We start from the raw sequence: 52,217 nt of genomic DNA, 5'->3' as shown, positions 1-52,217 counted from the left end.
GGGACTCGAACCCCTGTTACCGCCGTGAAAGGGCGGTGTCCTAGGCCACTAGACGAAGGGGACCAGGTAGAATCCCTCGGGACTCTGGCCTACCACTCGGCTGACGCTTGCCGCCGTTGGGAGTGCGCGCATTCTAGGGAGCCTTACCCTAGGCGTCAATAGCTGATTAAATACTTTTCAAATCAACGACTTCGCTCGTACGACAAACGGCGGGCCAGTACCACGGAGAAGGTCATGTCCTCAACGATGATTGCAGCGGTGGTGGGACTCGGGATCCTTCTCATCATCATGATCGCGTTCGTCAACCAGAAGCTCGAAGCGGGACGCCTGGAGAAGCAGCGACTGGTCGCCGACCTCACCGACCGCATCAAGAGATGCGCGCAGCTGGCGGGCAGCCTGCCGGGTCAACTGATGACACCGGCGCTGAAGCAGCTGTTCAATCGCATCGAGCTGGGGCTGATCGCCCGGCTCGCCGCCCTGCAGCCCTCCTCCGCTACCCTGACGACGCGCAAGACCGAGCTGGAAGAGGGCCTGGCCAAGGGCGACGACATCGAAGTCACCAACGTCGCCCGCCCGGTGCACACCGAGGCACGGGTGAAGGAAGTGCGTGGCTATCTGGAGATGCTGCATTCGCTGGTGGCCCATGCCAACCAGGTCGGCATCCTCGATGGTCAGGAGGCGCAGCGCTGGGTCGCCGAGATGCGCTACCTGCTCACCCTGAGCTATGTGGAATTCTTCCGCTACCAGGCTGAACAGCAGATCAAGAGCGAGCACTTCATCCAGGCCCGCCAGGCCTACGAGCGGGCCATCATGCAGATCCGCAAGCAGCAGCAACCCGAGCGCTACACCGAATTGCTGACCTACCTCGAGGAGCAGATGACCCAGGTGAAGCGCCAGCAGAGCGAATTGGCCGAGCAGGCCAGCGGCAGCGCCAACGAGCTATCGGATAGCGTGGATACGCTCAAGGACGATAGCTGGCGCAAGAAGAACGACTACGAGTGAGGGCGTCCCTGCCCTTCTCTTGCGCTCAGCAGTCGGTCGCCGCCAGGAAGGCGGCCACCAGGGCTTCGATACCCGCCTGATCCGCCGCACTGAAGCGCGCCGGATGCGGGCTGTCGAGATCCAGCACGCCAAGCAGGCGACCGTCCTTGACCAGGGGCACCACCAGTTCACTGCGCGAGGCGGCATCGCAGGCGATGTGTCCGGGGAAGGCGTGGACATCCTCGACGCGCTGCGTCAGGCGCTGGCTGGCGGCCGCCCCGCACACCCCCTTGCTGAAGGGAATGCGCATGCAGGCGACCTTGCCCTGGAAGGGCCCCAGCAGCAGCTGGTCCTGGCCGTCGACGAAATAGAAGCCCGCCCAGTTCAGGTCGGGGACTTCCTGGAAGATGAAGGCGGACAGCTGGGCGGCATTGGCGACCAGGTTGCGCTCCCCAGCCAGCAGGGCTTCGACCTGCGCGGCCAGCATCGCATAGCCTTCCAGTCCCGCCCCTACGCCCGTCAGTTCTACGGTCATGCTTTCTCCAAGAGTTTGAGCCCGACCCACTGCCGGGCGAATTGATAGGCACAGCGGCCGTTGCGGTTACCCCGCCCGGACGCCCAGCGGATCGCCTCGCGATCGGCCTCCTCGGACCATTCCAGGCTCGTCCCGGCCTTGTCCGCCAGGGTCGCGCACCAGTGGCGAACGACAGCCAGGTAATGGTCCTGGGTGAAGGGATAGAAGGACAGCCAGAGGCCGAAACGATCCGACAGGGCGATCTTGTCCTCGGCCGCCTCGCTCGGATGCAGCTCGCCGTCGACATGTTCCCAGTTGGCGTTGTCGCTCTGCCGCTCGGCCACCAGGTGGCGGCGATTGGACGTGGCGTAGAGCACGACGTTGTCCGGTGCCTGCTCCAGCGAGCCATCGAGCACGCTCTTGAGCACGCGATAGTCGTCGCTTCCGGCATCGAAGGACAGGTCGTCACAGAACACCACGAAGCGTTGCGTCTGGCCGGCGATCTGTTCCACCACGCGCGGCAGATCGGCGAGATCGTCACGCTCGATCTCGATCAGGCGCAGGCCCTGCTCGGCATATTCCGCCAGCAGGGCGCGAATCAGGGAGGATTTGCCGGTGCCACGCGCACCCCACAGCAGGGCGTGGTTCGCCGGCAACCCGGTGACGAATTGCCGGGTATTGCGGCCCAGCTGCTCACGCTGCCGATCGATACCCAGCAGGTCGGACAGCCGCAGCTCCAGATTGACCTCCAGGGGCTGCAGGTAGCCGCCATGCCCCTCGCGGCGCCAGCGCGCGGCATAGCACCCTTGCCAGTCGAGGGGCTCACGACGATGGGGCAACAGGGGTTCGAGGCGCTCCAGCACCTGCCGCGCGTGGAGCAGAAAGTCTTCCAGGTTGGTACTCACAGAGGATGGTCCTTGACGACAGAAAAGAGCAGCCGGGCAAGCTGCCCGAACCGACCGATGCATTATCGTATGACTTTTGAAATCAGTACAAAGCCTAGCCCTGTCAATCCGCTAAGACGCGAGGGCGAGGCGAACGTGCTTCTCCAGTTGCGCCGGCTTGGTGATGGGCGCGAAGCGCTGGACCCGCTCCCGCTCCGGGCTGATGAGGAACTTGGTGAAGTTCCAGCGGATGGCCGTCCCCAACAACCCGGGTGCCGCGCGCTTCAGGGCCGTGAACAGCGGATGCGCCGCGTCGCCGTTGACTTCGATCTTGGCCATCACTGGAAAGCTGACGCCGAAACGCGTGACGCAGAAGGCCTGGATCTCGGCATTGCCCTCCGGCTCCTGCCCCCCGAACTGGTTGCAGGGAAAGACGATCACCCGGAGCCCCTCGGCCAGGTAGCGCTGCTGCAACCGCTCGAGGCCGTCGTACTGGCGGGTGAAGCCGCAGCGACTGGCGGTGTTGACCACCAGGTAAGCCCGCGCCGGCCAGTCGGCCAGGCAAGCCGTCTGGCCGTCGGCGGTCTGGAACGGCAGGTTCAGGAGCGCGGACGTCACGCCGATGCCCTGGGCTCGAGGTGAAGGGCTACCGAATTGATGCAGTAGCGCAGCCCGGTCGGCGGCGGACCATCGGGGAAAACGTGGCCCAGGTGCGCATCGCAGCGGGCGCAGAGCACCTCGACCCGGTGCATGCCATGGCTGAAGTCTTCCTTTTCCCGCACTGCTGCGGAATCGATGGGCGCGTAGTAGCTGGGCCAGCCGCAGCCGGAATCGAACTTGGTGCTGGAGTCGAACAGCGCCAGCTCGCAGCAGGCGCAGTGATAGACGCCGGGCGTCTTGGTGTTGCAGTAGGCACCGGTATAGGGTCTTTCGGTGGCGGCCAGACGACAGACGCGGAATTGGTCGTCGGTCAGGCGCTCGCGCCAGTCTTCCGGGCTACGCTGTACTTTTTCCATGGTGACCTCGCTGGATGCCGGCGCATCTTTTGTAACAGGCGATGCGGCCGTATGATTCCCGCTCAGTCTGGCATCCACCCCCGGATGCTGCCAAGCGCCGGTCGGCGTCCGCCTTTGCCGAGTCTTTCTCGCCCTTTTCCAGGATCCTTTCCACCATGCAGGTCTCCAAGTCGAACAAGCTCGCCAATGTCTGCTACGACATTCGTGGCCCGGTCCTCAAGCATGCCAAGCGGCTCGAAGAGGAAGGCCACCGCATCCTGAAGCTCAACATCGGCAATCCGGCGCCCTTCGGCTTCGAGGCACCCGAGGAGATCCTGCAGGACGTCATCCGCAACCTGCCGACCGCCCAGGGCTACAGCGACTCCAAGGGCCTGTTCAGTGCGCGCAAGGCAGTCATGCAGTACTGCCAGCAGAAGCGCATCGAGGGGGTCGGCATCGAGGACATCTACCTGGGCAACGGCGTCTCCGAGCTGATCGTGATGGCGATGCAGGCGCTGCTCAACAACAACGACGAGGTGCTGATCCCGGCGCCGGACTACCCGCTGTGGACCGCCGCGGTCAGCCTGGCCGGCGGCAAGCCGGTGCACTACCTGTGCGACGAGCAGGCCGGCTGGTTCCCCGACCTGGCCGACATGGAGGCCAAGATCACCAGCAACACCAAGGCGCTGGTGCTGATCAATCCGAACAACCCCACCGGTGCGGTCTATTCGAAGGAGGTACTGGAAGGCATAGTCGAACTGGCGCGGCGGCATAACCTGGTGCTGTTCTCCGACGAGATCTACGACAAGATCCTCTACGACGAGGCCCTGCACATTTCCACCGCCTCGCTGGCGCCGGACGTGCTCTGCCTGACCTTCAACGGCCTGTCCAAGTCCTACCGCGTCGCCGGCTTCCGTTCGGGCTGGCTGATCGTCTCGGGTCCCAAGCACCGTGCCCAGAGCTACATCGAAGGGCTCGACATCCTCGCCAACATGCGACTGTGCGCCAACGTACCGGCGCAGCACGCGATCCAGACGGCGCTGGGCGGCTACCAGAGCATCAACGACCTGGTGCTGCCGCCGGGGCGACTGCTGGAACAGCGCAACCGCGCCTGGGAACTGCTCAACGACATCCCGGGCGTGAGCTGCGTGAAGCCGATGGGTGCGCTCTATGCCTTCCCGCGGATCGACCCCAAGGTCTGCCCCATCCACAACGACGAGAAATTCGTCCTCGACCTGCTGCTCTCGGAAAAGCTGCTGGTGGTCCAGGGCACGGCCTTCAACTGGCCCTGGCCGGATCACTTCCGGGTGGTCACCCTGCCCCGCGTCGACGACCTGGAACAGGCCATCGGCCGCATCGGCAACTTCCTGGGCGGCTACGCCCAGTAGCGGGCAAAGCATTTCCGCGTCTTTCACCGGTTGGCGCCCCTGGCGGCGGCAACCGGCACAGGCGCTCGCCCTTCGGTCACCAGGCCAACGCAAGACACAGTTTGCAATAGTGGAAACGTTGAATGGATCGGGGCCGAACCTTATATAGCCGGCAGATAAACCTGTGAGGAGCTGTACCCCACCATGATGCGCATTCTGTTATTTCTGGCTACCAACCTGGCGGTGCTGATCGTTGCCAGCATCACCTTGAAGGTGCTCGGCGTGGATCGCTACACCGGTCAGAACTATGGCAGTCTGCTGGTGTTCTGTGCCGTGTTCGGTTTCGCCGGCTCGCTGGTCTCGCTGTTCATCTCCAAGTGGATGGCGAAGATGAGCACCCGCACCGAGGTCATCAGCCAGCCGCGTACCCGCCACGAGCAGTGGCTGCTGCAGACGGTCGAGGAACTCGCCCGCGAAGCCGGCATCAAGACGCCCGAGGTGGGCATCTTCCCGGCCTACGAGGCCAACGCCTTCGCCACCGGCTGGAATCGCAACGACGCCCTCGTGGCGGTCAGCCAGGGCCTGCTGGAGCGCTTCTCGCCCGACGAGGTCCGCGCGGTGCTGGCCCACGAGATCGGTCACGTCGCCAATGGCGACATGGTGACCCTGGCGCTGATCCAGGGCGTGGTGAACACCTTCGTGATGTTCTTCGCGCGGATCTTCGGCAACTTCGTCGACAAGGCCATCTTCAAGAACGAGGAAGGCCATGGCATCGCCTACTTCGTGACCACCATCGTCGCCGAACTGGTGCTGGGTATCCTGGCGAGCATCATCGTCATGTGGTTCTCGCGCAAACGCGAATTCCGCGCCGACGAAGCCGGTGCCCGCCTCGCCGGTCCCAACGCCATGATCGGCGCCCTGCAGCGCCTGCGCGCCGAGCAAGGCATCCCGGTGCAGATGCCCGACACCCTGAACGCCTTCGGCATCAATGGCTCGCTGAAGAACGGCCTGGCCGGCCTGCTGATGAGCCACCCGCCGCTGGAAGACCGCATCGAGGCGCTGCGTCGCTACGGCCAGCGCTAAGCGCCAGAGGCAAACGAAAACCCCGGCTCCGGCCGGGGTTTTTCATGGGCGCGTCAAAGCCCGGATGGCATCGCCCAACCCCTCGCCGGTCAAGGGGAACATGCGCTGAGCCATGAGCTCGCGCAGCAGCTGGATCGAGGTGCTGCTGGCCCAGCCTTCCTGGGGATAGGGGTTGAGCCAGGCCGCCCGGGGAAAGTGCTGGCACAGCCGCTGGATCCAGAGGGCGCCCGGCTCTTCGTTCCAGTGTTCGACGCTGCCTCCGGCCTGGGTGATCTCATAGGGCCCCATGCTGGCATCGCCCACGATCACCAGGCGGTAATCCGCGCCGTAGCGCCGTAGCAGTTCGTCCGTCGCCAGGCCCTCGTCATGACGCCGGGCATTGTCCCGCCAGACGCGTTCATAGACGCAGTTGTGGAAGTAGTAGTACTCCAGGTGGCGGAATTCGAGGCGGCAGGCGCTGAACAGCTCGGTGCACAGCCGGACGTGCAGATCCATGGAGCCGCCGACGTCGAGCAGGAGCAGCACCTTGGTCGCATTGCGCCGTTCCGGGCGATAGCGCACGTCCAGCAGCCCACCGTCGCGCGCCGTGGCGGCGACGGTGCCGTCGAGGTCGAACTCGGCCGCCGCACCCTGGCGGGCGAAGCGCCGCAACCGGCGCAGGGCCAGCTGCAGATTGCGTCGATCCAGGGGTGCGCGGTCGTCCAGGTTGCGGTAGTCGCGCTGCTCCCAGACCTTGGCGGCGCGCCCCTGGCGGGTACCGGCCTCGCCGATGCGTACGCCGAAGGGATTGTAGCCGCCACTGCCGAAGGGACTGGTACCGCCGGTGCCGACCCACTTGTTGCCACCGGCGTGACGCTCCCGCTGTTCGGCCAGGCGCTGCTGCAGCGTCGCGAGCAGCTCGTCCAGCCCGCCCAGGGCCTGGAGCCGCTGGCGGTCCTCCGCGGAGAGCAGCCGCTGCAGTTCCAGGCGCAACCAGTCGGCGGGAAGGGTACTGGCCTCGGCGGGACGCTCCCCGCGCGCCAGCTCACCGGCGTAGACCTGATCGAAACGGTCGAAGAAGCGCTCGTCCTTGACCAGCAGGGTACGGGCCAGCAGGTAGAACGCCTCGGGATCGGCGACCACCAGACCGGCATCCAGGGCCGCGTGCAGATCCAGCAATTCGCCCAGGGATACCGGGATGCCAGCCGCCCTCAGGCGGGTGAAGAAGTCGAGGAACATGCCCGTCCTCAGCTCCGGCGACGGCGCATGAAGGACTGGCGCTCGAGCAACTGCAGGTCCTGCTCGTTCTTCAACAGGGCACCGGCCAGCGGCGGCAGCCCGCCCTCCCCCTGCAGCCCCTGCTGCGCCGCTTGGTCGCCGAGCAACAGCGCCAGCCAGTCCACCAGCTCCGAGGTGGAGGGCTTCTTCTTGAGCCCCGGCACGCTACGCAGGTCGTAAAAGAGATCGAGCGCCTCCTTGACCAGGCGCCCCTGAAGTTCGGGGTAATGCACCTGCACGATACGCTCCAGCGTCTCCCGCTCGGGGAAGCGAATGAAATGGAAGAAGCAGCGACGCAAGAAGGCGTCCGGCAGCTCCTTTTCATTGTTGGAGGTGATGATGATCAACGGCCGCCGCTGGGCACGGATGGTTTCGCCGGTCTCGTAGACGTGGAATTCCATCCGGTCGAGTTCCAGCAGCAGGTCGTTGGGAAACTCGATATCGGCCTTGTCGATCTCGTCGATCAGCAGTACCACCGGGTCCTCGGCGGTGAAGGCATCCCACAGCTTGCCCGGCTTGATGTAGTTCGCCACCTCCTGCACGCGAGGATCGCCCAGCTGGGAATCGCGCAGGCGACTCACGGCATCGTACTCATAGAGCCCCTGCTGCGCCTTGGTGGTGGACTTGACGTGCCAGGTAATGAGCCGCGCCCCCTGGCTCTGGGCGACCTGTTCGGCCAGCAGGGTCTTGCCGGTGCCCGGCTCGCCCTTCACCAGCAGCGGACGCCCTAGCTGGATGGCGGCATTGACCGCCAGACTGAGTTCGGCCGTGGCCACATAACGCTCGGTACCCTGAAAGGCCATCACTGATCCTCGGCAGCTGTTTCGCCAGACGATAGCACGCCGCGCCCGGGCTGGACGCCACTGGACGCAAGGCCTAGGCTGCGAGTTTTCCGCGCCGTACAGGGAATCCCATGAGCCGCATCTTCGCTGACAATGCCCAGTCCATCGGCAACACCCCGCTGGTCTACATCAACCGCCTCGGTCCCAAGGGCGTTACCCTGCTCGCCAAGATCGAGGGGCGTAACCCGGGTTATTCGGTCAAGTGTCGCATCGGCGCCAACCTGATCTGGGACGCCGAAGCCAAGGGACTGCTCAAGCCCGGCATGAGCCTGGTCGAACCCACCTCGGGCAATACCGGCATCGGCCTCGCCTATGTCGCCGCCGCCCGTGGCTATCGCCTGGTGCTGACCATGCCCGCCTCCATGAGCCTGGAACGCCGCAAGGTGCTCAAGGCGCTGGGTGCGGAACTGGTGCTCACCGAGCCGGCCAAGGGCATGAAGGGCGCCATCGAGAAGGCCCGGGAAATCGCCGAGAGCGAGCCGGGGCGCTACTTCATGCCGCAGCAGTTCGACAACCCCGCCAACCCGGCCATCCATGAAAAGACCACCGGGCCCGAGATCTGGAACGATACCGACGGCGCCATCGACGTCCTGGTAGCGGGTGTCGGCACCGGGGGCACCCTCACCGGCATCTCGCGCTTCATCAAGAACACCAAGGGCAAGCCGATCCTGTCGGTGGCGGTGGAACCGGAGACCTCGCCGGTGATCAGCCAGACCCTCGCCGGCGAAGAGGTGAAGCCCAGCCCGCACAAGATCCAGGGCATAGGCGCGGGTTTCGTCCCGCGCAACCTGGACCTGGCCATGGTTGACCGCGTCGAGCAGGTCAGCGATGACCAGGCCAGGCTGATGGCCCAGCGGCTGATGCGCGAAGAAGGCATCCTCTGCGGCATTTCCTGCGGGGCCGCCATGGCGGCGGCGGTCCGGCTGGCAGAGACACCGGAAATGCAGGGCAAGACCATCGTGGTCATCCTGCCGGATTCCGGCGAACGCTATCTCTCGACCATGCTGTTCGATGGGCTGTTCGACGAACAGGAGCTGGTTCAGTAGAACGTCGCTAGCGCCGCTCACGAGCCATGAAGGCAACGCCAGCGCCCAAGAAAAAGCCCGGTGTCCCGGGCTTTTTTCGTATCAGAGATGCTTGATCTCGGCCTTGGCATCCAGGGCACGACGATAGGCCGCGAAGTCCACCTGTCCCGCCCGCGACGCCAGGTAGCGGCGATACAGGGCCTTGTCCTCGGCGCTCAGGGCTTCCTTGGGCACCGCTACGCCTTGCAGGCGCAGTAGGACGAAGTCACCGTTCTGCAGGCTGATCCCCGCATAGGATGGCTTGTCACCTTCCGGCTTGGCCATGCGGAATACCGCCTGCAGTACCTGGGGATCGACGCCCTCCTGGTTGCGGGTGGCGGCCTCGACGGTGCGCCAGTCGCCTGCCGCGGCCTTGCCGCCGTCGCGCAGGGTCTTGAGCTGCTGTTCACCGGCCTGCTTGGCCACGGCTGCGGCCTTTTCCTGGGTCAGCCGGGTGACGATCTCGTTCTTGACCTGCTCCAGCGGTTGCAGCTGGGGCGTGCGGTGCTCCTTGTCACGGAGCACCACCAGGGTTTCCGGATCCAGTTGCAGCGCAGCGCTGTTGGCGCCATTGCGCAGCACGTCATCGCTGAAGGCCGCCTCTATCACCTGGCGATTGGCGGTGAGGCCCTCGCCTCCTTCACGACCGAAGGGCGCGCTGGTCTTGACCTGCAGGCCCTGCTCCTGGGCCGGCTGGCTCAGGTCGGAGGCTTCATAGGCGGAGCTTTCCAGCTTGCGACCCGCTTCCACGAACAGGCGATCGGCCTCTTCCGCCTTGAGCTGCTGCTCCAGGCGCGGACGCACGCTGGCCAGGGTAGGCACTTCCGGTGCCTGGACGCCTTGCAGCTTGATCAGGTGCCAGCCGAAGCTGGTGCGCACCGGCGCGGACACCTGCTGCGGGGCCAGGGCATACAGCGCTTCTTCGAACGCCGGGTCATAGACACCCCGGCCGGCGAAGCCGAGGTCACCGCCATTGGCCGCCGAACCCGGATCCTGGGAGAACTCCTTGGCGAGCTTGGCGAAGTCTTCACCCTTGCTCAGGCGCTCCTGGATTTGCTGGATCTTGGCCTTGGCCTGGTCGTCGTTCTGCTTGTCGTTGACCTCGATGAGGATATGCGCCGCGTCACGCTGCTCCGACAGGTTGGCGATCTCGGACTTGTAGGCGGCCTGCAGGCGGCTTTCGTCGACCTTGGCCTTGGCCAGGAAGGCATCCTTCTTCAGCTCGACGTAATCGATGACCACCTGCTCGGGGGTCATGAAGGCGTTCTTGTGGCCGTCGTAGTAGGCCTGGATCTCATCCTGGGTCGGCGTGATGCCGGCCGGCGACGCCTTGACGGTACGGATGGCGAAGTCCCGGGTCTGCCGCTCGAGCGCAGCGAAGGCCTCGATGTCGGCATCGGTGACGAAGTTGCTGCCGACCATACCGGCACGCAGTTGGCCAATCAGCATCTCGTCCCGCAGCAGATCGCGGAACTGCAGGCGGTTGTAGTTCATCTGGCGAACGGCCTGATCGAAGCGCTGGGGATCGAAACGCCCTTCGGTCTGGAATTCGGGGGTATTGAGGATCAGCTGGTCGAGCGCCTGCTCGGAAAAGGCGAAGCGATCCGCCTTGGCGCTCTGCAGCACGAGCTGCTTGTCGATCAGCGCCTTGAGCGCCGACTCGCGCAGCAGGCGGTCATCCAGCGTGGCAGGATCGAAGCCTTGCCCCAGTTGCTGCTGCAGCTGCCGGCGCTGCATTTCCACCGCCTGGGCCAGCTCCGTCTGCTTGATCTCCTCTCCGTTGACCAGCGCCACCGCGCCCTGGTGACCCGTCGCGCGGATGATCGCTTCGAAGCCGGTCAACGCCATCAGCAGGATGATGAATCCGATGATGACTTTGGCAATCCATCCCTGCGAACGGTCCCTGATGTTTTGTAGCATGTTCCCCCCACGAGCTGTGGCCGGACCGGCCATGGCGAATTCGTCGAATAGCAAATAGCGAAAAGGCGCATCTCGAGATGCGCCTTTTCGTCGATCAAGGACCTTGCATCCAGCAGGATGGCGGGCACCAGCAACCTAGCCTGGCGATCCGCCCATCAAGCCCAGGGGCGCCGTCAGTGGGTACTGACGCGCTCCTTGCCCTCCTGATCCCGCTTCTCGTCCTTGCTGACGAGCTCCGGACCATCGTCCGGAAGCGGCTCCGGCGTGTATTGCAGCGCAACCTCCAAGACCTCGTCAATCCATTTGACTGGCTTGATCTGCAAGTCGGCCTTGATGTTGTCCGGAATATCCCGCAGGTCCCGGACGTTTTCTTCCGGAATGATCACGGTGCGGATGCCGCCCCGATGGGCCGCCAGCAGCTTTTCCTTGAGGCCACCGATGGCCAGAACCTGGCCACGCAGGGTGATCTCGCCGGTCATGGCCACGTCGGCGCGGACCGGGATGCGGGTCGCGGCCGAGACCAGCGCGGTGCACATGCCGATGCCGGCACTCGGACCGTCCTTGGGCGTGGCGCCTTCCGGAACGTGGATGTGGATGTCGTGCTTCTCGTGGAAGTCCTTGGGGATACCCAGGCTGCGACCACGGCTGCGGACCACCGTCAGCGCCGCGGTGATGGACTCGGCCATGACGTCGCCCAGGGAGCCGGTCTTGATCATCTGGCCCTTGCCGGGCACCACGACGGACTCGATGGTCAGCAATTCGCCACCCACTTGGGTCCAGGCCAGCCCGGTCACCTGACCGACCTGGTCCTGCTGCTCGGCCAGGCCGTAGCGGAACTTGCGCACGCCCAGCCAGTGCTCGAGGGTGTCCACCGTGACGCTGGCGGTCCGCTCCTTGCTCAGGGCGTGCTCCTTGACCACCTTGCGGCAAACCTTGGCCACCTGGCGCTCCAGGCTCCGCACGCCCGCTTCGCGGGTGTAGTAGCGGATGATGTCGCACAGCGCCGCTTCGTCGAATTCCACCTCGCCCTTCTTCAGGCCGTTGGCCTTCACCTGCTTGGGAATCAGGTAGCGGGTGGCGATGTTGACCTTCTCGGCCTCGGTGTAGCCGGGCAGCCGAATGACTTCCATGCGATCCAGCAGCGGCGCCGGGATGTTCATGGAGTTGGCGGTGCAGACGAACATCACGTCGGAGAGGTCGTAGTCCACCTCGAGGTAATGGTCGTTGAAGGTGTGGTTCTGCTCCGGGTCGAGCACCTCGAGCAGCGCGGACGCGGGGTCGCCACGCATGTCGTTGCCCATCTTGTCGATTTCATCGAGCAGGAACAGTGGATTGCGCACCCCGACCTTGGTCATCTTCTGGATCAGCCGGCCCGGCATCGAGCCGATGTAGGTGCGGCGGTGACCACGGATCTCGGCTTCGTCACGCACGCCACCCAGGGCCATGCGCACGAACTTGCGCCCGGTGGAACGGGCGATGGACTCGGCCAGGGAGGTCTTGCCCACCCCGGGCGGACCGACCAGGCACAGTACCGGACCGCGGACCTTCTTCACCCGCTTCTGCACGGCGAGGTATTCCAGGATGCGTTCTTTCACCTCTTCGAGACCGTAGTGGTCCTTGTCCAGGACTTCCTCGGCGCGGCCCAGGTCCAGGCGAACCTTGCTCTCCGCCTGCCACGGTACGTTGACCAGCCAGTCGATGTAGGAGCGCACCACCGTGGCCTCGGCCGACATCGGCGACATCTGCTTGAGCTTGTTCAGCTCGGCGTTGGCCTTGGTCAGGGCATCCTTTGGCAGACCGGCGGCCTCGATGCGGCGCTTGAGGTCATCGACCTCGTTGTGGCCTTCGTCGATGTCACCCAGTTCCTTCTGGATGGCCTTCATCTGTTCGTTGAGGTAGTACTCGCGCTGGCTGCGTTCCATCTGCTTCTTGACGCGACCGCGGATGCGCTTTTCCACCTGCAGCAGGTCGATTTCCGCATCCAGCAGCGCCAGCACGTGCTCGACGCGGGCGCCGAGTTCGGTGATCTCGAGGATTTCCTGCTTCTGTTCGATCTTGAGCGCCATGTGGGCGGCCATGGTGTCGACCAGGCGGCTGGGATCCTCGATGCTATTCAGCGAGGACAGCACCTCGGCCGGCACCTTCTTGCCCAGCTGCACGTACTGCTCGAACTGGCTCATCAGGCTGCGCGAGAAGACCTCGGCTTCACGATCCGGGGCTTCGCTGTCGTCGATCAGGGTCACCAGGGCACGCGCATAGGCCTGATTCTCGACGAAGGACTCGATACGGCCCCGCTGCTCGCCTTCGACCAGCACCTTGACGGTGCCATCGGGGAGCTTGAGCAGTTGCAGAACGGTGGCGACCGTACCCATGTGATACATGTCGTCCGCGGCGGGATCGTCATCACCGGGATTCTTCTGCGCGACCAGCAGGATCTGCTTGTCGCCAGCCATGGCGGCCTCGAGGGCCTCGACGGACTTTTCCCTTCCGACGAACAATGGGATGACCATGTGGGGATAGACCACTACGTCACGTAGGGGCAGCAGGGGAAGTTCTATCGTCGTAGTCATGGTGTACAGGTCTCGGCAAATAATCGGCCGCAGATGCGGTTCAGGCCTCGGTTTTCTCTAACATGAGGTTGGCCGCCGCAAAATACAACCGTCGCTGAAATGAAAAAGGGGCCGAAGCCCCTTTTGTCACGCGTCCGGCGCCGCCTTGGCGGGCTCGCTGTTCTCGTAGATGAGCAGCGGCTGGGAACTGCCATCGATGACACTCTCGTCGATGACCACCTTGCTCACATCCTTCTGCGACGGGATCTCGTACATCGTCTCCAGCAGGATGCCTTCGAGGATGGATCTCAGGCCGCGGGCCCCGGTCTTGCGCTCCAGCGCCTTGCGGGCGACCGCCTTGAGCGCGTCGGGACGGAATTCCAGATCCACGTCTTCCATCTCGAACAGCTTGGCATACTGCTTGGTCAGGGCGTTCTTCGGCTCGGTGAGGATCTGCATCAGCGCCGGCTCGTCCAGTTCGTCCAGGGTCGCGATGACCGGCAGACGACCGACGAACTCGGGGATCAGACCGAACTTCACCAGATCCTCGGGCTCGGCATCGCGCAGCGATTCGCCGATCTTCTTGCCCAGTTCCTGACTGCGTACCTCGGCGTTGAAACCGATGCCGCCGCCCTTGGTGGAACGGTTCTGGATGACCTTCTCCAGGCCAGCGAAGGCGCCGCCGCAGATGAACAGGATGTTGCGGGTATCCACCTGCAGGAATTCCTGCTGGGGATGCTTGCGACCACCCTGGGGCGGTACCGACGCCACGGTGCCTTCGATCAGCTTCAACAGCGCCTGTTGCACGCCCTCGCCCGAGACGTCCCGGGTGATGGAGGGGTTGTCGGACTTGCGCGAGATCTTGTCGATCTCGTCGATGTAGACGATGCCCATCTGGGCCTTTTCCACATCGTAGTCGCACTTCTGCAACAGCTTCTGAATAATGTTTTCGACGTCTTCACCCACGTAACCGGCTTCGGTCAGGGTGGTGGCATCCGCGATGGTGAAGGGTACGTTGAGCAGGCGCGCCAGGGTTTCCGCGAGCAGCGTCTTACCGGAGCCTGTCGGACCGATCAGCAGGATGTTGCTCTTGCCCAGCTCGACGTCGTCTTTCTTCTCGCGCTGGTTAAGACGCTTGTAGTGGTTGTAGACGGCAACGGCGAGGACCCGCTTGGCACGCTGCTGACCAATGACGTACTGGTCGAGGATGGCGCTGATTTCCTTCGGCGCGGGCAGCTTGTGCGCATTGCTTTCGGCCTGGGCTTCCTGGACTTCCTCGCGGATGATGTCATTGCACAGGTCGACGCATTCGTCGCAGATGAAGACGGAGGGTCCAGCGATCAATTTACGTACTTCGTGCTGACTCTTGCCGCAGAAGGAGCAGTAAAGCAGCTTGCCGTTATCGTCGCTATTGCGCGTATCTGTCATTCGATCGATCCAATGGAATGTGCTTACATCAACAAGATGGAGCCAATTGCACGGTTTTTCAAGCCTACCTGCCCAAACGACCGGCGTCTGGGCAGGTGGTCGAGGCGGGGTCAGGCGGGGATGTTGCGCTTCTCGAGGACCTTGTCGATCAAGCCGTAGGCAACGGCTTCGGGGCCACTCATGAAGTTGTCACGGTCGGTATCGCGGGCGATCACGTCCATGGGCTGGCCGGTGTGATGCGCCAGCACCTTATTGAGACGCTCGCGGATGGTCAAAATTTCACGGGCGTGAATTTCGATGTCCGACGCCTGACCCTGGAAGCCACCCAGCGGCTGGTGAATCATCATCCGCGAATGCGGCAGGCAGAAACGCTTCTCGGCCGCACCGCCAGCCAGCAGCAGCGCGCCCATGCTGCAGGCCTGGCCGATGCAGATGGTGGACACGTCGGGCTTGATGAACTGCATGGTGTCGTAGATCGACATGCCAGCGGTCACCGAGCCACCCGGGCTGTTAATGTAGAGGTGGATGTCCTTGTCGGGATTCTCGGCCTCCAGAAACAGCAGCTGGGCGACGACCAGGTTGGCCATGTAGTCCTCGACCTGGCCGACCAGGAAGATGACCCGCTCCTTCAGCAGCCGGGAGTAGATGTCGTAAGCGCGCTCACCCCGGGCGGATTGCTCCACCACCATGGGTACCAGACCGCCAGCGGCTTGAATATCGGGCATGGATTGCATGTAAGAATTGCGGGACATGTCCTGCACTAGCTCCCTATCTGGATGACCTGTCAAAAACACTTAAGCCAGCACGAGGCTGGCTTAAGTGAACGAGCAACTTGAGGCAGATCAGGCTGCTTGCGGAGCCTCGGCCGGTTTGACCGCGTCCTCGTAGGAGACCTGCTTGTCGGTGACTTTTGCCTGCTTGAGGACAGTATCCACGACTTGTTCTTCCAGTACAACCGAACGCACTTCGTTCAGTTGCTGCTCGTTCTGGTAGTACCACTTCACTACCTGCTCGGGCTCCTGGTAGGCCGCCGCCATTTCCTCGATCAGCTCGCGAACGCGGGTGTCATCGGGCTTGAGCTCGAACTGCTTGACCATCTCGGCGATGATCAGGCCCAGCAGCACGCGGCGCTTGGCCTGCTCGGTGAACAGCTCGGCCGGCAGCTGGTCGGGCTGGATGTTGCCACCGAACTGCTGGACGGCCTGGACGCGCAGGCGATCCACTTCGTTGCTGATCAGGGCAGCCGGCACGTCGATCTGGTTGGCGGCCAGCAGACCGTCCATGACCTGGTTCTTGACCTTGGTCTTCAGCGCCTGGCGCAGTTCGCGCTCCATGTTCTTGCGCACTTCGGCGCGGAAACCCTCGACGGTGGTCTCTTCCACGCCGAACTGCTTGAAGAAGGCTTCGTTCAGCTCGGGCAGCTCGGGAGCGGCCACTTCCTTGACGGTGACCTTGAACTGGGCGGCCTTGCCGGCCAGGTCCAGGTTCTGGTAGTCCTCGGGGAAGGTCAGGTCGAGCACGCGCTCGTCACCGGCCTTGGCGCCGACCAGGCCGTCTTCGAAGCCGGGGATCATGCGGCCGGAGCCCAGCACCAGCTTGGTGCCTTCGGCGGAACCGCCGGCGAAGGCTTCGCCGTCCTGGGTGCCGACGAAATCGATGGTGACCTGGTCGTCAGTGGCGGCCGCGCGGTCGACGGCTTCGTAGCGGGTGCCCTGCTTGCGCAGCACGTCGAGCATCTTGTCGATGTCGGCGTCTTCGACGCTGGAGTCCTGGCGCTCGATCTCGATGCCGTCCAGGCCCTTGACTTCGAACTCGGGGAAGACTTCGAAGGTGGCGACGTATTCCAGATCCTTGCCCTTTTCGAACACCTTGGGTTCGACGGCGGGGGCGCCAGCCGGGTTGAGCTTCTGCTCGACGACGGCTTCGTAGAAGGTTTCCTGAATGAGATCACCCAAGGCTTCCTGACGAGCCGAGGCCTCGTAGCGCTGGCGGATGACGCTCATGGGTACCTTGCCCGGGCGGAAACCGGGAACCTTGGCACGCCGTGCAGTCTGCTGCAGACGCTTGTTCACTTCGGTTTCGATACGCTCGGCCGGCACGCCAATGGTCATGCGACGCTCGAGAGCGGAGGTGTTTTCAACGGAAACTTGCATGGATATTCCTCGTGGCACAAGAACGGGCCGGCAACCCGACCCCCCAGAATCAAGGGCAACCATTCTAGAGAGAGTCGCAAGCGAAGTCACCTGGCACGAACCAGCCATACGTACGGCGGCCGCCGACGCGCCTTCGTCGCACCGGACCAAAGGCAACATTTTGTTGCCTGCCCTATGTTGTACGACGTCATATGTAGTGCTAAACCCTGAAAGGGCAAGCTAACGCCAAGGCCAATGGCCTGGATGCACAACAATAACAATCGTTAGGAGAATGGCCCCATGGAGCGTTCCGGTTCCGTCGAAAAACCCGTACCCGCCGCCCGCGAATCCCGTTCGGGCCTGCGCCGGATGGCCAAGCTGCTCGGCCCCGGCATCATCGCGGTGCTGTCCTGGCTGGGCGCCGGCGACCTCATCACCTCCTCGGTGGCCGGGGCCAACTACGGCTACGCCATGATGTGGGTGCTGGCGGTCTCCCTGCTGCTGCGCTTTCTCATCGTCAACATCATCGCCCGCTTCCAGCTGTGCAATAACCGCGGCATGTCGATTCTCGAAGGCTATGCCCAGCTGCATCCGCTGTTCGCCTGGTTCATGCTCGGCTATGCGCTGATCATGGGGCACCTGACCAACGCCTACATGCTCAAGGGCGCCGGCGAGGCCCTGGCCACCCTGCTGCACCTCGACCAGCCGCTGCTCTGCTCGGTGGCCGTGGTGATCGCGGTCTGGCTGCTGGTGGGGCGCAACTTCTACGGCCTGATCGAAGGGGTGATGAAGGGGCTGCTGGCGATCATGACGCTGGCCTTCATCACCCTGGCGCTGATGTCGGGCCCGGACCTGGGCGGCATCCTGCGCGGCACCATCGGCTTCAGCATCCCGCCGGACGAAGGGGTACACGGTGCCCTGCTGGTGGCGGTGTCGGTGATCGGTGCCGTGGCCGGTTCCATCGCCAACTTCGTGCATCCCTATGTGATGAAGGAAAAGGGCTGGACCGGTCCGGAGCACAAGCGCATCCAGCGTAACGACCTGCTCTTCGCGGTGGTCGTCGGCATCGTCATCAACCTGGCCATCTGGGTGGTCGGGGTGGAGATCCTCAGACCCAACGGCTTGCAGGTGAACACCCTGAACGACTTGGGCGCGGCGCTGGAGCTGTTCTTCGGGTCGGGGGGCTGGCTGATCTTCTTCACCGGGGTGTTCGCCACCCTGTTCGCCAGCGTGGTGGGCAAGACCACCGCCTTCCCCATGCTGATCACCGATGCCCTGCAGCACATCCGTCCGGAGCGCCGCGAACGCTATGGCAAGACCTTCCACAAGGATCCGCTGCACAAGTGGTTCATGCTCTTCATCCTGGTGACCCCGCTGGTCTGGTCGCTGCCGGGCATGCCCGACTTCGTCACCCTGACCTTCGGGGTGAATGCGCTGAACATCGTCGGCTTGCCAGTGATCTCCCTGGGGCTGCTGATCATGTCCAACCAGAAGTCGCTGCTGGGTGACGAATACCGCAACAACTGGTTCGAGAACCTGGCGCTCGGCTTCGCCACGCTGCTGGCGATCTGGGTCGCCATCCAGCTGGGCATGCAGTTGCTGGGCTGAGGATCCATCACCGGATGGGCGGAGCGTGCGCCCATCCCACTCAAGGAGTCTGGAAATGTCCGCACAGCCTCACCGTCCCGTCTTGTTGCAAGTGGGTCCCCTGTTACCAGCGCTGCAGGAGGCCCTGGCCGCGCGTTACGACGTCCTGCGCCTGTGGGAGGCGCCTGATCGCGCCGCGCTGCTCGCCGAGCGCGGCGCGGCTGTCGCGGCCCTGGTGACCTCGGGGGTGCACGGGGCGACCCGTGACCTGATGAGCGCCCTCCCCGGCCTCAAGGCCGTGTTCAGCTTCGGGGTCGGCTACGACAGCATCGACATCGCCACCGCGCGGGACCTGGGCGTGGTGGTCAGCAACACCCCGGGCGTGCTCGACGACTGCGTGGCCGATACCGCCTTCGCCCTGCTGATCGACGTGGCCAGGGGCATCAGCGCCGCGGATCGTTTCGTGCGCCGCGGCGACTGGCGCCAGGGCAAGTTTCCGCTGACCTCGCGACTGGCCGGCAAGACCTGCGGCATCGTCGGCCTGGGCAACATCGGCAAGGCCATCGCGCATAGGGTCACGGCCTTCGGCATGGAGGTGGCCTACCATGGGCGCCAGCCGCAGCCCGGCGTGCCCTACCGCTACGAAGCCGACCTCGAGGCCCTGGCCAGGGCCGCGGACTTCCTGGTGTTGTCGCTGCCCGGCGGACCGGCCACCGACGGCCTGGTGGATGCGCGGATCCTCGCGGCGCTGGGCCCGCAAGGCTATCTCATCAATATCGCCCGGGGCAGCGTGGTGGACGAGCCGGCCCTGGTGGAAGCCCTGTGCACCGGCGCCCTGGGCGGTGCCGGACTGGATGTCTTCGCCGACGAACCCGCGGTTCCCGAGGCACTGCTGGCGCTGGACAACGTGGTCCTCACCCCGCACCTCGGCAGCGGCACCCGGGAGACACGCCAGGCCATGGCCGACTTGGTGCTGGCCAACGTCGAGGGCTATTTCGCCAACGGCGCTCTGGTGACCCCCGTCTGACGGGGGGGGTCATCCCGGACTGCCCGCGCTAGTCGATGGCGGGCAGCGTCTTGCTGCGGATGCGGCGCGCCAGGGAGTCGTAGATCTCGCGGCAGCCCTCATCCCAGAAGCGATCGGGATCGTCCTGGGGTTCGAGGGTGACGGAGAATTCACCTTCGCGTTCCTTCAGCACGAAATGCTCGTTGGTATAGAAGAAGGATAGGCCGACGGCGAAGGTCTGGGGATTCCCGGCCACGTCATCGACGATCACCGTGAGGTCATAGCGGGCATAGACTTCCATCTCGCGAACGATGTTGCCATCGACGCGCTTTTCCAGCCCCAGGCCGGCGTCCACCTGGTCCGCGGGGGTGAGCCCCAGGTAGCGGGTGAAGCAATCCGGCAATTCATGCAGGCGGCGCTCCAGTTCCTGCCAGTAGGCTTCCTCACGTTCGGCTGCCTTGCTCAGCGCCTGACTCAATGCCTGATATCGTTCCATTGCCGTTCCCATCTGTTCACTGGAGGCCGTCGACGGACGACCGACAGCTCTGAGACCCCGGCGTGGTTCAGGGGTGCCCGACCGGTCGGTGACGGCCGTCAACTCTCGGGCCAGCCCCAGCTCGGCGTGCGGGTTTCGCCGAGCAGGAAGTCGCGATTGGCGTCGGTGCAGGCGCGCAGGTAGTCGGTGACCAGGGTGATGCGGCGCAGCCGGCGCAGGTCCTCGCGATAATAGAGCCAGAAGTGCCGGGTGATCTGGATCTGCTCCGGCAGCAGCGCCACCAGGCGCGCATCGGGCTCGGCGACGAAACACGGCAGGATCGCCAGGGCGTGGCCGCGGAGCGCGGCCTGGTATTGGGCGATCACGCTGGTGCTGCGCAGACCGCTACTGGCCTCGGGCAGGATGCGTTCCAGGTAGAGCAGCTCCGGGCTGAAGGCGAGATCGTCGACGTAGGTGATGAAGCTGTGGCGCTGCAGGTCCGCGAGCCCGGCGATGGGCGGATGGCTCGCCAGGTAGTCCGCGGTGGCATAGAGGCGCAGGCGGTAGTCGCAAAGCTTGCGGCAGACGTAGGGGCCGCGCTCGGGGCGTTCCAGGGTGATGGCGATGTCGGCTTCGCGGCGCGACAGGTTGACGAAGTGCGGCACCGGCAGCACATCCAGGGCGATGCCCGGATAGCGTTCCTGGAAGAAGCTCAACTGGGGCGCGATGAAATAGCTGCCGAAGCCTTCGGTGGCCCCGATGCGCACCTGGCCGGAGGGCGCCAGGTGGGTGTCCGACAGCTGCTCGCAGGCGGTCTGCAGGGTGCTCTCCAGGGTTTCGGCGTGCACCAGCAGGCGCTGCCCTTCCATGGTGAGGCTGAAGCCGGTGCTGCGCGACTTCTCGAACAGCAGCGCCCCCAGGGCCTTCTCCAGCGCGGCGATGCGCCGGGAGACGGTAGTGTAGTCGACCCCCAGCCGCCGGGCGGCACTGCTGGCCTTCTGGGTACGGGCGACCTCGAGGAAGAACCTGAGATCGTCCCAGTCGAGACGCGCTGCCGGGTTATTGGATTTTTGCATGTCGGTTGGGCATTTTTGCCGGAAGCCAGGAGACTTTTGCCAGAACTATACTGCCTACCAGGGCGCGCCACGAGAGGTCATGGCGCGGACCGCTGCTAGCCAACAACAATAAAGAGCAGGCACCCATGACCCACCTTCAGGCTCCTTCCGGGCCCCAGGCCGGATGTCGTCACCCCTTGCCCGCCGCGACCGTCGCGGGGTATCGGTCATGACGGCCACGACTGCCTTTCGCCAGGCGCGCGACTTCCTGCTGCGCCATCGCACCGACTACGCCACCGCCGTCCGCGACTTCCGCTGGCCGCAGCTGGAGTTCTTCAACTGGGCGCTCGACCACTTCGATCACCTGGCCGAGGAGAACCCCGGCCCGGCGCTCTGGCGATTGGATGCCGACGGCCGGGAAGAGCGCCACAGCTTCGCCGAGCTGAGGCAGGCCTCGAATCGTACGGCCAATTTCCTGCGCGGCCAGGGGGTGCGCCGCGGCGACCGGATCCTGGTGATGCTGGGCAACGAGGTGGCACTGTGGGAAACCCTGCTGGGCGCCTTCAAGCTGGGCGCGGTAGTGGTACCCGCCACCACGCTGCTGAGCGATGCCGATCTGCAGGACCGGGTGCAGCGGGGGCGCATCGCCCATCTGGTGGTGGGCAACGCCCATACGCAGCGCTGCGCCGGCCTGGACCCGGCCCTGACCCGGATCTGCGTCGGCGCGCCGGTGGTCGGCTGGCACCCCTATGCACCAGGCGCCTGCGCCATCGACTTCCAGCCCGACGGGCCGACCCGGGCCGAGGATCCGCTGCTGCTCTATTTCACCTCGGGAACCACCTCGCGGCCCAAGCTGGTCCTGCACAGCCACAGCAGCTATCCCATCGGGCACCTGTCCACCCTCTACTGGATCGGCCTGCAACCGGGCGACGTGCACCTCAATATTTCCTCTCCCGGCTGGGCCAAGCACGCCTGGAGTTGCGTCTTCGCGCCCTGGAACGCCGGCGCCTGCGTGTTCATCCATGACGTCCCACGCTTCAAGCCCCAGGCGCTGCTGGAGGTGCTGGCCCGCTATCCGGTCACCAGCCTGTGCGCGCCGCCCACGGTGTGGCGCATGCTGATCCAGGAGGACCTGGCGGCCTATCGCGAGCGCCTGCAGCTGCGCGAGTTGGTCGGCGCGGGCGAGCCGCTCAATCCGGAGATCATCGACCGCCTGCAGGCTGCCTGGGGGCTGCCCCTCAGGGACGGCTTCGGCCAGTCGGAGACCACGGCGCTGGTGGGCAATACGCCGGGCCAGCCGCTCAAGCCGGGCTCCATGGGCCGGCCGCTGCCGGGCTGCCAGGTGCAGTTGCTGGATGCCGACGGCCAGCCGGGCGCTGACGGCGAGGTGGCACTGGCGTTGAACCCGCGGCCGGCCGGGCTGATGCTGGGCTACGAGGACAGCCCGGAAAAGACCGCCGAGGTGATGCGCGACGGCCATTACCGTACCGGCGACACCGCCGTGCGCGACGGCGATGGCTACATCACCTTCGTCGGGCGCGCCGATGACGTCTTCAAGTCGGCCGACTACCGCATCAGTCCCTTCGAGCTGGAGAGCGCCCTGATCGAGCATCCGGCGGTCATGGAGGTCGCCGTGGTCCCCAGCCCGGATCCGGTGCGGCTCAACGTGCCCAAGGCCTTCGTCATCCTCGCCGCCGGCCATCCACCCTCGCCCGCGCTTGCCCAGGAGTTGCTCGGCTTCGCCCGGCGCTGCCTGTCGCCCTACAAGCGGGTGCGCCGCCTGCAATTCGTCAGCGAACTACCCAAGACGCTGTCCGGCAAGATCCGCCGCATCGAGTTGCGCCTGGGCGAGGCGCAGCGCCGCACCCGGGGTGCGCCCGACGACCACGACTATGCCGAGGAAGACTTCGCCGACGCCCCTGCTCACCCTTCCGTTGCCGCTGCCCAGGAACCCCTGTCATGACCCAGACTGCCATCCGCCACGTACCACTGCTGATCGACGGCCAGTTCGTCACCTCCACCAGCCGCGAAAGCCGCGAGGTGATCAACCCTGCGACCCAGGAGGTGCTGGCGCGGGTGCCCTTCGCCACCGCCGAGGAGGTACAGCGCGCCGTCGCCAGTGCCAAGACGGCCTTCGCCAGTTGGCGCAAGACGCCGATTGGCGCTCGCGCCCGGATCTTCCTGCGCTATCAGCAGTTGATCCGCGAACACCTGAGCGAACTGGCCGCCCTGCTGACGGCCGAGCAGGGCAAGACCCTGGCGGACGCCGAAGGCGATGTCTTCCGTGGCCTGGAGGTGGTGGAGCACGCGGCCGGCATCGGCAACCTGCAACTGGGCGAGCTGGCCAACAATGTCGCCAGCGGGGTGGACACCTATACCCTGCTGCAGCCGCTCGGGGTCTGCGCCGGCATCACGCCCTTCAACTTCCCGGCGATGATCCCGCTGTGGATGTTTCCCATGGCCATCGCCTGCGGCAACACCTTCGTGCTCAAGCCCTCGGAGCAGGATCCGCTGGTGACCATGCGCCTGGCCGAGCTGGCGCTGGCAGCCGGGGTACCGCCCGGGGTGCTCAACGTGGTACATGGCGGCCCGGCGGTGGTGGATGCCCTCTGCGATCACCCGGACATCAAGGCACTCTCCTTCGTCGGCTCTACCCGCGTCGGCACCCACGTCTATCGTCGCGCCAGCGAGGCCGGCAAGCGGGTCCAGTGCATGATGGGCGCCAAGAACCATGCCGTGGTGATGCCCGATGCGCCCCGCGAGCAGACCCTGGCCAACCTGGTGGGCGCCGCCTTCGGCGCGGCCGGTCAGCGCTGCATGGCGGTCTCGGTGGTGGTGCTGGTGGGTGAAGCCAACAGCTGGGTGCCGGACCTGGTGGCCAAGGCGCGCAGCCTCAAGGTGGGGGCGGGTCACGAGCAAGGCACCGACGTCGGCCCGCTGATCTCCTGCCAGGCACTGGACCGGGTCAGCGGGCTGATCGAGCGTGGCGTGAGCGAAGGGGCGACGCTGGAGCTGGATGGTCGCAACGTCCAGGTCGACCGCTACGAGCGCGGCAACTTCGTCGGTCCGACGCTGTTCTCCGGGGTCACCACCGACATGACCCTGTACCGCGAGGAGCTGTTCGGCCCGGTGCTCTGCGTGATGCACGCGGCCACCCTCGACGAGGCCATCGCCCTGATCAACGCCAACCCCAACGGCAATGGCGTCGCCCTCTTCACCCGCTCCGGCGCGGCGGCGCGGCGCTTCCAGGAAGACATCGACGTCGGCCAGGTCGGCATCAACGTGCCCATCCCGGTGCCGGTGCCGCTGTTCTCCTTCAGCGGTTCGCGCGCCTCCAAGCTCGGCGACCTCGGCCCCTACGGCAAGCAGGCGGTGCTCTTCTATACCCAGACCAAGACCATCACCACCCGCTGGCCGGACGAGCAGGACGTCGGCGCCGCCGTGAACACCACCATCACCCTCAAATGACGGGAGACGCCAGCATGCATCTGGGATTTTTGGGACTGGGCAACATGGGCGCGCCCATGGCCCGCAACCTGCTCAAGGCCGGCCATCGGCTGACCGTCTATGACCTCTCCACCGCCGCCCTGGACGCGCTGCGCGCCGAAGGTGCCGAGGTCGCCGCCTCGCCCACCGCCGTCGCCGAGAGCGGCGCGGAAGTGATCACCACCATGCTGCCCGCGGCCGCCCACGTGAAGACGGTCTACCTGGGGGAGGACGGATTGATCGCCCACGCCCGGCCGGGCACCCTGCTGATCGATTCCTCCACCATAGACCCGCTCAGCGCCCGGGCGGTGGCCAGCGCCGCCGCCGAGCGCGGGCTGGAACTGCTGGATGCACCGGTCTCCGGCGGCACTGGCGGCGCCGCGGCGGGCACCCTCACCTTCATGGTCGGCGGCAGCGCGGCCGGCTTCCAGCGCGCCCAACCGCTACTGGCCGCCATGGGCCGCAACCTGGTGCACTGCGGCGCCAGCGGCAACGGCCAGGTGGCCAAGGTGGCCAACAACCTGCTGCTCGGCATTTCCATGATCGGGGTGGCCGAGGCGATGGCCCTGGGTACCCGCCTGGGCATGGACGCCAAGACCCTGGCCGGGGTGATCAATACCAGCAGCGGCCGCTGCTGGAGCTCGGAGGTGAACAATCCCTACCCGGACGTGCTGCCCCAGGCGCCGGCCTCGCGCGGCTACCAGGGCGGCTTCGCCGCCGAGCTAATGCTCAAGGACCTGGGCCTGGCCACCGAGGCCGCCCGCGCGGTGCGCCAGCCGGTGATCCTCGGCGCCGTGGCGCAGCAGCTCTACCAGAGGTTCAGCCAGACCGGTGGCGGCGGGCTGGATTTCTCGGCCATCATCCAGGACTACCTGGACGAGGACGGTGCATGAACGACGCCAAGGTGCTGTTGGAAAGACGCGGTGGGGTCGGCTACCTGACCCTCAATCGCCCGGCCGGGCTCAATGCCCTGGACCTGGAGATGGTGCGCAGCCTGCACCAGGCCCTGCGCGACTGGGAGCAGGACCCCGGCGTGCGGGTGGTGGTGCTGCGCGGCAACGGCCCCAAGGCGTTCTGCGCCGGGGGTGACGTGCGCGCGCTGTACGACAGCTACCAGCGCGGCGACGACCTGCACCTGACCTTCTTCGCCGAGGAATACGCCCTCGACCTCGCCCTGCACCGCTATCCCAAGCCGGTATTGGCGCTGGCCCACGGCCTGGTGCTGGGCGGCGGCATGGGCCTGGTGCAGGCGGCGCGGCTGCGGATCGTCAGCGAGCGTACCCGCATGGCCATGCCGGAGACCGCCATCGGCTACTTCCCCGACGTCGGCGCCAGCCATTTCCTGCCGCGCCTGCCCGATCACCTGGGACTCTACCTGGGGCTCACCGGGGTGCAGATCGGCCCCGCCGATGCCCTGGCCGCCGGTCTCGCCGATGTCTTCGTCGCCGAGGCCCAGCACGAGGCCCTGCAGCAGCGCCTGGAAGAGGCCACGGCCAAGGGGCCGACCGACCTGGCCGCCCTACTCCAGGCTTACGCCACGGCCCCGGTGGAAGCGCCCCGGCTGACCGACCTGCGGCCCGCCATCGCCGAGCACTTCGCGGCGGCGACCGTCGCGGAGCTGCGTACCGGGCTCGCCCAAGAAGAGCGTCCTGCCTATCGCGACTGGGCCCAGGAGACCCTGGCCATCCTGGATCAGCGTTCGCCGCTGGCGGTGGCCACCGCCCTCGAGCTGCTGCGGCAAGGCAGCGGGCTGTCGCTGGAACAGTGCTTCGCCCTCGAGCTGCACCTGGATGGCCGCTGGTTCGAAAAGGGCGAGATCGTCGAGGGGGTACGCGCCATGCTGGTGGACAAGGACCGCACGCCGCACTGGAATCCGGCTCGCTGGCAGGAGCTGGACCCGCGGCGCGTAGCGGCCTTTTTCGCCGATTTTCGCCAGGCCTGAGGGAAGCCTTCGCCAGCGAGAGCGCCCAGCGGGTGCGCCTAAGGCGATCCGGATCCTTGGCGGCTACGGCAACCGGGAGGGCTACCCGGTGGAGCGGTACCCACTCGATATCCGGATCGCCCAGCGCCACGAAGGAGCCGGTGAAATCCAGCGGTTGCCGCTCCTCCGGGCACGCGGTCGCCACGAAATGTGAGGGCGTCCGGAATGCTGGCCGTGACCTGTCCAGCAAAAGCCAAAGATGACCCCCAGGCGGCGTCTGGACGTCGCCGGACCGGTGCTACGCTCATGGCTGGGATCGTGCTGGTCCCCGCCTCGCCAAGGAATACCGCTATGGCCTCCCTGCTCGCCTGCATCGATGGATCCCCCCACGCCGAAAGCGTCTGCGATCACACCGCCTGGTTGTCGCGGCGGCTGGATGCGCCCGTCACCCTGCTGCATGTGCAGGAAGCGGCCAGCAGTGGCAAGAAGGTCGCCAATGGCGAGCCGGTCTTCCTCGAGGACGATGCCGGTGCCGGGATGGCCAAGGCGCTGCTGCTCAAGGCGCGCCAGCGGCTGCTGCAACAGGGGCTGACCCTGCCGCCGCAGATCCTGCGCCGCCCCGAAGGCCTGGTCGATACCCTGAAGACCCTGGAAGCGGACACTCGCCTGCTGGTGATCGGCAAGCGTGGCGAAGGCTCCGGGGACAGTGGCATCGGCAGCCAGCTGGAGGCGGTGGTGCGCGCCGTGCACCGCCCGATCCTGGTGTGTTCGGGTCCCTTCAAGCAGCCACGCCAATTCACCATCGCCTATGATGGCCGGGAAGCCACCCACCAGGGCGTCCTGGCCCTGGCGCGCAGCCCGCTGTTGGCGGGAATGAGCGGCACCCTGCTGCGGGTCGGCGAGGACGATCCGGTGCTGCGCAAGCGTCTCGACGACCTGGCCCTGCTGCTGCGTAGCGCGGGCTGCCGGGTGGACACCACCGTGGCCCATGGCGAAGTGGAGCGCATCGTCCCGCGCCACCTCGATGAGCGCCGCGCCGACCTGCTGATCATGGGCGCCTATAGCCACTCTTCGGTCTGGCGCTTCCTGCGTGGCAGCCGCACCACCCAGCTGCTGCACAAGACCGAGGTGCCCCTGCTGCTGCTCCGCTAGGAAAGGGCCCATCCGCTCCCGACACGCTTCGTCGGCGAGTCGTCGCCCGGGCTCAAGCCGCCCCGGAAACCGCCGAAGCAGGATATATAGAGCCCGGCCCTCCGTCGGCTCCCCGGCGCGTCGGTAGGCCCCATGAGCACCCATGTCATCCATTTCACCGCTCCCATCAATTCCGGCAGCTGCGGCCAGCTGATCGCCCAGTGTTCCCAGGCGGTCCAGCAGGACGCCTCGCGCATCCTGCTCAAGATCGCCACCATGGGCGGTGATTGCAGCTATGGCTTCACCCTGTACAACTTCCTGCAGTCGCTGCCGCTGCCGGTGCACACCCACAACCTGGGTACCGTCGAGTCGATGGGCAACATCCTCTTCCTGGCCGGCCAGCACCGCACGGCCAGTCGCCACAGCAAGTTCCTCTATCACTCCTTCTACTGGAACCTGAACAATTCGGTCGACCACGCCCGCATGGCGGAATACGCCATGTGCCTGGACTACGACCTGGATCTCTATGCCCGCATCGTCGCCGAGCGTACCGCCGGTGCCGCGGAAGCCCTGGACATCTACAGCTGCCTGAAGGCCAACGCCCGCCTGCTGAGCCCGGAAGCGGCCCTGACCACCGGGGTGATCCACGCGGTGGACGAATGCCTGGTGCAGCCAGGTGAGAAGGTCAGCTTCATTCACCTCTGAACGAAAAAAACCCGGTGGCCTGAGCCACCGGGTTTTGCCGTCGGAACCTCCGCCGTGATCAGCGGCTGAAGGACACCAGGGTATTGGGATAGCCGACGCTGGCGTCCAGGCGGCTGGCATCGAGGAATACGCCCAGGTTCTTCGCCCCTTCCTGCACATAGCTGATCTTGACGACCTGGCCATTGGCGAGGCGGACCGAGCCACCCAGCTTGAAGGCCGAGCGATTGGCCGCGGTGGCCGGGATGGAGATGGCCGCGGCGCGACGATAGACGCCCCGGTTCCAGTCACTGTTGGTGAAGTCGTTGATCGGGCTGCTGACGCTGGCGGCACTGCTCACCTCGGTAGGCGAGACGGTCACCGTCTTCGGATAGCCCATGGCGTTGCCGTTCAGGGCGGCACCCTCGGTGAAGACCCCCAGGCTGCTGCCGACCTGCACCGACGAGATCCGCCGCACCTGACCGTCCGCGGTGGTCAGATAGGCGCCGGCCTTGAAGGCGGCACGATTCACCGCGGTGCCGGGCACCGAGACGGCGGCCTTGTTGCGGTAGACGCCCTTGAGCCAGTCCGCGTTGGTGAAGTCATTGAGCACCGAGGTCACGGTGCCGGCGGTCGCACCGCCGGTGGCCGGGGTCTCGACGCCCGCGTTGCTACCGCTGTTGCCAGCGCTGTCATTGCTGCTGCCGCCCGTGTTGCCGACGGCGCCGGCATTGCCGCCGGTGGAGCCGCTGCTGCCGGTGCCGCTGTTACCGGTCGACGGCGTGGTGCTGCCGCTGGCGATCGGGCCGATGGCGGTGCAGCTGCTGTCGTCCAGGTACTTGCGCAGGGTCGGCCACTGCGGACGCTCCTGGCCATTGATGGGCTCCACCGACATGAAGTAGCTGCCCCAGCCCGGGCCGGCCGCCCAGTAGGACGCCGGGATGCAGTTCTGCTTGAGGTAGGCCAGCATATTGTCCATCAGCAGGTTCCAGCGCGGATTGTTGTCCGGGACGCCGAATTCACCGATGTAGCCGCGCTTGCCGTTCTTCTTCAGCCAGTCGACGAAGGGCTTGACGCGGGTCACGCCGTAGTTGGCGTCGAGCTTGTTGACGTCGGTCTTGTCGTAGCTGCCGCCGGCGTTCTCGTCGAAGTAGGAATGCGCCGAGAAGATGATGTTGTTGGCCGGATCCTTGAGGTTCAGCAGGGAGTCGTTGAATTCGGCCCAGCGGGTCGCGCTCGACCAGCCGTTGCCTTCGACGATGACCGGCCGGCTGCTGTCCACGGCGCGAACGCCGTTGATGCCGTACTGGGCCGCGGTCGGCCAGTAGGCCATGGCATCGTGGGGCTCGTTCATGATGTCGTAGGCGTACAGCGAGGACTGACCGCTCCACTGCCGCGCGATGTGGCTCATGATTTCCTGGTAGCGGGCATAGGGTACGCTGCTGGTCCCGATCACCTGGCCGCGGTAGCGGGCGTAGTTGTGCAGGTCCAGGATGATCTTGATGCCGTGCTTCTGCGCGTAGCCGAAGGTCTGGTTCACCAGGGCCACGTAGGCGCTGTCCAGGGGTCCGCCCAGCTTGGGTTGCAGGCGCTCCCAGATGATGGGGAAGCGGATCAGCTTGACGCCGCGGGCGCTCCACTGCTGGAAGTAGGCTTCCACCGGGAAGATGTAGTTGGTGCCATTGATGCCGGGCAGCACCTGGGGTGCGAAACCCGCGCCGGACAGGTTCAGGCCTACCAGGCTCACGGATTCGGCCTGGGCGGCACCGGCGGACAGGGCGAGCACGGTGGCGACGGCGGCGAGCGGACGACGGAGGGCGGCGACGGAGAAACGGATCGGAGTCATGGACAGGTACTGCTTTGGGAGGCGTGGCGTCGATGTCCTTTGTGTACGAGCAATGCCTGGGTTTAGGTGAGGCCACTGGGACGTGACAAAAAAAGCACTCTGCGTCCTGCAGTTGTCTTACCCAATACAAGTCGTATGCCAGCCAGGTGAAACCTTTCACCTGGCACGGGGTCACGGCGCGCCCAGCCGCCCTGAAACCACCGGGCCAGAGGCGTTGCGGCAAACGTAACTAAATGTGCGCGACACAGCGTCGCAACGTGAAAATCCCCACGCCGATGAAACAATCCAGACTGGAAGACAGAAATCTGACGCCAAGATCATGATTGGCTCTGGCAGGGAATTTTCCCCGTGGTCCGCTATCCAAGCATCAGCAATGTCTTGTATATAAGGTCCAGTCATGCGCGCAGAACAGCCGGGAACCCCTGTCTTCCAACCCACTCTCCTGGTGGTGGACGACGAGCCATTGGTCGCGGATTTCGTCCGCGAGATCCTCGAGCCCGAAGGTTTCAACATCCTCGCCGCTGACTCAGCCGACACCGCCCTGGCGCTGTTGGAGAAAGAAGAAGCCAACATCGACATCCTGCTGACGGACATTCGCATGCCCGGCTCCATGGACGGTGCGCAGTTGGCCAATCTGGTCTGCCAGCGCTGGTCCGACATGCCGATCATCGTCATGTCCGGCTACGAGACGCCGTCCACCGCCAGCATCAAGGGCAAGGTGCGTTTCCTGCCCAAACCCTGGTCGATCGGCCAGCTGATCGATGCGGTGAATGGTGTGGCCTATTCGGTGACGCCAAGCGTCTGACGCCCGAGGAACCTTGGCGATGGCAATGCTGTCCTATTGCCATCTCGGTATCCCGGACCTGCAGCAATGCTCACCTTCACCCACACCTTCGTTTCACGCCTTCCCGATGTGTCCTGCCTGTTCGGTCCGCTAACCCCCGATGGCGGCTTGCCGGTACAGGTTTCCAGTCGCTGTGGCCAACATCGGCTGACCCTGATGCTCGACCGGGGTCGCCTGCAGGATTCCAGTTATTGCGATACCCAGGCCGTACGGGTTCGTCGCTCGCTCAACGTACGCTAGCCAGCGCGGATCCGCTCAAAGAGGCGGCGCTGGCCTGAGCAGGACAGCCTTCAAGGAGAACGCCGAAGTGACGCTGGCCACCCCGGGTAGGCAGGTGAGCACTTCCGCCAGGAAGTGCTGATAGGCCGCCAGGTCCTGCACCACCACCCGCAGCACATAGTCCGCATCCCCCGTCATCTGGAAGCAACTCATCACCTGGGGCGCCTTGACGATCTCCCGTTCGAAGGCGCGCAGGTAGTCGGTTGACTGCTTTTCCAGGCGCACCGACACGAAGACGCTGACACTGCCGGCCAGGCGGGTTTCATCGAGCTGGGCGTGATAGCCCTGGATATAGCGCTCCTCCTCCAGCCGCTTGACGCGCCTCAGCGTGGGCGTGAGCGACAGCCCGATTTTCTGCGCCAGATCGCGCCAGCTGAGGCGACCGTCGGCGGACAGGGCGTTGAGGATGCGCAGGTCGATGCGGTCCAGAGCAGCCATGGTGCAAAACCTCCAATGTTGTTCTTGTACTGGGTTCAATAGCACCAAAAACCGGCCTTGCCCACCCTGAAATTGCGGCAAAACGGCTAGCACCGCCGGCCTATACTCCAAGGGCCAAATAACAAGAATGCCGAGGCCTCCACCATGTGGCACCCTGCAGCGCACCCGGACGGCCAACCCGTCTCGCGACCCTCCTGCACCTTCATAGCTGGGGAGGTGCGGCCATGAGCGACTACCCTCCCCTGCGCCTGCACGTCCCCGAGCCCAGCGGCCGACCGGGACGCCCCACCGACTTCAGCTACCTGCAACTCTGCCCGGCTGGCCGTGCGGAAAAGCCACCCATCGACGTGGCCCCGGTGGATACCCGCGAGCTGGCGACCCAGCTGATCCGCATCCTCGACGAAGAGGGTCGCGCCGTCGGCCCCTGGGCCACCGAAGAAGCGCCCGAACTGCTGCTGCAGGGCCTCAGGGCCATGCTCAAGACCCGGCTGTTCGATGCGCGGATGCTCAAGGCCCAGCGGCAGAAGAAACTCTCCTTCTATATGCAGTGCCTGGGCGAGGAAGCCATCGCCGTTGGCCAGACCCTGGCCCTGCGCCCGGACGACATGCATTTCCCCACCTATCGCCAGCAGGGCATCCTCATCGCCCGCGAGGCGCCGCTGGAGGAGATGATCTGCCAGCTGCTGTCCAACGCCCGCGATCCGCTCAAGGGTCGCCAGCTGCCGGTGATGTACTCCTACCGCGACCTCGGCTTCTTCTCCATCTCCGGCAACCTGGGCACCCAGTACATCCAGGCGGTGGGCTGGGCCATGGCCTCGGCGATCAAGGGCGACACCCGCATCGCCGCCGGCTGGATCGGCGATGGCGCCACCGCGGAAGGCGACTTTCACGCCGCCCTCACCTTCGCCCATGTCTACCGGGCGCCGGTGATCCTCAACATCGTCAACAACCAGTGGGCCATCTCCACCTTCCAGGCCATCGCCGGTGGCGAGGGCATCACCCTGGCCACCCGCGGCCTCGGCTATGGCATCGCCGCGCTACGGGTGGATGGCAATGACTTCCTGGCCGTACTGGCCGCCTCGCGCTGGGCCGCCGAGCGCGCCCGGCGCAACCTGGGGCCGACGCTGATCGAGTGGGTGACCTATCGTGCGGGTCCGCACTCCACCTCGGACGATCCGTCCAAGTACCGTCCTGCCGACGACTGGACGCACTTCCCCCTGGGCGATCCCATCGACCGCCTCAAGGCGCACCTGATCGGCCGGGGTCTCTGGTCGGACGAACAGCACCAGGCGCTGACCGCCGAGCTGGAAGCCGAGGTGGCCGCTGCCCAAAAGGCCGCTGAAGCCCACGGCACCTTCGCCAGCGATCTCGCCCCCAGCGCCGCCGACATGTTCGAGGAGGTCTACCAGGACCTGCCGCCGCACCTGCGCCGTCAACGCCAACAGCTCGGGAAGTGATGCCATGACCGTACAACAGGAAACCGACTTGCCGACCCAGGCCGGCAGCCGCAGCACCCTGACCATGATCCAGGCCATCCGCTCGGGGCTGGACGTGATGCTCGAACGCGATAGCAACGTGGTGGTGTTCGGCGAGGACGTCGGCTACTTCGGCGGCGTCTTTCGCTGCACCGAAGGGCTGCAGGCCAAGTACGGCGCCTCCCGGGTGTTCGATGCGCCCATCTCGGAAAACGGCATCGCCGGCGCCGCGGTGGGCATGGGCGCCTATGGCTTGCGACCGGTGGCGGAGATCCAGTTCGCCGACTACGTCTATCCGGCCATCGACCAGATCGTCTCCGAGGCGGCGCGGCTGCGCTATCGCTCGGTGGGCCAGTTCACCGCACCACTGGTGTTCCGCATGCCCTGCGGCGGCGGCATCTATGGCGGCCAGACCCACAGCCAGAGCCCCGAGGCCATGTTCACCCAGGTCTGCGGCCTGCGCACCGTGATGCCCTCCAATCCCTACGACGCCAAGGGCCTGCTGATCGCCTCCATCGAGAGCGACGACCCGGTGATCTTTCTCGAACCCAAGCGCCTCTACAACGGCCCCTTCGACGGCCATCACGACCGCCCGGTGACGCCCTGGTCGGGTCATCCGGCCAGCGCCGTGCCGGACGGCTATTACCGCGTCGAGCTGGAACGGGCCGCGGTGGTTCGCCCGGGCAAGCAGGTCACGGTGCTGACCTATGGCACCACCGTCTGGGTCGCCCTGGCGGCGGCCGCCGAGACCGGCATCGACGCCGAGGTGATCGATATCCGCAGCCTCTGGCCGCTGGACCTGCAGACCCTCACCGATTCGGTGAACAAGACCGGTCGCTGCCTGGTGGTTCACGAGGCCACCCGCACCTGCGGCTATGGCGCCGAGCTGGTGTCCCTGATGCAGGAGCACTGCTTCCATCGGCTGGAGGCCCCCATCGAGCGCGTCACCGGCTGGGATACCCCCTATCCGCACGCCCAGGAATGGGACTACTTCCCCGGTCCGACCCGGGTCGGCGCCGCGCTCAAGCGCGTGATGGAGGTCTGAGATGGGTACCCATGTCATCAAGATGCCCGACATCGGCGAAGGCATCGCCGAGGTGGAGCTGGTCAAGTGGTACGTGGCGGTGGGCGATGAGGTCAGCGAAGACCAGACCCTGGCCGACGTCATGACCGACAAGGCCATGGTGGAGATTCCCTCGCCGGTGGTGGGCCGGGTGGTGGCCCTGGGCGGTGAGCCCGGCCAGGTGCTGGCCGTCGGCGCCGAATTGATCCGCCTGGAGGTGGCTGGCGATGGTAATCAGCGGGAAGCCCGTCGCTTGGCACCGGCGGAGCCCAATCCCGAACCGGCTGCCAGGGCGGAAGCACCCAAGCCCGCGCCGGCACCGGCACCGGCACCGGCACCGCGACAGCCAGAGCCGGAGGTCCAGCGTGACGACGACCGACCAGCTTCCCGCCCCGCTCCCGGTAGCCCGCCGCTGGCCTCCCCGGCGGTGCGCCAGCACGCCTGGGACCTGGGTATCGAACTGAGATTCGTCACCGGCAGCGGCCAGGGCGGCCGTATCCTGCACGGCGATCTGGATGCCTATGTGCAGCAGCGTGACGCCGGTCTGCCGCCGGCCACGGGTGGTGGCGGGCTGGCCAAGCGCAGTGGCGAGGAACGCATTCCGCTGATCGGCCTGAGACGCAAGATCGCCGAGAAGATGCAGGCCGCCAAGCGCCACATTCCCCACTTCACCTATGTGGAAGAGGTGGATGTCACCGAGCTGGAAGCCTTGCGCGCCACCCTCAACCAGCGCTGGCAGGGGCGCCGCGCCCATCTCACCCTGCTGCCCTTCCTGGCACGGGCCCTGGTGGTGGCGGTGCGGGATTTCCCGCAGATGAATGCGCGCTTCGACGAGGAAAGCAGCACGGTAACGCGCTATGGCGCCGTGCACCTGGGCATCGCCACCCAGGGCGAGCAAGGCCTGGCGGTACCGGTGGTCAGGCACGCCGAAGCGCTGGATCTCTGGGGCTGCGCCCAGGAAGTGGCCCGGCTAGCCACCGCGGTGCGCAGCGGCAAGGCCGGTCGCGACGAACTCTCCGGTTCGACCCTGACCATCAGCAGCCTCGGTCCACTGGGCGGCATCGCTTCCACGCCCATCATCAACCACCCCGAGGTGGCCATCATCGGCGTCAATCGCATCGTCGAGCGCCCGGCCTTCCGCCATGGGCTGGTGGTGCCACGCAAGCTGATGAATCTCTCCGCCTCCTTCGACCACCGGCTGATCGATGGCCAGGACGCCGCCAGTTTCATCCAGGCCGTGCGCCAGCTGCTCGAACAACCCGCCACCCTCTTCCTGGAGTAGCCATGGACACCCGACTCCTCATCATCGGCGGCGGCCCCGGCGGTTACGTCGCCGCCCTGCGCGCCGCTCAGCTGGGCATCGCCACCACCTTGGTGGAGGGCGCCGCCCTGGGCGGTACCTGCCTCAACGTCGGCTGCATCCCCTCCAAGGCCATGATCCATGTCGCCGAGGAATACCATCGCGCCTGCGGGCGTGCCGACCAGGGCAGCCTGGGCATCCGCCATGGCCGCCCGGAACTGGACCTCGGCCAGGCCGTGGCCTGGAAGAACGGCATCGTCGATCGCCTCACCACCGGCGTCGCCGCCCTGCTGAAGAGGCAGGGGGTAACCGTCATCGAAGGCTGGGCCGAGATCCTCGACGGCAAGACCGTCGAGGTCCAGCGTCCGGGCGGCGAGCGGCTGCGCATCCGTACCGAGCATCTGCTGCTGGCCATGGGCTCCACCTCGGTGGAATTGCCCACCCTGCCCTTCGGCGGTCCGGTGATCTCGGCCACCGAAGCCCTGTCACCTATGGACATCCCCGAGCAGCTAGTGGTGGTGGGCGCCGGCTACATCGGCCTGGAGCTGGGCATCGCCTATCGCAAGCTGGGGGCCGAGGTCGCCGTGGTGGAGGCTCAGTCGCGGCTGCTGCCCGGCTACGACGCCGAACTGACGGCGCCGCTGCGCCAGCGCCTGGAACGCCTGGGCATCGAGCTGCACCTGGGCTGCACCGTCGCCGGGCTGGCCGCGAACGGCGCTGGCCTGCGGATGACCCGCGATGACGGCCAGGAGCAGATCCTGCCGGCCCAGCGTATCCTGGTGGCGGCCGGTCGCCGTCCCCGCACCGAAGGGCTGGAGCGCCTGCCGCTGGACTACGACGGCCGTTATATCCGCGTCGACGACGGCTGCCGCACCAGCATGACCGACGTCTGGGCCATCGGCGACCTCACCGGGGAGCCGCTGCTGGCGCACCGCGCCATGGCCCAGGGCGAGGTGGTGGCCGAGTTGATCGCCGGCAAGCGGCGGCGCTTCTCCCCGGTGGCGATTCCGGCGGTCTGCTACACCGATCCGGAAATCGTGGTGGTCGGCCTCACCCCCGAGCAGGCCAAGGCCCAGGCCCTGGAGATCAAGGTCGCCAGCTTCCCCTTCGCCGCCAACGGCCGCGCCCTCACCCTGGAGGCCCCGGAAGGCTTCGTGCGCGTCGTGGCCCGCGCCGACGACCATCGCATCCTCGGCTGGCAGGCCACCGGACAGCAGGTGGCGGAATTGGCCACGGCCTTTTCCCATAGCCTGGAGATGGGCATGCAACTGGAAGACGTGGCGGCCACCCTGCATCCCCACCCTACCCTGGGTGAGGCGGTGCAGGAAGCGGCGCTACGTGCCCTGGGTAGGGCGCTGCACCTGTGACGGACGGACCTGGCCTGGATCTCGACGAGATCCGGACCCCGCTTGCCGCTACAGCGATCGCTCGCGGTATGCCGGGCTAACGGGCCCACCCCCTCATCCTCACAGCTGCGCCGCTATCGTCGCCGTATCTATCACCGAGCGCACCTCGCGGATGAGTCCTTCTTCGAAGCGATAGAAGACATGCTCGCTGAAGCGGACGCGACGACCATTCACCGCCAAGCCGAACAACTCGCCCCGCGGATGGCAATCGAAGTCCAGCTGCGCCGCGAGCCACGGCCGCTCCACCACCAGTAGCCGCGCGACGAACCGCAGATCGGGAATGGCGGCATGATCGCCTTCGAGCATGGCCTGGTAGCCGGCCAGGCCAAGGGAGCGGCCGTTGTGCTCGACAGCCTCGTCGACATAGCGGCTCAGTTCAGTCCAGGCTTGGCGGTTGAGGCAATCGAGGTACGCTTGGTAACGCGCACGAAGTTCATCAGGGGACAAGTTTCGGCTCTCCTTGACGTGGCTTTAGGCGGGAATGGCCACTATCGATGCTCGAACTTGGCCGGACGCTTCTCGACGAAGGCGGTCATGCCTTCCTCCTGGTCGGCGCTGGCGAACAGCGAGTGGAACACCCGGCGCTCGAAGCGGATACCCTCGGCCAGGCTGGTTTCGAAGGCGCGGTTGACGCTTTCCTTGAGCAGCAGGGTCGCCGGCAGCGAACGGCTGGCGATGCCACGGGCGGCTTCCAGGGTGCGCTCCAGCAGTTCCGCAGCGGGAAACACCTGGGCGACCAGGCCGGCGCGTTCGGCGGCGGCGGCGTCCAGCTGGCGCCCGGTGAGGCACAGCTCCATGGCCTTGGCCTTGCCCAGGGCGCGGGTCAGGCGCTGGGTGCCGCCGATACCGGGGATGACTCCCAGGGTGATCTCCGGCAAGCCGAAGCGGGCGGTGTCCGCGGCATAGATGAAGTCGCACAGCAGCGCCAGTTCGCAGCCACCGCCCAGGGCATAGCCTGCGACGGCGGCGATCAGCGGCTTGCGCCGCTCGGCGATGCGGTCGGCGACGCGGAAGTAGTCGTCCAGGTAGATCTGCGGATAGCCCTGCCCGGCCATCTCCTTGATGTCCGCGCCGGCGGCGAAGGCCTTGGCCGAACCGGTGAGCACCACGCAACCGACCGCGGGATCGGCGTCGAGGCGCGCCAACAGGGCATCCAGGTCAGCGAGCAGCTGGGCATTGAGGGCGTTGAGCGCCTTGGGCCGGTTGAGGGTGATGAGGGCGACCCGGTCTTGAATGTCCAGCAGCAGGGTCGGTTCGGCAGCGGCTTCGCTCATGGTCTGTACCTTGTCTAGTCGTTGAGTTCCAGCGCCAGGGCCGTGGCCTCCCCGCCGCCGATGCAGATGGCCGCCACGCCCCGGCGCAGACCGCGCTGGCGCAGGGCATGGATCAGGGTCACCAGGATCCGGGCACCGGAGGCGCCGATGGGATGGCCCAGGGCACAGGCCCCACCGTGCACGTTCAGCCGCTGCGGGTCCAGCCCCAGGGCGTCCTGGGCGGCCAGGGCCACCACGGCGAAGGCCTCGTTGATCTCGAACAGGTCGACATCCTCCAGTTGCCAGTCGATGCGATCCAGCAGCCTGCGGATGGCGCCGATGGGCGCGGTGGGAAAGTCACCGGGCGCGCCGGCATGGGCGGCGTGGCCACGGATCGTCGCCAGCGGCGCCAGGCCCTCGTGCGCGGCGGTGCTGGCGCGCATCAGCAGCAAGGCCGCGGCGCCGTCGGAAATCGAGCTGGCGTTGGCCGCCGTCACGCTACCGCCTTCGCGAAAGGCCGGCTTGAGGGTAGGAATGCGGGCGGGATCGGCGCGCCGGGGTTGCTCGTCGCTGTCGATGTTCAGGGGTTCCCTGCGCCCCGCCACCGCGACCGGCACGATCTCGCTGGCGAAGGCCCCGCCGGCCTGAGCCTGGCGGGCCCGCTCCAGGGAGCCGAGCGCATAGGCATCCTGGCGCTCGCGGCCGATGCCCAGGCGCGCCGCGCAGTCCTCGGCGAAGGTACCCATCAGCCGGCCGGGCTCATAGGCGTCTTCCAGGCCGTCGAGGAACAGGCTGTCGATCAGGGCGCCATGGCCGAGGCGATAGCCGCTGCGCGCCTTCTCCAGCAGATAAGGCGCGCGGCTCATGCTCTCCATGCCGCCGGCCACCACCGCCTCGGCGCTGCCGGCACGCAGCAGGTCGTGACCGAGGATGACGGCCTGCATGCCGGAACCACACATCTTGTTCAGGGTGGTGCAGCGCGTGGTCTGGGCCAGACCCGCGCCGAGCGCCGCCTGGCGCGCGGGCGCCTGGCCGAGGCCGGCGGGCAGGACGCAACCGAGCAGCACCTCGTCGACCCGCTCCGGCGACCAGCTACCCCGCTCCAGCACCGCACGCAGCACAGCGCTGCCCAGCTGCGGCGCCGCCAGTGCGGCCAGATCGCCACCCAGGGCACCCATGGGAGTACGGGCGGCGGCGACGATGACAACCGGATCGATCATGGGACATCTCCTAGCGTGGCGCCATGCGCAGGGCGCCGTCGAGACGGATCACCTCGCCGTTGAGCATGGGATTCTCGATGATGTGGCGGACCAGCGCGGCGAATTCCTCGCCGCGACCGAGTCGTGGGGGGAAAGGCACGTTGGCGGCCAGGGCCTCGCGCACCTCGGGGGTCATGCCGGCCATCATGGGCGTCTCGAAGACCCCGGGCGCTATGGTCATGACCCGGATGCCCTGCCCCGCCAGTTCACGGGCGGCCGGCAGCGTGAGGGCAGCGACCCCGCCCTTGGACGCCGCGTAGGCGGCCTGGCCGATCTGGCCATCGAAGGCGGCGATAGACGCGGTATTGACGATCACCCCGCGCTCGCCACCCGCGTTGGCCTCGCCTCGCGCCATGGCCGCCGCGGCCAGGCGCAGGACGTTGAAGCTGCCCACCAGGTTGACGGTGACGATGCGGGCGAAGGCGGCCAGATCGTGGGGGCCGTTACGCCCGAGGATGCGGGCGCCCCCCACGATACCGGCGCAATTGATCGCCCCCTGCAGGCTGCCCCAGCGCTCCAGAATGCCGTCGATGGCGGCGCCCAGGGCGTCGGCGTCGGTGATATCCACCGGCAGTGCCAGCGCCTGGGCGCCAAGCCGCGCGGCCTGCGCCGCCACCGCATCCGCCTGCAGATCCAGCAGCGCCACCCGGGCGCCCGCCGCTACCAGAGCCTGGGCCGTGGCGGCACCGAGACCCGAGCCACCACCCGTGACCAGGAAGGTTTGATCGTCGATACGCATGGTCCGGCTCCCGAGGATGATGGCCGCATCTTCGGGGCGCGGCAGGGGTCGGACAAGGGCCAGAACGCTCAGCCGCCGTGAGCGATCCGGCCCCCCTCTCACCAGGGCAGCGGCTGACCCTGGTAGTCGAGAAAGGCACAGCCCGGCTGGCCGGCACGGGCCTCGATGGTCGCCAGCAGGCCGCTCACGCTTTCGCTCACCTCGAGCGCCGCCGCCGTTCCACCCAGCTCGGTACGCACCCAGCCCGGATGCAGCGCCAGCACCGCGAATTCGGGCTGCCGGCGGGCCGCCCAGCTCTGCAGCAGGCTGTTCAGCGCCGCCTTGCTGGCGCCATAGAGGGGCATCTCGGCGGCCCGCGCCAGGCTGACGCTGCCCATCTGCGAACTCAGGCAGGCGGCGACACCCGCGGTTGCCAGCTGCGCGGCGAGGGCGTCCAGCACCCGCAGCGGGGCCACGGCGTTGGTCAGGAACAGCTCGCCCAACTCGACCGCCGTCGCTTGCCCGCTCGCGTCCTCAAGCGGTCCCAGGATGCCGGCATTGACGATCAACCGGTCCAGCGGTTCACCGGGCAGCGCTCCCCCTAGACGCGCGCCCAGCTGCGGATCACAGAGATCCCCAATCACCACCCGCAGCCGTCCAGCGGCGCCCAGGGCCAGATCGTCCAGCGCCGCGCTGGGCTTGCGCACCACCGCCAGCACCTGTGCACCCCGCGCCAGGTAGCGCTCCACCAGTCCCAGGCCGATGCCGCGCGAGGCACCGATCACCCAAACATTCATGTCCTTCCTCCTCAGTCCACCAGCGCGAGGCGCACATGCCTCTTCTTGCCCAGGCTCACCCGCCGGCCGGCATCCGCCAGCGTCAGCTGGCCGTCGGGATCCACTACCAGCTCTTCGTCCAACCGCAGACCGCCCCCTTCCGCCAACCGCCGCACCGCACTGCGCGAGTGCTGCAGTCCACTGTCCACCAGGAGCTCGACGAGACTGACCCCCGCTACCAACCGGGCGCGGCTCACGGCGAGTTCCGGCAACTGGCCGCTGCCGTCGCGTTCGGCGAACACCTCGGCGGCGGCCGCCTCGGCTTCGCGCTGGGCGGCCTCGCCATGGGCCAGCCGGGTCGCCTCGTTGGCCAGTACCGTCTTGGCCAGATTGATTTCCGTCCCGCCCAGGGCGCCGAGCCGGCGCACCTCGTCCAGCGGCAGCTCGGTGAACAGCGCCAGGAAACGTTCGACGTCCGCATCGTCGCAATTGCGCCAGAACTGCCAGAAATCGAAGGCCGGCAGCCGCGCCTCGTTGAGCCAGACCGCGCCCTGGGCCGACTTGCCCATCTTGCGGCCGTCGCGGGTGGCCAGCAGCGGCATGGTCAGGCCATAGAGTTGCGGACCACCCTGGCGGCGCGAGAGCTCCACGCCATTGATGATGTTGGCCCATTGATCGGCACCGCCCAGTTGCAGGGTGCAGCCATAGCGCCGCGACAGTTCGACGAAGTCGTAGGCCTGCAGCAGGGTGTAGCCGAACTCCTCGAAGGACAGCGAATGCTCGCGGTCGAGGCGATTCCTGATGGCATCGAAGGTCAGCAGGCGATTGACGGAAAAGTGTCGGCCCACGGCGCCGAGGAAGTCCAGGTAGCCGAGGCCGTCGAGCCATTCGGCGTTGTCCACCACCTGGGCGCGGCCATGGTCGTCGCCCGCTTCCAGGTACCGCTGGAAGGCCTTGACGATGCCGGCCATGTTCAGGGCGATCTGGCCCTGGGTCAGTACCGGGCGGCTGCGGTCGCGAAAGCTCGGATCGCCGATGCGGGTGGTGGCGCCGCCGATCAGCAGCAGGATGGGATGGCCGGCGCGCTGCAGCCAGCGCATCAGCATCAGGCCTTGCAGATGGCCGACGTGCAGGCTGTCGGCGGTGGCGTCGAAACCGAGGTAACCGGTCACCGGCCCGGCGGCGAAGGCGCGCGCGAGACCGTCACGGTCGGTGGTCTGGTGGATGAAACCGCGGGCGTCGAGGGTGGCGAGCAGGTCTTGGGTGGTGCTGTCCATGGTGTCTCCTGTGGCTGGACGGTGCCCGGGAGACCAGGAGAAGTTGCCTTGACCGAGCCGCCCTGGGCGGTTCGGTCATGCAGCGCAGTCCCTACCACCTGATAGTCAGGTAGGGGTAATAGGCGCTGATGGGGCAGAGGAAGGTTCGCATGGGCATCACGCTACCGGGTCGCTTCGCGCCTGGCAACCGCACACCGCTCGCGCCGTCGCTTCGACCAGACGTCGCAGCTCCCCTGGCAAGCGCTGAACGAACGGCGACAGTGGCGTTCCGACAGCTGTCCCTTGTCGGCAGTCTAGAGACGCAGAGATGAATCCACCCGCTCCACCCCACGGGGTCCCTGGCGCCAACACGGCGTTTTCAGGTGTACCTGGCCACGGAAAAGCCCTTGCGTGAGAGGATGTCACTGATGAAAAGCATCACCCCGGCCAACCTGCTGCTGGTCCTGCTGTGCCTCACGGTGCTGGCCTATGCGACCGATCTGATCGGTTGACGCGCCTCCAGCCGGTCGCCAGGCGCAGCGCTGGAGTTGCCCTTCCGCGCCTCTTGGCCTAGCGTTCAAGCCGTGTCCATCGAAGAGCCCCACCCATGCCCAGCCATCCCTCCAGCGCCGTCGAAAGCATCGAACTGCTGGCGTCCCTGGAATCCGTCGCCGCACTCCTCAAGGTCGTCTGTGACGTCAGCGGCCTGAACGTCGCGACCGTCGCCGAGGTCACCGAGCAGCGCTGGGTCGCCTGCGCGGTGGAAGATCGCATCGCCTATGGCCTGCAGCCCGGCGTCGAGTTGGATCTCGAATCCACCCTCTGCAACCACGTGCGTTCGTCCCACGACTCGGTGGTCATCAGCGACGTCGAGCAGAATCCCACCTACTGCGACCACCCGGCACCGGGCCTCTATGGCTGGAAGAGCTATCTGTCGGTCCCGGTGTTCCGGCCCAATGGCACCTTCTTCGGCACCCTCTGCGCCTTCGACCGCCACGCCGCGCCCCGGCTGGAGCAACGGGCGATAGTCGATACCCTGGAAGGCTTCGCCCGGTTGCTGGGGGAGTTGATCGCCCGGGAAGAACAGCGGCGCGACGAGACCGCCGGTCCGCGCGGCGCCGTGGACCTGGCGACCCTGTGCGAGCAGCTGCTGGTCCTCTTCGAACAGGACTTGCAGCGCCCGCTGCAGGCCCTGGCGACCCAGACCGTCCACGCGGACGCGCAGGACGCGGGACGCTGGCAGACCGAGGCGCAGCGGCTGGCCCGCCGAAGCGCCGCGGCGGCCGACTTCGTTCGCGCGCGCCTGGGAGCAGGTCTGCCGCTGAAGAGAACGCTGGTGGCCGAGGTGAACGAGCGCCTCGCAGCCCTGCTGGAAACGCTGCAAGGGGAGTTTCCCGAGCACACCTTCCAGCACCAGCTGCCGCCGCTGCCGGCCGCGCTGCGCCTCGATTTGCCACGCCTGCTGCAGGCACTGCGCGCCGTCCTGGAACAGGCCGCCACGCACAGTGCGCCGGCTGGCCCCATCACCCTGCGCGGCCAGTTGGATGACCGGACCTACCAGCTGGAGGTGGAGAGCGGCGGCCCTGTGCTGGAGCCTGCCGACCTCACCCGGCTGTTCCAGCCGGCGCTGGCGCCCGCCACGGCGGGCCAGCCCCCGTCCCTCGCCCTCGGGCTCTACCTCGCCCAGGAGGTCGTCCGCGGTCATGGCGGTGCCCTGGTCGCACGCAGCGAGGACGGGCGCCAGCGCTTCCTCCTCACCCTTCCCACGGCCCTGGATTGATGCCTGTGCGGTTACCCCATCCCTTGCTGGTGATCCGTCACGGCGAAACCGACTGGAACGCCAGCGGCCGCCTGCAGGGTCGCCAGGACATCCCGCTGAACGCCCGCGGCCGAGCGCAAGGCGAGGCCCTGGGCCTCGCCTTGCGCGAGCGTTATGACATCACCACCCTCGCCTGTCTGAGCAGTCCGCTGCAGCGCGCGAGCGCTACCCTGGAGCTGATCCTGGCGCAATGTCCCGGCAGCCCGCGCACGCGCGGTACCGATTCCCGGCTGGCGGAGAAGGCCTTCGGCGACTGGGAGGGGCTGGACATGCCCACCATCGCCCAGCGCTACCCCGAGCAATACGCGCACCGCCTTCGCGAGCCCTTTACCTTTCGCGTGCCCAATGGCGAAAGCTACGCGGACGTCGCGGAGCGCGTGCGCCCGCTCCTGGAAGGGCTCGATGGCCCTACCCTGCTGGTCGGCCATGGCGCCCTGATCCGCAGTCTGCTGGTGGCCACCGGGCTGGCCAGCGCCGAGGAAGCCACCCGCCTGGTCATCCACCAGGGCCGCTGGCTGGAACTCACGACGCAGGGCTACCAGTGGTACAGCGCGGCGGGCTGGGGCGCCGAGCGCTAGCTCAGCCGCCGGGCGAACTGGCTGACCGCGCCCACCACTTGGCGGGCGCCGTCCTGGATCTCGGTGATACGGACGCCGGCGTCGCTGGCCAGCTGCAGTCCCTGTTCGGCCTGCTGCCGACTGGCCGCCATGTTGCTGACCGCCGTCTGTGCCAGCTGCTGATTCTGCTGCACCACCCCGACGATTTCTTCGGTGGCCTTGCTGGTGCGGCCGGCCAGTTGGCGGACCTCGTCCGCCACCACGGCGAAGCCACGCCCCTGCTCGCCCGCGCGGGCGGCCTCGATGGCCGCGTTGAGCGCCAGCAGATTGGTCTGCTCGGCGATGCCGCTGATGGTCTTGACGATGGCGCTGATCACCAGCGACTGCTTGCCGAGGTCCTCGATGCCGTTGGCGGCGACCTGGATCTCATCGGCGATGCGGGTCATCACCGCCACCGTGTCCTGCACCACCGCGGCGCCCTGGCGTGCGCTTTCATCGGTGGTCTGGGAGATGTCGAAGGCGACTCGAGCGGCCTCGGCCACGGCTAGTTCCTGCTCGACCTGCTCGGTGATGACGGTGGCGAACTTGATCACCTTGTAGAGTTCACCGCGGGTGTCGAGGACCGGGTTGTAGGAGGCCTCCAGCCAGACGGTGCGGCCGTGGCTATCGATCCGCTTGAAGCGGCCGGCCACGTAGTCACCCCGGTTCAATCGCTCCCAGAAGGCCCGATAGTCGACGGACTCGGCCTCTTCGCGGGTGCAGAACAGCCGATGGTGCTTACCGACGATCTGCGCCAGGGAATAGCCCATGCCCTGCAGGAATCTCTCGTTGGCGGTGAGCACCTCGCCGGCCAGGTTGAATTCGATGACCGCGGTGGATCTCAGCAGGGCATTGATGATGCCCGAATGCTCGGTGGAGGTTTCCACCTGCTCGGTACGGTCGTAGGCGTAGCAGCGGATCTGCCGGACCTGGCCCTGGGCGTCGCGCACCGGCGTCCAGATCGCATAGAGCCAGGCCACCCCGCCGGCCCCGCGCAACAGGCGATAGATGCCACTGATCTGACGCCCCTCGCTGAAACTGCGCTTGAGGTCCCGGTAGCACTCCAGGCACTTCACGTAGTCGGGAATGATGTCATCGACGCTTCGGCCAGTTAGGCTACCGAGGGCGTAACCCAGGCAGCGCGCGAAGTTTTCGTTGAATTCCTCGATTCGGCCCTGGGCGTCCAGTAGTAGGCAAAGGGCATCATTGCAGAACGCCGCGCGTAGCTGACGATGGTCGGCCAACTCGGCTTCGAGTTCGGCAATGCGGCGTTTGAGCGAAGAGTTGAACATGGGATCACCCAGGAAAGTTGTGTCTTCCTCTGGTTCGACGCGCCGCTGCTTTTCTTGACAAGGCCCCGATCAACGTGCGTGCGCGCGAACGCCCGCTGGCGCCGACGCCGGTTCGGCCGCGCGGCGGGCCGGGACTGGCTGGCGAAGCGGCAGTGGCTCTAGGTTGCCCCTGTCGCTTCGGTCAGGGCCGGCCAACTGCCGAATCCCTCGGCTTGCTGCGCGGGCGGACGACCGTTCGGCGAGACGACGAACGGCCGGCTCACATCGCCGCGGCGATGCGCTCCGGCCGCGCCTCGGGAGCCAGCCCTTCAAGTCGGCGAACCAGCGCCTGAAGGTCGATCAGGGTCGCCTGACGGCTCTTCCCCGGCGTCCCTATCCCTACCCAACTCTGCGCCCGCTGGGCCGGAATCACACCGCCATCGCCCGGCAATTGCCAGCTGCGCGCCAGGGCGTCCTCACGCAAGTCGGTGAAGGTGTCGATGGCCTCCACCCGCTGCACCACGAAGCCCAGGCGTTGCCGCTGGCCGGCCACCACGATCACCTGATCGTCGGGGGTAGGCGCCGCGGCCGTTTCGCCGGCCAGGGTGCGCAGGCAGACCAGGGTGATCTGCTGGCCACGTACCTCCATCAGCCCCAACAACCGCGGATCCGGCTGTCCCAGGCGCAGGTAGCGCGCCGGCAGGGGGAGCACCTCGGCGACCTGTTCCAGGGGTACGGCGAACAGCGGTCCGGCGAGGAAGCTCAGGCAGGGTTGGCGGCGCCCCTGCTGGCGCTGCTCGGCCAGCAGATTGCGGTTGGTACGGTAGATGCGCGCATAGGCTACCGCCGCCTCCTGGCGCCCCAGCGCCTCGTGGTCGATGACCACCGCCGCGTCGCCATCCGGTTCGCTGAACACCCCGCGCAGCAGCTCCGGCTGCGCCAGGCCGAACCCCAGCAGTGGCGCGCAGCGTGCCGGATCGCGCCGCCACATGCCGACCAGGCGCTCGAAGCCGAAGGCCACCCGATACTCGCCCTCGGCTCCGGCCGCCAGCACCAGCAGATGCTGGCGGCTGCTGGCTGCCGGCGCGACGAGTCCCAACAGCTCGGACAACTCCAGCACCGGCAGCGTCTGGCCCCGTAGCGGCACCTGGTAGCGACAGCTGTCGCTGGCGAAGTCGCTCGGCACGAGCTGGGGGCGATCCACCAGTTCCTGGACCACCGCCGCATCCAGGCACAGGCGGCGGCCGTCGCACTCGAATACCAGGTAGAGGCGCTCGCGTTGCCGATCCGGCGCGGCGAGGTCGCCCTGGGCCGGCGCGGTCTCGGCGCTGAGTTCGAAGCCCGGCAGCGCGGCCAGCGCCGCCAGGTCGAGGAAATGCACCAGCCGGCCCCGTTCCGCGTGCAGGTGGATACGCCCCAGCAGCCGGCCGGGGCCGCCCTGCAGCTGGACGATGGCCTCGCGTTCAGGGCTGATGATGTCCACCACCCCATCGATGCTCAGGCCGAAGCGCCCACCGCCATGGCGAATCACCGCGACCCGCCGCTCGCCGTCGCCCGCAGGCAGCCCCAGCAGCCGATGGCCATCGATCAGGGGCAGCGGCCGGCCGCCCAATTCGAACAGGCCGAGCAGCCAGGGGGCCTCGCTCGGATGATGGGCCAGGCGCTCCGGCCAGGCCACTACCCGTTCCAGGGCCAGGGCGGCGATGGCGACTTCCAGTTCGCCGATGCGCACGACACCCTGGTTCAGGGTCACGCTCGCGTCCCCCCGGTGACCGGCGCAAGGGTGGTCGCCGCATCCAGTTCCTGGATCAGCTGGTTGACGCGTGCCGCATCGTCGAGCTGCGCCGCGGTCGAGCCGTTGATGGCCTCGATGGATTGCTGGGTCTTGCCCACCCCTTCGGCGATCATGCCGAAGGCTTCTCCGACGCTGCGCGAGATCTCGCTGCCCTGGGCGATGCTCTTCACCGATTCCAGGATCAGCTTGTTGATTTCCTTGGTCGCCTGGGACGACTTCTCGGCCAGCTTGCGCACCTCGTCGGCCACCACCGAGAAACCCAGGCCGTGCTCGCCGGCGCGGGCGGCCTCGATGGCGGCGTTGAAGGCCAGCATGTTGGTCTGGTTGGCGATGTCGCTGATCACCTGGACGATGTCCTGGATCCCCCCGGAGGTGGTGCCTATGGCTTCGATGGCCTCCAGCGAACGGGTCAGCGTGAGGGAGCCGCGCTCGGCCTCCTCCAGGGTCCGCCGGGCCATGCGGTTGGCGTCGTCGGTGGTCTCGGCGATCTGGTTGATGGAGCGGGTCAGGGCGTGCAGCGAGAGATTCATCTGCTCGATCTTCTGCCGGACGTGCTGCTCCATCTCCACCTGCCGGGTGATGTCGGTGGCGAACTTGACCACCTTGTGCACCTGCCCCTCGGCATCGAAGATCGGGTTGTAGGTGGCCTGGATCCAGATCCGCTGGCCGAACTTGCTCAGCCGCATGAATCGCCCGCCGAATACCTCGCCCTGGGCCAGGCGCGCCCAGAATTCGCGGTATTCCGCCGAGGACACGTGCTCGGCTTCGCAGAAGATGCGGTGGTGCTGGCCGCGAATCTCCTCCAGCCGATAACCGAGGGTGGCCAGGAAGTTGCGGTTGGCCTCGAGGATCTTGCCGGTCAGGTCGAACTCGATCACCGCCTGGCCGCGGTCGATGGCCGCCACCTTGCCGGCGTAGTCGCTGTTGCGGATCTGGCTTTCGGTGATGTCCACGGCGAACTTCACCACCTTGCACGGCTTGCCGTCGGCGTCGAAGATCGGGTTGTAGGTGGCCTGGATCCAGATTTCCTCGCCACGGCTGTTGCGCCGCTTGTACACCCCGGCATCGAATTCGCCACGGCCCAGCTTATCCCAGAACAACCGGTATTCGGCCGAGCGGGCATAGTCGTCGGGACAGAAGATACGGTGATGCTTGCCCACCACCTCGTCGGCCTGGTACCCCAGCGCCAGCAGGAAGTTGCGGTTGGCCGTCAGCACCGTGCCGTCCACGGAAAACTCGGCGATGGCCTGGGACCTGTCGATGGCCGCGACCTTGCCCTCGTAGTCGCTGTTGCGCAGCTGGCTCTCGGTCACGTCGCTGGCGAACTTGACCACCTTGTACGGATGGCCCTCGGCATCCAGGATGGGGTTGTAGGTGGCCTGGATCCATACCTGGCGGCCGTCGCTGGCGCGGCGCTTGTACAGCCCGGCATCGAAGTCGCCGCGACCGAGCTTCTCCCAGAACAGCCGATAGGCCGGCGAGCGGGCGTAGTCGGGCTCGCAGAAGATCCGGTGGTGCTTGCCGCGCACCTCTTCCAGGGTATAACCGAGCGCGGACAGGAAATTCTCGTTGGCCGCGAGGATGTTGCCATGCAGATCGAATTCGATCACCGCCTGGGCGCGGTCGATGGCGGCCATCTTGCCCTGGAATTCCGCGGCCTGGAGTTGCGCCTCGGTCACGTCGGTGGCGAATTTCACCACCTTGTAGGGCTGGCCGTCGCTGTCGAAGATGGGGTTGTAGGTGGCCTGGATCCAGATCGGCCGGCCATCGCGCCGGATACGCTTGTAGACCCCGGAATCGAACTTGCCCTGGCCCAGGCGATTCCACAGCAGGGCGTATTCCGGCGAGCGGGCGTAGTCGGCCGGGCACATCAGGCTGTGGTGGCGCCCGCGCACCTCATCCAGCGCATAGCCGGTCATGGCGAGGAAGTTATCGTTGGCCCAGAGCACGTTGCCCTGCAGATCGAATTCGATCACTGCCTGGGCGCGCTGGATCGCGGCGATCTTGCCCTCGTACTCCACCGCCTGCAGCCGGCTCTCGGTGATGTCGGTGGCGAACTTGATGATGCGCTGCGGCTTGCCCTCGGCGTCCAGCAGGGGGTTGTAGGTGGCGCGGATCCAGACCAGGCTGCCGTCCTTGCGCCGCCGCCGATAGACGCCACTGTGGAACTCGCCACGGCCCAGGGTCTGCCAGAACGCCTGGTAGTCCTCGCTTTCCGCCAGCCCCGGCGGGCAGAACAGACGGTGATGCCGGCCCCGGACCTCGTCCAGGCCGTAGCCGAAGGTCTGCAGGAAGTTATCGTTGGCATGCAGCACCGTGCCCTGCAGATCGAATTCGATCACCGCCAAGGACCGGTCCAGCGCCTGGCGCAGGGCCAGGTAGGCGGAAGCTTCATCGACGGCGACAGGCTCGGCAGCGGAGGGAAACATGGGCAGCTCCAGGGGGCGGGGGACTCGTGGCCAGGTTATCGGCGATTGCGATAACAAATTGAGCCACGGATACCCTGGAACTGTTCACCGCCGGTGAACGCCCAGGCGCCGCCCGATCGGCGGTGCCTGGGCGGCGCCGACCGGTTCAGATCACCAGCTTGGCGCCGATCACCACCAGCATGACGGCGAGGCAGGGTCGCAAGACGCCATCCGGTACCCGGCCGGACAGATGACTGCCCAGGAAGATGCCCGGCAGCAAGCCCAGCAGCAGGTAACCCAGCACGTGCCAATCGAGATTGCCGAGGCCCGCGTGCCCCAGGCCGGCCACCAGGGTCAGGGGCACGGCATGGGCGATCTCGGTGCCCACCAGACGACGGGTCGCCAGCAGCGGATAGAGCAGGAACAGGGCCACCGTTCCCAGCGCCCCGGCGCCGATGGAGGTCAGGGTCACCATGAAGCCGAGCACCGCGCCGGTCAGCACCGTCAGGCCATTGAGCCGCGCCGGGCTGAGATGGAAGCCGTCGCCGGCATGGCGACTGGCGAAGGCGAAGATCTGCCGTTTGAACAGGATCGCCAGCGCGGTCAGCAGCAGCACCGTCCCCAGGGCATGCTTGATCAGCGCGTTGGTGGCGTGCTGATCCCCGGGCAGCAGGGCCAGGGCGAGCAACGTCAGGGCCGCGGCGGGCACGCTACCCGCGGCCAGCCAGCCGGTCACCTTCCAGTCGATGTTGCGATTGCGCTGGTGGACGAAGACGCCACCGGCCTTGGTGATGGCGGCATAGAGCAGGTCGGTGCCGACCGCCGCCGCGGGATTGATCCCGAACCAGAGCAGGATGGGCGTCATCAGCGACCCACCGCCGACGCCGGTCATGCCGACGATGAAACCCACTACCAGCCCCGCGATCACGAAGCCTGTCACCCCTACATCCATTACAGCCCCAATTGCCGTGGTCGGCTCATCTAGCGGCCGCACAGGATAGCGACTCAGTTTATGCCTTCATATATTGAAAAGGTCTTTGATTATAACCAGAAGTACCAGGAACTGACCTCACCGCGCCCGATGCGCCTCCAGGTAGGCCGTGACGTCCTCCTGGGCGTAGCCGGCGCGCCGCGCGAGCGCTTCGATGGCCTCGCGGCAGGCGGGATCGGTGATGGTCGCGGGGATCGCGGTGCCACAGGGAGCGGGTGCCGCCTCGGCGAGAAAACTCGGCAGATCCTGCTTGTGCTCGTCGGCCGTCGCATGGGTACCCGTGGTCGGCGCATGGGCGGCCACCGGTGGCGTCGTGGTCGCCACCACGGCGGGCTCGCTGCTGGTCGAATCGCTCTTGTGGGTAGTCGCCACGGCGGCCAGCACCAGGACACCGAAACCCATACTCAACAGCAGCAGCTTGCGCGTCGACTTCCCACTCATGATCCATGCTTCCCTTGATAAACCGTGCATTCCCGGACCAGCGACCGGCAACAGATGTCGGGGGTCCGAGTTTCGACCAAGCACGTCAGACAATAGTCATCAGGTCTGTGTTCAGTCCACGGCGCCCGTGCCACACTCCCCCTCATCAAGGAGACAGGAGTGGCCCATGCAGCAGAAGGATTTCACCGCCCCTCGAATGCGCCAACTCGCCGCGGATCTCTCGCTCGCCGATCAATTGGCCGCCAGCGGCCAGGGCGATCTCAATGCCGAGTTGAAACGCCGGGTCCGGGAAGATCTCGAACGGGCGCTGCGCGAGGTCGGGCAGCTCAGCGAAGAGCAGACCCTCTGGCTGACCTGGGCGACCAGTTGAGCCCGACGCCGGCCGCTTCGGCCTTCGCCGTCGTCGTGCTGTAACCCATCGCTGCTATCCAGGTAGGCATCCCGCTCCGGAGATTCGCCATGCAAACGGACTACGAAATCAGCGACGACATCGCCCAACTGGTGGGCGGTGCCTTGATGAGCCTGGTACTGCTCGGTGGCGGAGCCATCGGCGGCGCCCTCTTCCTGCTGGCCGAAACGCTCAACTGAGCGTCAACCGCCCCCTCCCCGGCCCTTCAGGGAATTC

47 protein-coding genes and 4 pseudogenes are annotated in these 52,217 nt (G+C 66.5%); 23 read left to right on the top strand and 28 right to left on the bottom strand.

Going from position 1 to position 52,217, the window contains the following annotated elements:
- Positions 1-234: 234 nt before the first annotated feature.
- Positions 235-1,002: a hypothetical protein gene (locus FSV73_RS24225; protein ID WP_260856154.1), complete on the top strand. Its 768-nt coding sequence runs from the start codon at positions 235-237 to the stop codon at positions 1,000-1,002.
- Positions 1,003-1,027: 25 nt separating this feature from the next.
- Here FSV73_RS24225 and FSV73_RS24220 read toward each other — a convergent pair whose 3' ends face one another.
- The 4 genes from FSV73_RS24220 to msrB all read right to left on the bottom strand — a co-directional run bounded on the left by FSV73_RS24220 (position 1,028) and on the right by msrB (position 3,395).
- Positions 1,028-1,516: a GAF domain-containing protein gene (locus FSV73_RS24220; protein ID WP_145012746.1), complete on the bottom strand. Its 489-nt coding sequence runs from the start codon at positions 1,514-1,516 to the stop codon at positions 1,028-1,030.
- The gene (locus FSV73_RS24215) at positions 1,513-2,400 is read right to left on the bottom strand and encodes an ATP-binding protein (protein WP_145012743.1); all 888 of its coding nucleotides are present in this window, start codon (positions 2,398-2,400) and stop codon (positions 1,513-1,515) included. The genes FSV73_RS24220 and FSV73_RS24215 overlap by 4 nt, the downstream gene beginning before the upstream one ends.
- A gap of 111 nt (positions 2,401-2,511) precedes the next feature.
- A complete protein-coding gene (locus tag FSV73_RS24210; RefSeq protein ID WP_145012740.1) occupies positions 2,512-2,997 on the bottom strand; it encodes a glutathione peroxidase in 486 nt (161 codons plus the stop codon).
- Complete coding sequence (gene msrB, locus FSV73_RS24205; RefSeq protein WP_145012737.1) at positions 2,994-3,395, bottom strand: peptide-methionine (R)-S-oxide reductase MsrB; 402 nt, start codon at positions 3,393-3,395, stop codon at positions 2,994-2,996. Before msrB ends, FSV73_RS24210 begins: the two co-directional genes overlap by 4 nt.
- Before the next feature lie 155 nt (positions 3,396-3,550).
- Here msrB and FSV73_RS24200 point away from each other — a divergent pair, with 155 nt between their 5' ends.
- Both FSV73_RS24200 and htpX read left to right on the top strand, forming a co-directional pair.
- Entirely contained in the window at positions 3,551-4,762 is a 1,212-nt protein-coding gene (locus FSV73_RS24200) for a pyridoxal phosphate-dependent aminotransferase (RefSeq protein ID WP_145012734.1), read from the top strand.
- A 183-nt stretch (positions 4,763-4,945) separates the two neighbouring features.
- Positions 4,946-5,824: a protease HtpX gene (gene htpX / locus FSV73_RS24195; RefSeq protein WP_145012731.1), complete on the top strand. Its 879-nt coding sequence runs from the start codon at positions 4,946-4,948 to the stop codon at positions 5,822-5,824.
- A 42-nt stretch (positions 5,825-5,866) separates the two neighbouring features.
- Here htpX and FSV73_RS24190 read toward each other — a convergent pair whose 3' ends face one another.
- Positions 5,867-7,042, bottom strand: coding sequence for a vWA domain-containing protein (locus FSV73_RS24190; RefSeq protein ID WP_145012728.1), 1,176 nt, complete (start codon positions 7,040-7,042; stop codon positions 5,867-5,869).
- A gap of 8 nt (positions 7,043-7,050) precedes the next feature.
- Entirely contained in the window at positions 7,051-7,884 is an 834-nt protein-coding gene (locus FSV73_RS24185) for an AAA family ATPase (RefSeq protein ID WP_145012725.1), read from the bottom strand.
- A 110-nt stretch (positions 7,885-7,994) separates the two neighbouring features.
- Here FSV73_RS24185 and cysK point away from each other — a divergent pair, with 110 nt between their 5' ends.
- On the top strand, positions 7,995-8,969 hold the full coding sequence (gene cysK / locus FSV73_RS24180) for a cysteine synthase A (RefSeq protein WP_145012722.1): 975 nt from the start codon (positions 7,995-7,997) through the stop codon (positions 8,967-8,969).
- A gap of 81 nt (positions 8,970-9,050) precedes the next feature.
- On the opposite strand, the gene FSV73_RS24175 is transcribed toward cysK, so the two are convergent.
- From FSV73_RS24175 to tig, 5 genes are all read right to left on the bottom strand, one after another.
- Positions 9,051-10,907 carry a SurA N-terminal domain-containing protein gene (locus FSV73_RS24175; RefSeq protein WP_145012719.1) on the bottom strand — a complete coding sequence of 619 codons (1,857 nt, stop codon included), beginning with the start codon at positions 10,905-10,907 and terminating at the stop codon, positions 9,051-9,053.
- A gap of 173 nt (positions 10,908-11,080) precedes the next feature.
- Positions 11,081-13,477: an endopeptidase La gene (gene lon, locus FSV73_RS24170; RefSeq protein WP_145012716.1), complete on the bottom strand. Its 2,397-nt coding sequence runs from the start codon at positions 13,475-13,477 to the stop codon at positions 11,081-11,083.
- Positions 13,478-13,603: 126 nt separating this feature from the next.
- On the bottom strand, positions 13,604-14,884 hold the full coding sequence (gene clpX, locus FSV73_RS24165; protein WP_058762833.1) for an ATP-dependent Clp protease ATP-binding subunit ClpX: 1,281 nt from the start codon (positions 14,882-14,884) through the stop codon (positions 13,604-13,606).
- A gap of 110 nt (positions 14,885-14,994) precedes the next feature.
- Positions 14,995-15,636, bottom strand: coding sequence for an ATP-dependent Clp endopeptidase proteolytic subunit ClpP (gene clpP, locus FSV73_RS24160; protein WP_007162222.1), 642 nt, complete (start codon positions 15,634-15,636; stop codon positions 14,995-14,997).
- Positions 15,637-15,726: 90 nt separating this feature from the next.
- Positions 15,727-17,037, bottom strand: coding sequence for a trigger factor (tig, locus tag FSV73_RS24155; protein WP_145012713.1), 1,311 nt, complete (start codon positions 17,035-17,037; stop codon positions 15,727-15,729).
- 279 nt (positions 17,038-17,316) lie between these two features.
- Here tig and FSV73_RS24150 point away from each other — a divergent pair, with 279 nt between their 5' ends.
- Both FSV73_RS24150 and FSV73_RS24145 read left to right on the top strand, forming a co-directional pair.
- A complete protein-coding gene (locus tag FSV73_RS24150; RefSeq protein ID WP_145012710.1) occupies positions 17,317-18,624 on the top strand; it encodes an Nramp family divalent metal transporter in 1,308 nt (435 codons plus the stop codon).
- 55 nt (positions 18,625-18,679) lie between these two features.
- Positions 18,680-19,630, top strand: a complete 951-nt coding sequence (locus FSV73_RS24145; RefSeq protein ID WP_145012707.1) for a 2-hydroxyacid dehydrogenase — start codon at positions 18,680-18,682, stop codon at positions 19,628-19,630.
- A 28-nt stretch (positions 19,631-19,658) separates the two neighbouring features.
- Here FSV73_RS24145 and FSV73_RS24140 read toward each other — a convergent pair whose 3' ends face one another.
- A complete protein-coding gene (locus FSV73_RS24140; RefSeq protein WP_186309329.1) occupies positions 19,659-20,105 on the bottom strand; it encodes a hypothetical protein in 447 nt (148 codons plus the stop codon).
- Between the two features lie 98 nt (positions 20,106-20,203).
- Positions 20,204-21,160, bottom strand: coding sequence for a LysR family transcriptional regulator (locus FSV73_RS24135; protein WP_145012704.1), 957 nt, complete (start codon positions 21,158-21,160; stop codon positions 20,204-20,206).
- 208 nt (positions 21,161-21,368) lie between these two features.
- On the opposite strand from FSV73_RS24135, the gene FSV73_RS24130 reads away from it, so the two are divergent.
- The 7 genes from FSV73_RS24130 to FSV73_RS24100 all read left to right on the top strand — a co-directional run bounded on the left by FSV73_RS24130 (position 21,369) and on the right by FSV73_RS24100 (position 28,382).
- The gene (locus FSV73_RS24130; protein ID WP_145012701.1) at positions 21,369-23,102 is read left to right on the top strand and encodes an AMP-binding protein; all 1,734 of its coding nucleotides are present in this window, start codon (positions 21,369-21,371) and stop codon (positions 23,100-23,102) included.
- Positions 23,099-24,607, top strand: a complete 1,509-nt coding sequence (locus FSV73_RS24125; protein WP_145012698.1) for a CoA-acylating methylmalonate-semialdehyde dehydrogenase — start codon at positions 23,099-23,101, stop codon at positions 24,605-24,607. The genes FSV73_RS24130 and FSV73_RS24125 overlap by 4 nt, the downstream gene beginning before the upstream one ends.
- A 14-nt stretch (positions 24,608-24,621) precedes the next feature.
- Positions 24,622-25,518 carry a 3-hydroxyisobutyrate dehydrogenase gene (mmsB, locus tag FSV73_RS24120; protein ID WP_145012695.1) on the top strand — a complete coding sequence of 299 codons (897 nt, stop codon included), beginning with the start codon at positions 24,622-24,624 and terminating at the stop codon, positions 25,516-25,518.
- Positions 25,515-26,567: an enoyl-CoA hydratase/isomerase family protein gene (locus FSV73_RS24115; RefSeq protein WP_145012692.1), complete on the top strand. Its 1,053-nt coding sequence runs from the start codon at positions 25,515-25,517 to the stop codon at positions 26,565-26,567. The genes mmsB and FSV73_RS24115 overlap by 4 nt, the downstream gene beginning before the upstream one ends.
- Positions 26,551-26,760, top strand: a complete 210-nt coding sequence (locus FSV73_RS24110) for an acyl-CoA dehydrogenase family protein (protein ID WP_186309331.1) — start codon at positions 26,551-26,553, stop codon at positions 26,758-26,760. Before FSV73_RS24115 ends, FSV73_RS24110 begins: the two co-directional genes overlap by 17 nt.
- A 137-nt stretch (positions 26,761-26,897) precedes the next feature.
- On the top strand, positions 26,898-27,698 hold the full coding sequence (locus FSV73_RS24105; protein ID WP_145012689.1) for a universal stress protein: 801 nt from the start codon (positions 26,898-26,900) through the stop codon (positions 27,696-27,698).
- Positions 27,699-27,830: 132 nt separating this feature from the next.
- Positions 27,831-28,382: an ATP-dependent Clp protease proteolytic subunit gene (locus tag FSV73_RS24100; protein ID WP_145012686.1), complete on the top strand. Its 552-nt coding sequence runs from the start codon at positions 27,831-27,833 to the stop codon at positions 28,380-28,382.
- Positions 28,383-28,440: 58 nt separating this feature from the next.
- On the opposite strand, the gene FSV73_RS24095 is transcribed toward FSV73_RS24100, so the two are convergent.
- A complete protein-coding gene (locus FSV73_RS24095) occupies positions 28,441-30,204 on the bottom strand; it encodes a glycoside hydrolase family 5 protein (protein ID WP_145012684.1) in 1,764 nt (587 codons plus the stop codon).
- Positions 30,205-30,601: 397 nt separating this feature from the next.
- On the opposite strand from FSV73_RS24095, the gene FSV73_RS24090 reads away from it, so the two are divergent.
- Positions 30,602-31,009 (top strand): response regulator, encoded by a 408-nt coding sequence (locus FSV73_RS24090; RefSeq protein WP_145012681.1) that lies wholly within the window; start codon positions 30,602-30,604, stop codon positions 31,007-31,009.
- 66 nt (positions 31,010-31,075) lie between these two features.
- Positions 31,076-31,288 carry a hypothetical protein gene (locus FSV73_RS24085; RefSeq protein ID WP_145012678.1) on the top strand — a complete coding sequence of 71 codons (213 nt, stop codon included), beginning with the start codon at positions 31,076-31,078 and terminating at the stop codon, positions 31,286-31,288.
- 15 nt (positions 31,289-31,303) lie between these two features.
- Here FSV73_RS24085 and FSV73_RS24080 read toward each other — a convergent pair whose 3' ends face one another.
- The gene (locus FSV73_RS24080) at positions 31,304-31,765 is read right to left on the bottom strand and encodes an Lrp/AsnC family transcriptional regulator (RefSeq protein WP_145012675.1); all 462 of its coding nucleotides are present in this window, start codon (positions 31,763-31,765) and stop codon (positions 31,304-31,306) included.
- 224 nt (positions 31,766-31,989) lie between these two features.
- On the opposite strand from FSV73_RS24080, the gene FSV73_RS24075 reads away from it, so the two are divergent.
- Genes FSV73_RS24075 through lpdA form a run of 4 tightly spaced genes read left to right on the top strand, consistent with a single transcriptional unit; the run spans position 31,990 to position 36,970 of the window.
- Positions 31,990-33,222, top strand: coding sequence for a thiamine pyrophosphate-dependent enzyme (locus FSV73_RS24075; RefSeq protein ID WP_145012672.1), 1,233 nt, complete (start codon positions 31,990-31,992; stop codon positions 33,220-33,222).
- Positions 33,223-33,226: 4 nt separating this feature from the next.
- Positions 33,227-34,285, top strand: coding sequence for an alpha-ketoacid dehydrogenase subunit beta (locus tag FSV73_RS24070; RefSeq protein ID WP_145012669.1), 1,059 nt, complete (start codon positions 33,227-33,229; stop codon positions 34,283-34,285).
- Position 34,286: 1 nt separating this feature from the next.
- On the top strand, positions 34,287-35,585 hold the full coding sequence (locus tag FSV73_RS24065; protein ID WP_145012665.1) for a dihydrolipoamide acetyltransferase family protein: 1,299 nt from the start codon (positions 34,287-34,289) through the stop codon (positions 35,583-35,585).
- A 2-nt stretch (positions 35,586-35,587) separates the two neighbouring features.
- Complete coding sequence (lpdA, locus tag FSV73_RS24060) at positions 35,588-36,970, top strand: dihydrolipoyl dehydrogenase (RefSeq protein ID WP_145012659.1); 1,383 nt, start codon at positions 35,588-35,590, stop codon at positions 36,968-36,970.
- Between the two features lie 99 nt (positions 36,971-37,069).
- On the opposite strand, the gene FSV73_RS24055 is transcribed toward lpdA, so the two are convergent.
- The 6 genes from FSV73_RS24055 to tyrS all read right to left on the bottom strand — a co-directional run bounded on the left by FSV73_RS24055 (position 37,070) and on the right by tyrS (position 42,292).
- Complete coding sequence (locus FSV73_RS24055; protein WP_145012656.1) at positions 37,070-37,456, bottom strand: ester cyclase; 387 nt, start codon at positions 37,454-37,456, stop codon at positions 37,070-37,072.
- Between the two features lie 41 nt (positions 37,457-37,497).
- Entirely contained in the window at positions 37,498-38,283 is a 786-nt protein-coding gene (locus FSV73_RS24050; protein WP_145012652.1) for an enoyl-CoA hydratase-related protein, read from the bottom strand.
- Between the two features lie 14 nt (positions 38,284-38,297).
- Positions 38,298-39,482 carry an acetyl-CoA C-acyltransferase gene (locus FSV73_RS24045; RefSeq protein WP_145012648.1) on the bottom strand — a complete coding sequence of 395 codons (1,185 nt, stop codon included), beginning with the start codon at positions 39,480-39,482 and terminating at the stop codon, positions 38,298-38,300.
- A 10-nt stretch (positions 39,483-39,492) separates the two neighbouring features.
- Complete coding sequence (locus FSV73_RS24040; protein WP_145012645.1) at positions 39,493-40,260, bottom strand: SDR family NAD(P)-dependent oxidoreductase; 768 nt, start codon at positions 40,258-40,260, stop codon at positions 39,493-39,495.
- 98 nt (positions 40,261-40,358) lie between these two features.
- On the bottom strand, positions 40,359-41,036 hold the full coding sequence (locus tag FSV73_RS24035; RefSeq protein ID WP_145012641.1) for an SDR family oxidoreductase: 678 nt from the start codon (positions 41,034-41,036) through the stop codon (positions 40,359-40,361).
- Between the two features lie 11 nt (positions 41,037-41,047).
- Positions 41,048-42,292 carry a tyrosine--tRNA ligase gene (tyrS, locus tag FSV73_RS24030; RefSeq protein ID WP_145012638.1) on the bottom strand — a complete coding sequence of 415 codons (1,245 nt, stop codon included), beginning with the start codon at positions 42,290-42,292 and terminating at the stop codon, positions 41,048-41,050.
- Positions 42,293-42,878: 586 nt separating this feature from the next.
- Here tyrS and FSV73_RS24025 point away from each other — a divergent pair.
- Positions 42,879-44,051, top strand: coding sequence for a GAF domain-containing sensor histidine kinase (locus FSV73_RS24025; protein ID WP_145012634.1), 1,173 nt, complete (start codon positions 42,879-42,881; stop codon positions 44,049-44,051).
- A gap of 5 nt (positions 44,052-44,056) precedes the next feature.
- Entirely contained in the window at positions 44,057-44,668 is a 612-nt protein-coding gene (locus FSV73_RS24020) for a histidine phosphatase family protein (RefSeq protein ID WP_186309328.1), read from the top strand.
- On the opposite strand, the pseudogene FSV73_RS26310 reads toward FSV73_RS24020, so the two are convergent.
- The 7 genes and pseudogenes from FSV73_RS26310 to FSV73_RS23995 all read right to left on the bottom strand — a co-directional run.
- A pseudogene (locus tag FSV73_RS26310) lies at positions 44,665-45,102 on the bottom strand (methyl-accepting chemotaxis protein); the annotation flags it as partial. The gene FSV73_RS24020 and the pseudogene FSV73_RS26310 overlap by 4 nt on opposite strands.
- Before the next feature lie 105 nt (positions 45,103-45,207).
- Positions 45,208-45,978: pseudogene (locus tag FSV73_RS26305) on the bottom strand (PAS domain-containing protein); the annotation flags it as partial.
- A 259-nt stretch (positions 45,979-46,237) separates the two neighbouring features.
- Positions 46,238-47,710, bottom strand: a complete 1,473-nt coding sequence (locus FSV73_RS24010; protein WP_145012624.1) for a chemotaxis protein CheW — start codon at positions 47,708-47,710, stop codon at positions 46,238-46,240.
- Positions 47,707-48,153 (bottom strand): annotated as a pseudogene (locus FSV73_RS26300) (methyl-accepting chemotaxis protein); the annotation flags it as partial. The pseudogene FSV73_RS26300 and the gene FSV73_RS24010, both read right to left, overlap by 4 nt.
- Before the next feature lie 165 nt (positions 48,154-48,318).
- Positions 48,319-50,181, bottom strand: a pseudogene (locus FSV73_RS24005) (PAS domain-containing protein); the annotation flags it as partial.
- Positions 50,182-50,326: 145 nt separating this feature from the next.
- A complete protein-coding gene (locus FSV73_RS24000) occupies positions 50,327-51,112 on the bottom strand; it encodes a sulfite exporter TauE/SafE family protein (protein ID WP_145012618.1) in 786 nt (261 codons plus the stop codon).
- A 117-nt stretch (positions 51,113-51,229) separates the two neighbouring features.
- Positions 51,230-51,592 (bottom strand): hypothetical protein, encoded by a 363-nt coding sequence (locus FSV73_RS23995; protein WP_145012615.1) that lies wholly within the window; start codon positions 51,590-51,592, stop codon positions 51,230-51,232.
- 166 nt (positions 51,593-51,758) lie between these two features.
- On the opposite strand from FSV73_RS23995, the gene FSV73_RS23990 reads away from it, so the two are divergent.
- Both FSV73_RS23990 and FSV73_RS25885 read left to right on the top strand, forming a co-directional pair.
- Positions 51,759-51,962, top strand: a complete 204-nt coding sequence (locus FSV73_RS23990; RefSeq protein WP_145012611.1) for a hypothetical protein — start codon at positions 51,759-51,761, stop codon at positions 51,960-51,962.
- An 89-nt stretch (positions 51,963-52,051) separates the two neighbouring features.
- Positions 52,052-52,180: a hypothetical protein gene (locus FSV73_RS25885; RefSeq protein WP_260856153.1), complete on the top strand. Its 129-nt coding sequence runs from the start codon at positions 52,052-52,054 to the stop codon at positions 52,178-52,180.
- Positions 52,181-52,217: the final 37 nt, after the last annotated feature.

Source organism: Pseudomonas oryzihabitans (genome assembly GCF_007665395.1).
Taxonomy (GTDB): Bacteria; Pseudomonadota; Gammaproteobacteria; order Pseudomonadales; family Pseudomonadaceae; genus Chryseomonas; species Chryseomonas psychrotolerans_C.
Note: the sequence above shows the minus strand (reverse complement) of the source record. Positions and strands in the feature narration are given on the sequence as shown.

Bases quoted from the DNA above. Each gene is read 5' to 3' on its own strand.
- lpdA (WP_145012659.1), top strand. From the start codon at position 35,588: ATGGACACCCGACTCCTCATCATCGGCGGCGGCCCCGGCGGTTACGTC.
- FSV73_RS24035 (WP_145012641.1), bottom strand. From the start codon at position 41,036: ATGAATGTTTGGGTGATCGGTGCCTCGCGCGGCATCGGCCTGGGACTG.
- FSV73_RS24045 (WP_145012648.1), bottom strand. From the start codon at position 39,482: ATGATCGATCCGGTTGTCATCGTCGCCGCCGCCCGTACTCCCATGGGT.
- mmsB (WP_145012695.1), top strand. From the start codon at position 24,622: ATGCATCTGGGATTTTTGGGACTGGGCAACATGGGCGCGCCCATGGCC.
- FSV73_RS24095 (WP_145012684.1), bottom strand. From the start codon at position 30,204: ATGACTCCGATCCGTTTCTCCGTCGCCGCCCTCCGTCGTCCGCTCGCC.
- FSV73_RS24135 (WP_145012704.1), bottom strand. From the start codon at position 21,160: ATGCAAAAATCCAATAACCCGGCAGCGCGTCTCGACTGGGACGATCTC.
- FSV73_RS24065 (WP_145012665.1), top strand. From the start codon at position 34,287: ATGGGTACCCATGTCATCAAGATGCCCGACATCGGCGAAGGCATCGCC.
- tig (WP_145012713.1), bottom strand. From the start codon at position 17,037: ATGCAAGTTTCCGTTGAAAACACCTCCGCTCTCGAGCGTCGCATGACC.
- FSV73_RS24090 (WP_145012681.1), top strand. From the start codon at position 30,602: ATGCGCGCAGAACAGCCGGGAACCCCTGTCTTCCAACCCACTCTCCTG.
- FSV73_RS24125 (WP_145012698.1), top strand. From the start codon at position 23,099: ATGACCCAGACTGCCATCCGCCACGTACCACTGCTGATCGACGGCCAG.
- FSV73_RS24130 (WP_145012701.1), top strand. From the start codon at position 21,369: ATGACGGCCACGACTGCCTTTCGCCAGGCGCGCGACTTCCTGCTGCGC.
- FSV73_RS24225 (WP_260856154.1), top strand. From the start codon at position 235: ATGTCCTCAACGATGATTGCAGCGGTGGTGGGACTCGGGATCCTTCTC.
- lon (WP_145012716.1), bottom strand. From the start codon at position 13,477: ATGACTACGACGATAGAACTTCCCCTGCTGCCCCTACGTGACGTAGTG.
- FSV73_RS24050 (WP_145012652.1), bottom strand. From the start codon at position 38,283: ATGAGCGAAGCCGCTGCCGAACCGACCCTGCTGCTGGACATTCAAGAC.
- FSV73_RS24085 (WP_145012678.1), top strand. From the start codon at position 31,076: ATGCTCACCTTCACCCACACCTTCGTTTCACGCCTTCCCGATGTGTCC.
- FSV73_RS24115 (WP_145012692.1), top strand. From the start codon at position 25,515: ATGAACGACGCCAAGGTGCTGTTGGAAAGACGCGGTGGGGTCGGCTAC.
- FSV73_RS24000 (WP_145012618.1), bottom strand. From the start codon at position 51,112: ATGGATGTAGGGGTGACAGGCTTCGTGATCGCGGGGCTGGTAGTGGGT.
- FSV73_RS24185 (WP_145012725.1), bottom strand. From the start codon at position 7,884: ATGGCCTTTCAGGGTACCGAGCGTTATGTGGCCACGGCCGAACTCAGT.
- msrB (WP_145012737.1), bottom strand. From the start codon at position 3,395: ATGGAAAAAGTACAGCGTAGCCCGGAAGACTGGCGCGAGCGCCTGACC.
- FSV73_RS24190 (WP_145012728.1), bottom strand. From the start codon at position 7,042: ATGTTCCTCGACTTCTTCACCCGCCTGAGGGCGGCTGGCATCCCGGTA.
- FSV73_RS24150 (WP_145012710.1), top strand. From the start codon at position 17,317: ATGGAGCGTTCCGGTTCCGTCGAAAAACCCGTACCCGCCGCCCGCGAA.
- FSV73_RS24040 (WP_145012645.1), bottom strand. From the start codon at position 40,260: ATGCGTATCGACGATCAAACCTTCCTGGTCACGGGTGGTGGCTCGGGT.
- FSV73_RS24075 (WP_145012672.1), top strand. From the start codon at position 31,990: ATGAGCGACTACCCTCCCCTGCGCCTGCACGTCCCCGAGCCCAGCGGC.
- clpP (WP_007162222.1), bottom strand. From the start codon at position 15,636: ATGTCCCGCAATTCTTACATGCAATCCATGCCCGATATTCAAGCCGCT.
- FSV73_RS24140 (WP_186309329.1), bottom strand. From the start codon at position 20,105: ATGGAACGATATCAGGCATTGAGTCAGGCGCTGAGCAAGGCAGCCGAA.
- FSV73_RS23995 (WP_145012615.1), bottom strand. From the start codon at position 51,592: ATGAGTGGGAAGTCGACGCGCAAGCTGCTGCTGTTGAGTATGGGTTTC.
- tyrS (WP_145012638.1), bottom strand. From the start codon at position 42,292: ATGGACAGCACCACCCAAGACCTGCTCGCCACCCTCGACGCCCGCGGT.
- FSV73_RS24070 (WP_145012669.1), top strand. From the start codon at position 33,227: ATGACCGTACAACAGGAAACCGACTTGCCGACCCAGGCCGGCAGCCGC.
- FSV73_RS24175 (WP_145012719.1), bottom strand. From the start codon at position 10,907: ATGCTACAAAACATCAGGGACCGTTCGCAGGGATGGATTGCCAAAGTC.
- FSV73_RS24105 (WP_145012689.1), top strand. From the start codon at position 26,898: ATGGCCTCCCTGCTCGCCTGCATCGATGGATCCCCCCACGCCGAAAGC.
- FSV73_RS24100 (WP_145012686.1), top strand. From the start codon at position 27,831: ATGAGCACCCATGTCATCCATTTCACCGCTCCCATCAATTCCGGCAGC.
- FSV73_RS23990 (WP_145012611.1), top strand. From the start codon at position 51,759: ATGCAGCAGAAGGATTTCACCGCCCCTCGAATGCGCCAACTCGCCGCG.
- FSV73_RS24080 (WP_145012675.1), bottom strand. From the start codon at position 31,765: ATGGCTGCTCTGGACCGCATCGACCTGCGCATCCTCAACGCCCTGTCC.
- FSV73_RS25885 (WP_260856153.1), top strand. From the start codon at position 52,052: ATGCAAACGGACTACGAAATCAGCGACGACATCGCCCAACTGGTGGGC.
- cysK (WP_145012722.1), top strand. From the start codon at position 7,995: ATGAGCCGCATCTTCGCTGACAATGCCCAGTCCATCGGCAACACCCCG.
- FSV73_RS24200 (WP_145012734.1), top strand. From the start codon at position 3,551: ATGCAGGTCTCCAAGTCGAACAAGCTCGCCAATGTCTGCTACGACATT.
- htpX (WP_145012731.1), top strand. From the start codon at position 4,946: ATGATGCGCATTCTGTTATTTCTGGCTACCAACCTGGCGGTGCTGATC.
- clpX (WP_058762833.1), bottom strand. From the start codon at position 14,884: ATGACAGATACGCGCAATAGCGACGATAACGGCAAGCTGCTTTACTGC.
- FSV73_RS24220 (WP_145012746.1), bottom strand. From the start codon at position 1,516: ATGACCGTAGAACTGACGGGCGTAGGGGCGGGACTGGAAGGCTATGCG.
- FSV73_RS24145 (WP_145012707.1), top strand. From the start codon at position 18,680: ATGTCCGCACAGCCTCACCGTCCCGTCTTGTTGCAAGTGGGTCCCCTG.
- FSV73_RS24025 (WP_145012634.1), top strand. From the start codon at position 42,879: ATGCCCAGCCATCCCTCCAGCGCCGTCGAAAGCATCGAACTGCTGGCG.